Annotated in this window: 46 protein-coding genes; 25 read left to right on the top strand and 21 right to left on the bottom strand. The window is 41.1% G+C overall.

Annotation, left to right across the window (positions count from 1 at the left end):
- Nucleotides 1-470: 470 nt before the first annotated feature.
- From V7K55_RS21190 to V7K55_RS21180, 3 genes are all read left to right on the top strand, one after another.
- Nucleotides 471-2,021: a PAS domain-containing sensor histidine kinase gene (locus V7K55_RS21190; RefSeq protein ID WP_334834607.1), complete on the top strand. Its 1,551-nt coding sequence runs from the start codon at nt 471-473 to the stop codon at nt 2,019-2,021.
- Nucleotides 2,022-2,259: 238 nt separating this feature from the next.
- Nucleotides 2,260-2,805 carry a hypothetical protein gene (locus V7K55_RS21185; RefSeq protein WP_334834606.1) on the top strand — a complete coding sequence of 182 codons (546 nt, stop codon included), beginning with the start codon at nt 2,260-2,262 and terminating at the stop codon, nt 2,803-2,805.
- Nucleotides 2,806-2,855: 50 nt separating this feature from the next.
- The gene (locus V7K55_RS21180; protein ID WP_334834605.1) at nt 2,856-2,984 is read left to right on the top strand and encodes a hypothetical protein; all 129 of its coding nucleotides are present in this window, start codon (nt 2,856-2,858) and stop codon (nt 2,982-2,984) included.
- A 255-nt stretch (nt 2,985-3,239) separates the two neighbouring features.
- On the opposite strand, the gene V7K55_RS21175 is transcribed toward V7K55_RS21180, so the two are convergent.
- Nucleotides 3,240-3,497, bottom strand: coding sequence for a hypothetical protein (locus tag V7K55_RS21175; protein WP_334834604.1), 258 nt, complete (start codon nt 3,495-3,497; stop codon nt 3,240-3,242).
- A 184-nt stretch (nt 3,498-3,681) separates the two neighbouring features.
- Here V7K55_RS21175 and V7K55_RS21170 point away from each other — a divergent pair, with 184 nt between their 5' ends.
- The 3 genes from V7K55_RS21170 (at nt 3,682) to V7K55_RS21160 (ending at nt 6,930) form a co-directional block, all read left to right on the top strand.
- Nucleotides 3,682-4,278, top strand: coding sequence for a cytochrome b/b6 domain-containing protein (locus tag V7K55_RS21170; RefSeq protein WP_334834603.1), 597 nt, complete (start codon nt 3,682-3,684; stop codon nt 4,276-4,278).
- A 22-nt stretch (nt 4,279-4,300) separates the two neighbouring features.
- Nucleotides 4,301-5,734 (top strand): bifunctional orotidine-5'-phosphate decarboxylase/orotate phosphoribosyltransferase, encoded by a 1,434-nt coding sequence (locus V7K55_RS21165; RefSeq protein WP_334834601.1) that lies wholly within the window; start codon nt 4,301-4,303, stop codon nt 5,732-5,734.
- A gap of 101 nt (nt 5,735-5,835) precedes the next feature.
- Nucleotides 5,836-6,930, top strand: coding sequence for an AI-2E family transporter (locus tag V7K55_RS21160; RefSeq protein ID WP_334834600.1), 1,095 nt, complete (start codon nt 5,836-5,838; stop codon nt 6,928-6,930).
- Between the two features lie 64 nt (nt 6,931-6,994).
- On the opposite strand, the gene V7K55_RS21155 is transcribed toward V7K55_RS21160, so the two are convergent.
- From V7K55_RS21155 to V7K55_RS21145, 3 genes are all read right to left on the bottom strand, one after another.
- Complete coding sequence (locus V7K55_RS21155; RefSeq protein ID WP_334834599.1) at nt 6,995-7,285, bottom strand: hypothetical protein; 291 nt, start codon at nt 7,283-7,285, stop codon at nt 6,995-6,997.
- A 102-nt stretch (nt 7,286-7,387) separates the two neighbouring features.
- Nucleotides 7,388-7,678: a hypothetical protein gene (locus V7K55_RS21150; RefSeq protein WP_334834598.1), complete on the bottom strand. Its 291-nt coding sequence runs from the start codon at nt 7,676-7,678 to the stop codon at nt 7,388-7,390.
- 230 nt (nt 7,679-7,908) lie between these two features.
- Nucleotides 7,909-10,362, bottom strand: a complete 2,454-nt coding sequence (locus V7K55_RS21145; RefSeq protein WP_334834611.1) for an ATP-dependent Clp protease ATP-binding subunit — start codon at nt 10,360-10,362, stop codon at nt 7,909-7,911.
- A 341-nt stretch (nt 10,363-10,703) separates the two neighbouring features.
- On the opposite strand from V7K55_RS21145, the gene V7K55_RS21140 reads away from it, so the two are divergent.
- A complete protein-coding gene (locus V7K55_RS21140; RefSeq protein ID WP_012409942.1) occupies nt 10,704-11,000 on the top strand; it encodes a DUF3288 family protein in 297 nt (98 codons plus the stop codon).
- An 84-nt stretch (nt 11,001-11,084) separates the two neighbouring features.
- On the opposite strand, the gene aroC is transcribed toward V7K55_RS21140, so the two are convergent.
- Nucleotides 11,085-12,329, bottom strand: coding sequence for a chorismate synthase (aroC, locus tag V7K55_RS21135; RefSeq protein WP_334834597.1), 1,245 nt, complete (start codon nt 12,327-12,329; stop codon nt 11,085-11,087).
- A complete protein-coding gene (locus V7K55_RS21130) occupies nt 12,313-13,263 on the bottom strand; it encodes a hypothetical protein (protein ID WP_334834596.1) in 951 nt (316 codons plus the stop codon). Before V7K55_RS21130 ends, aroC begins: the two co-directional genes overlap by 17 nt.
- A gap of 639 nt (nt 13,264-13,902) precedes the next feature.
- Between V7K55_RS21130 and V7K55_RS21125 the strand changes: the two genes are divergently transcribed.
- Nucleotides 13,903-14,052 carry a hypothetical protein gene (locus V7K55_RS21125; protein ID WP_334834594.1) on the top strand — a complete coding sequence of 50 codons (150 nt, stop codon included), beginning with the start codon at nt 13,903-13,905 and terminating at the stop codon, nt 14,050-14,052.
- 81 nt (nt 14,053-14,133) lie between these two features.
- A complete protein-coding gene (gene ligA / locus V7K55_RS21120; protein WP_334834593.1) occupies nt 14,134-16,170 on the top strand; it encodes an NAD-dependent DNA ligase LigA in 2,037 nt (678 codons plus the stop codon).
- A gap of 97 nt (nt 16,171-16,267) precedes the next feature.
- On the opposite strand, the gene V7K55_RS21115 is transcribed toward ligA, so the two are convergent.
- Entirely contained in the window at nt 16,268-17,536 is a 1,269-nt protein-coding gene (locus tag V7K55_RS21115; protein ID WP_334834592.1) for a plasmid pRiA4b ORF-3 family protein, read from the bottom strand.
- A gap of 172 nt (nt 17,537-17,708) precedes the next feature.
- On the opposite strand from V7K55_RS21115, the gene V7K55_RS21110 reads away from it, so the two are divergent.
- From V7K55_RS21110 to V7K55_RS21100, 3 genes are all read left to right on the top strand, one after another.
- Entirely contained in the window at nt 17,709-18,245 is a 537-nt protein-coding gene (locus V7K55_RS21110; RefSeq protein WP_334834590.1) for a nucleotidyltransferase family protein, read from the top strand.
- Between the two features lie 182 nt (nt 18,246-18,427).
- On the top strand, nt 18,428-23,848 hold the full coding sequence (locus tag V7K55_RS21105; protein WP_334834588.1) for a trifunctional serine/threonine-protein kinase/ATP-binding protein/sensor histidine kinase: 5,421 nt from the start codon (nt 18,428-18,430) through the stop codon (nt 23,846-23,848).
- Nucleotides 23,849-24,287: 439 nt separating this feature from the next.
- Nucleotides 24,288-24,950 carry a nuclear transport factor 2 family protein gene (locus V7K55_RS21100; protein ID WP_334834587.1) on the top strand — a complete coding sequence of 221 codons (663 nt, stop codon included), beginning with the start codon at nt 24,288-24,290 and terminating at the stop codon, nt 24,948-24,950.
- 45 nt (nt 24,951-24,995) lie between these two features.
- On the opposite strand, the gene V7K55_RS21095 is transcribed toward V7K55_RS21100, so the two are convergent.
- Both V7K55_RS21095 and V7K55_RS21090 read right to left on the bottom strand, forming a co-directional pair.
- Nucleotides 24,996-25,451, bottom strand: a complete 456-nt coding sequence (locus V7K55_RS21095; RefSeq protein ID WP_334834586.1) for a (2Fe-2S) ferredoxin domain-containing protein — start codon at nt 25,449-25,451, stop codon at nt 24,996-24,998.
- Nucleotides 25,452-25,526: 75 nt separating this feature from the next.
- A complete protein-coding gene (locus tag V7K55_RS21090; protein WP_334834585.1) occupies nt 25,527-26,207 on the bottom strand; it encodes a GntR family transcriptional regulator in 681 nt (226 codons plus the stop codon).
- Nucleotides 26,208-26,296: 89 nt separating this feature from the next.
- Between V7K55_RS21090 and V7K55_RS21085 the strand changes: the two genes are divergently transcribed.
- Nucleotides 26,297-27,919, top strand: a complete 1,623-nt coding sequence (locus tag V7K55_RS21085; RefSeq protein ID WP_442949105.1) for a 2-isopropylmalate synthase — start codon at nt 26,297-26,299, stop codon at nt 27,917-27,919.
- A gap of 148 nt (nt 27,920-28,067) precedes the next feature.
- Here the strand turns inward: V7K55_RS21085 and V7K55_RS21080 are convergent, their stop codons facing one another.
- The gene (locus tag V7K55_RS21080) at nt 28,068-28,691 is read right to left on the bottom strand and encodes a Uma2 family endonuclease (RefSeq protein WP_334834584.1); all 624 of its coding nucleotides are present in this window, start codon (nt 28,689-28,691) and stop codon (nt 28,068-28,070) included.
- A gap of 51 nt (nt 28,692-28,742) precedes the next feature.
- Complete coding sequence (locus V7K55_RS21075; protein ID WP_094327509.1) at nt 28,743-28,913, bottom strand: ribbon-helix-helix domain-containing protein; 171 nt, start codon at nt 28,911-28,913, stop codon at nt 28,743-28,745.
- Nucleotides 28,914-29,181: 268 nt separating this feature from the next.
- On the opposite strand from V7K55_RS21075, the gene V7K55_RS21070 reads away from it, so the two are divergent.
- Nucleotides 29,182-29,607: a KTSC domain-containing protein gene (locus tag V7K55_RS21070; protein ID WP_334834582.1), complete on the top strand. Its 426-nt coding sequence runs from the start codon at nt 29,182-29,184 to the stop codon at nt 29,605-29,607.
- A 113-nt stretch (nt 29,608-29,720) separates the two neighbouring features.
- Here the strand turns inward: V7K55_RS21070 and V7K55_RS21065 are convergent, their stop codons facing one another.
- Nucleotides 29,721-30,644, bottom strand: coding sequence for a nucleoside hydrolase (locus V7K55_RS21065; protein ID WP_334834581.1), 924 nt, complete (start codon nt 30,642-30,644; stop codon nt 29,721-29,723).
- A gap of 15 nt (nt 30,645-30,659) precedes the next feature.
- On the opposite strand from V7K55_RS21065, the gene V7K55_RS21060 reads away from it, so the two are divergent.
- Entirely contained in the window at nt 30,660-31,091 is a 432-nt protein-coding gene (locus V7K55_RS21060; RefSeq protein ID WP_334834580.1) for a nucleoside deaminase, read from the top strand.
- Between the two features lie 273 nt (nt 31,092-31,364).
- On the opposite strand, the gene pyrR is transcribed toward V7K55_RS21060, so the two are convergent.
- The 3 genes from pyrR to V7K55_RS21045 form a co-directional block, all read right to left on the bottom strand.
- Nucleotides 31,365-31,901, bottom strand: coding sequence for a bifunctional pyr operon transcriptional regulator/uracil phosphoribosyltransferase PyrR (gene pyrR, locus V7K55_RS21055; RefSeq protein WP_334834579.1), 537 nt, complete (start codon nt 31,899-31,901; stop codon nt 31,365-31,367).
- Nucleotides 31,902-32,008: 107 nt separating this feature from the next.
- The gene (gene cbiB / locus V7K55_RS21050; RefSeq protein ID WP_334834578.1) at nt 32,009-32,980 is read right to left on the bottom strand and encodes an adenosylcobinamide-phosphate synthase CbiB; all 972 of its coding nucleotides are present in this window, start codon (nt 32,978-32,980) and stop codon (nt 32,009-32,011) included.
- 61 nt (nt 32,981-33,041) lie between these two features.
- The gene (locus V7K55_RS21045) at nt 33,042-33,482 is read right to left on the bottom strand and encodes an Rrf2 family transcriptional regulator (protein ID WP_094327503.1); all 441 of its coding nucleotides are present in this window, start codon (nt 33,480-33,482) and stop codon (nt 33,042-33,044) included.
- A gap of 396 nt (nt 33,483-33,878) precedes the next feature.
- Here V7K55_RS21045 and V7K55_RS21040 point away from each other — a divergent pair, with 396 nt between their 5' ends.
- Nucleotides 33,879-34,292, top strand: a complete 414-nt coding sequence (locus V7K55_RS21040; protein WP_334834577.1) for an AbrB family transcriptional regulator — start codon at nt 33,879-33,881, stop codon at nt 34,290-34,292.
- Nucleotides 34,293-34,390: 98 nt separating this feature from the next.
- Here the strand turns inward: V7K55_RS21040 and V7K55_RS21035 are convergent, their stop codons facing one another.
- Nucleotides 34,391-36,295 carry a chloride channel protein gene (locus V7K55_RS21035; protein ID WP_334834576.1) on the bottom strand — a complete coding sequence of 635 codons (1,905 nt, stop codon included), beginning with the start codon at nt 36,293-36,295 and terminating at the stop codon, nt 34,391-34,393.
- 481 nt (nt 36,296-36,776) lie between these two features.
- Between V7K55_RS21035 and V7K55_RS21030 the strand changes: the two genes are divergently transcribed.
- The gene (locus V7K55_RS21030) at nt 36,777-37,163 is read left to right on the top strand and encodes a hypothetical protein (RefSeq protein WP_334834575.1); all 387 of its coding nucleotides are present in this window, start codon (nt 36,777-36,779) and stop codon (nt 37,161-37,163) included.
- A gap of 439 nt (nt 37,164-37,602) precedes the next feature.
- On the opposite strand, the gene V7K55_RS21025 is transcribed toward V7K55_RS21030, so the two are convergent.
- The gene (locus V7K55_RS21025; RefSeq protein ID WP_334834573.1) at nt 37,603-37,734 is read right to left on the bottom strand and encodes a hypothetical protein; all 132 of its coding nucleotides are present in this window, start codon (nt 37,732-37,734) and stop codon (nt 37,603-37,605) included.
- Nucleotides 37,735-37,753: 19 nt separating this feature from the next.
- Here V7K55_RS21025 and V7K55_RS21020 point away from each other — a divergent pair, with 19 nt between their 5' ends.
- Nucleotides 37,754-38,365 carry a hypothetical protein gene (locus tag V7K55_RS21020; protein WP_334834608.1) on the top strand — a complete coding sequence of 204 codons (612 nt, stop codon included), beginning with the start codon at nt 37,754-37,756 and terminating at the stop codon, nt 38,363-38,365.
- 96 nt (nt 38,366-38,461) lie between these two features.
- Here V7K55_RS21020 and V7K55_RS21015 read toward each other — a convergent pair whose 3' ends face one another.
- Nucleotides 38,462-38,830 (bottom strand): Dethiobiotin synthetase, encoded by a 369-nt coding sequence (locus V7K55_RS21015; protein ID WP_334834572.1) that lies wholly within the window; start codon nt 38,828-38,830, stop codon nt 38,462-38,464.
- Between the two features lie 213 nt (nt 38,831-39,043).
- Here V7K55_RS21015 and V7K55_RS21010 point away from each other — a divergent pair, with 213 nt between their 5' ends.
- The 3 genes from V7K55_RS21010 (at nt 39,044) to glmS (ending at nt 42,345) form a co-directional block, all read left to right on the top strand.
- Entirely contained in the window at nt 39,044-39,280 is a 237-nt protein-coding gene (locus V7K55_RS21010) for a hypothetical protein (protein ID WP_334834570.1), read from the top strand.
- A gap of 545 nt (nt 39,281-39,825) precedes the next feature.
- Nucleotides 39,826-40,071 (top strand): photosystem I iron-sulfur center protein PsaC, encoded by a 246-nt coding sequence (gene psaC / locus V7K55_RS21005; RefSeq protein WP_015175986.1) that lies wholly within the window; start codon nt 39,826-39,828, stop codon nt 40,069-40,071.
- A gap of 393 nt (nt 40,072-40,464) precedes the next feature.
- The gene (glmS, locus tag V7K55_RS21000) at nt 40,465-42,345 is read left to right on the top strand and encodes a glutamine--fructose-6-phosphate transaminase (isomerizing) (RefSeq protein ID WP_334834569.1); all 1,881 of its coding nucleotides are present in this window, start codon (nt 40,465-40,467) and stop codon (nt 42,343-42,345) included.
- A 218-nt stretch (nt 42,346-42,563) separates the two neighbouring features.
- Here the strand turns inward: glmS and V7K55_RS20995 are convergent, their stop codons facing one another.
- Nucleotides 42,564-42,797 (bottom strand): hypothetical protein, encoded by a 234-nt coding sequence (locus V7K55_RS20995; RefSeq protein ID WP_334834568.1) that lies wholly within the window; start codon nt 42,795-42,797, stop codon nt 42,564-42,566.
- Nucleotides 42,798-43,189: 392 nt separating this feature from the next.
- Here V7K55_RS20995 and lipA point away from each other — a divergent pair, with 392 nt between their 5' ends.
- The 4 genes from lipA to V7K55_RS20975 all read left to right on the top strand — a co-directional run bounded on the left by lipA (nt 43,190) and on the right by V7K55_RS20975 (nt 47,860).
- Entirely contained in the window at nt 43,190-44,068 is an 879-nt protein-coding gene (gene lipA, locus V7K55_RS20990) for a lipoyl synthase (protein WP_334834567.1), read from the top strand.
- Nucleotides 44,069-44,115: 47 nt separating this feature from the next.
- Complete coding sequence (locus V7K55_RS20985; RefSeq protein WP_334834566.1) at nt 44,116-45,045, top strand: NAD(P)H-dependent glycerol-3-phosphate dehydrogenase; 930 nt, start codon at nt 44,116-44,118, stop codon at nt 45,043-45,045.
- A gap of 670 nt (nt 45,046-45,715) precedes the next feature.
- Nucleotides 45,716-46,966, top strand: a complete 1,251-nt coding sequence (gene sigC, locus V7K55_RS20980) for an RNA polymerase sigma factor SigC (RefSeq protein WP_334834565.1) — start codon at nt 45,716-45,718, stop codon at nt 46,964-46,966.
- A 432-nt stretch (nt 46,967-47,398) separates the two neighbouring features.
- Nucleotides 47,399-47,860, top strand: a complete 462-nt coding sequence (locus tag V7K55_RS20975) for a Fur family transcriptional regulator (RefSeq protein ID WP_094333151.1) — start codon at nt 47,399-47,401, stop codon at nt 47,858-47,860.
- A gap of 130 nt (nt 47,861-47,990) precedes the next feature.
- Here V7K55_RS20975 and V7K55_RS20970 read toward each other — a convergent pair whose 3' ends face one another.
- Nucleotides 47,991-49,121, bottom strand: coding sequence for a peptidoglycan-binding domain-containing protein (locus V7K55_RS20970; protein WP_334834564.1), 1,131 nt, complete (start codon nt 49,119-49,121; stop codon nt 47,991-47,993).
- 9 nt (nt 49,122-49,130) lie between these two features.
- A partial coding sequence (cobN, locus tag V7K55_RS20965) for a cobaltochelatase subunit CobN (RefSeq protein ID WP_334834563.1) occupies nt 49,131-52,539 on the bottom strand: 3,409 nt, incomplete at its 5' end.

Genomic DNA, 52,539 nt, shown 5'->3' with positions numbered 1-52,539 from the left:
ATAATTATTTGTCAAAAAATTATGCTTCGACACAAGTTCTCTATTTAAATAAAGAATTTTCTCTGATTTTTTTTCAAAATGAGAATTGCTGGCGGTTCTCAGTCAAGTGAAGTACAAGAACCCCACCCCCAACCCCCTCCCCGCAAGCGATGAGGGGACTATGATGTAACTCATGTGATTAGGAAAGGCTATATGTGATTCTAACTACTTTTTTAGACATATCTTAGAATGTAGATGCACACAATGTAGCTATTTTTTATAAAAAATGGCCGCAGCGATCGCAACAGAGGTTACATTCATCTGTTTACCTTTTTCTAAATTCCATCCAATTTGATGATATGGGCTGATATATCTCTGACCGAAGTTACAGCCCAATTAACCAAGTAGACGATTTATCCATAAAATTGTCAGGGTGCTAAGACAGCGTAGAGAGAGAGCTACAGGATATCTTCCTCACCGTACCAGCAGCTATGCATATCGAAAAACCCGCTACCCATGAACCGGAAGCTTCATTTTTAGTGCAAGATTCCGAGAGTTTCCCACAATCAAAAGACTTATCTCCAGAAAATTTAGATCCTTGTCAATGCTCACAAGCCGCCTTACAAATGGCATTAATAGCCAGTGGCTTGGGGTTGTGGGATTGGAATCTCATAACCAATAAGACTTATTACGATCCCCAGTGGAAGGGCATTCTGGGGTATGGAGTAGACGAAATCGCTCATGAGCATAAATCCTTTGAGCAACTTGTACATCCACAAGATTTACCGAGAATTCACCAGGTGTTGCACGATTATCTCCAAGGATTCACGCCTGTGTTTGAAGTCGAATTGCGAATGTTGACTAAATCCGGTGAATGGAAATGGATTTTGACTTGTGGCAAAGTATTTCAGTGGGATGAATCCGGTAAACCATTGCGAATGGCGGGGACGCATAAGGATATTAGTCACGATAAAGCGATGTCTACGACGGGCTGCGCCTACGCTACTCAACAATACCAACTATTTGAACAACTCCAAAGAGAAATTGTCCAACGCCAATCTACTGAAGACCAAGTTAGGGAAAAATCACAGCAGCTAGAAACTACCCTCGAAGAACTCAAATATACCCAAAGGCAGTTATTGCAGAACCAGAAAATGGCTAACCTCGGTCAACTGGTGGCGGATATGGCTAACGAAATTAACAACCCCGTTAGCTTTATCTATGGCAATCTCCATCCTGCCAGTCAATACGCTGAAGATTTAATCAGAATCATTGAACTTTACCAACATTACTATCCCACACCGACATCAGTCATAGCCTTACATCTGCAACGCCTCGACCTTGGTTTCGTAAAGACAGACTTTTTGAAATTGCTGTGGTCAATGCGAGCCGGATCTGAGCGCGTTAAAGAAATTGTTTTCGCTTTGCGGAATTTTTCTACCTCTGACGAAGGTCAAATGAAAAAGGTTGACCTGCATGAAGGACTTGATAGTGTTCTCAGGATTTTGCAACATCGTCTGAAAGAAAAGCCCGATCGAGCCGGGATTGAAGTAATTAAAAACTTTGGAGAATTGCCATTAATTGAGTGCTATCCTGGTGATTTAAATCAGGTATTCATGAACATCTTAACTAATGCCATTGATGCTTTAGAAGAAAGGATGAAACATGATTATTCCTTTACTCCCAAAATTTTTATTCATACAGAAATTGTGAAAAGTCATTTGTCATTAGTAAATAGTAATGAACCTTGGGTAAATGACAAACAGAAAGAAAAAAAACACAAAGTGATCATTCACATTTCTGACAATGGTAAAGGCATACTTCCACAGATTCAAAGACAGATATTTGAACCATTTTTTACCACCAAGCCAGTAGGTAAAGGTCAGGGATTGGGACTATCAATTAGTCGAGAAATTATCGTTGAAAAACATCAAGGTAAACTTAAGTGTAATTCTCAGCTAGGTGAAGGCACAGAGTTGGTCATTGAGATGAACACAACAGCAAGACACTATGCCGCTATTAGACAACACGCCAGCTTCTAAGAGGATGTTTTAAAAGTGGTTGGCTGTAATTTTAGGCACTTGTTGATCCCCCCAACCCACGCAGCGCTCTTTAGGGAATAAATCAGCCCTGCGCTTTTCGGGGGTTTGTATAAAAAACCCCAGATTGAGTATGATTATCAAGAAACTTAAGTTTTCTTTCCTGTTATCAGATGGGTCGCGGTTCCAGTGATGCACAAGTAGACTGTTTCGTAACAATCAAAAACGCAGAATAATTAGCATGAAACCAACATTTACTTTCAGCATAATAGGCGGTACATTGCTCGCACTATTAACGCCTAACTTACTCGTTGCTCAAACTAACGATTATGGAACAACACGCAGACCTGCAACTTGTCCATCACGAACAAAACCAAAAACAGGTGCTCCCAGCGTTGAACAGGCAAAGATGTATTTTATATGTGATTATGAAGGGTTAGGGGGAATTCAAGGTGAAAGAGGTAGCTATATGTGGCTTGTCAGGGATATCAATATTGAAGTTGCTCCAGTTTCCCGTCGATTCACCCAAAACGATCTTCCTTTCAACAACAGAAATGGGGGAACTCAGTTAGGAATGGACCCTGACAAACCTGTGTACGATATCCGAGGTAGTTATACTAGCTACAGTTGCTTTAACTGGCCAGATAAAGTTGGCAAAAACTGCGATGTAGATTATTTCTCTGATAGTACAGGCATCTGTTTCCTAGATACTTTTGGAGGATGGCACTGCCGTATGATAGGTGGTCAAATGAAAAGCGAAAGAAATGTCCCACCACCTACAAATTAATTCGCTCACAGAACTAATTGAAGCCTCGTCTGTTAAAGCTAGTTCTTCTGATGAAACGATCAATTTTTCCGCCAATCGCAGAGGTGATTTTAACAGAATTGGTGGTGCGACGAGCAAGCAGGGCTGATTCATCCCATTTCAAACAGGATTTGTCAAGATGGTTAGCGAGAAAATTGTAAGTGAGGGTGGCGAGAAGATAAACTTTTAAGCACTTGAACAACAGTAAGATTGTTCATTTTCTTGGCACGCTGGTAACAAAATAATCAATTTAAAATCGCTAGAACCATTGATATTTAGCGCTCTTTAGGGAATGAAACAGCCCTGCTTTTTAAGGGGAATTTAGGGGGATCTAAAACGTTTTGCTACCGATCAGAGGACTTTTAGAACATCCTCTAAGTAATTAGCCTTGGGTAAGAGGCGTTAATTTTTGGAAGTCAGGCGATCGCCACATTCACAATACAGGTCGGTAAATTTGGTTTTGTCTTCTGAACGCCTAAATTACAGCACAAGCCATCAATACACTTTCTACGACAATCACCACGTAGGCATTGCACCAAGGGACTTCCAAATAAAAAAATACCCAGAAACTGGTGAAAAAACTCTTTTCTCTGTGTTCTCTGTGTCTCTGTGGTTCGTTTATTTGAGTAATTTATTTCTTGGAAGTCCCTAACGATCGCCGTATACTCCTGCAATGGTTGAACCCATGAAAAACGCTTCAGCCTACCTAAACTGACAGTTAAAACAGCAGATGTAGACCATCAATGTCAAAATACTGAATCATGGGATGAAAAAGTAAAGGTGAGTAATACCCACCCGTAAACTTGCCTAGCCACTTACCCAAGACAGATAAACAGCAAATTTTATCAGTCAAAATCTATGAATTTGACCCCCTCCCAAACTCGAAAGCCTCCAACTCAAGCGATCGCAGCCAGAATTTTCCACTGGTGTAACATCATTAGTCTATTTATCATGCTCACCAGTGGGCTACAAATTTACAACGCCAACCCTGTTTTTGGCGGACGTGCAGGTTTGCACATTCCTCCGATATTTACTTTAGGAGGTTGGCTTGCAGGGGGTAGACACTGGCATTTTGCAGCAATGTGGCTATTTTCGCTAAATCTTTTATGGTATGGAATTTACGTTTTATTTACCCGACGCTGGCGACATCGGTTTGTAGGGGAAAATGACTTCAAAGCATTACAAAAAAGTCACAATCCCAAACGCCTAATTTATGCTTGGCATCGGATTGCGTATACAGCAATTATTCCGATCTTGCTGCTGGCGTTATTTACAGGAATAGGAATGTATAAACCTGCTCAATTTCCCTGGATTGTGGATTGCTTTGGCGATTGGCAAGCATTGCGAATTGTTCACTTTGCCTCAGTGCCAATGGTTATCTTATTTGCAGTGATTCACTATCAATTAGGGCAAAAAGCCGGTGGAACCGAATTAACAGAATCAATGTTTTCATAAATAATCTTTTTTAAACAAAAAAATGAACTTTTTTGATAAATTGAATCGTAATATCTTACAAAATCAAAGCTTACTATTTGTAGGACTCGATCCAAATCCAGAGATGATGCCTGTGCGTTATGAATCTGAAGAACTCATCGCTGGTTTGGAGAAGTGGTTACAATTCATTATTGCGGAAACCTCTGATTACGTTTGTGCTTATAAACCGACACTTGGCTTTTACGAAGCGTTAGGTATTCCCGGTTTAGAATTGCTGTACAAAACTTTAGCAGCTATTCCAGCGCACATCCCGGTTATTTTAGATGCTAAACATAGTGACTTAAATACTAGTACCATTTTTGCGAAAACTGTGTTTACACAATGGCATTTAGATGCAATCACTCTTAGTCCCTATACAGGACAAGATCATGTGGCACCTTTTTTGGTCTATCCTGAAAAAGCGGTATTTATCTTATGCTGTACTTCTAATCCAGGTGCAGAAGCTTTACAGAAATATCCTACAAACGATTCACCCCTTTATTTACAGGTGGTAAAAGAATCAAAAACCTGGGGAACTCCAGAACAATTGGGTTTGGAAGTGGGAACTACAAATCCTGAAGTTTTGGCACTTATCCGAGCGATCGCACCTGAACGAATTATTATGGCACGTAGCATCTGGGCAGAGGGGTTAAACCTAAAGCAAATTTTAGAAGCGGGCTTGAATACTAACGGTGATGGTTTGCTAATTCCTGTTCCTCAAGATATGTTGGCAAATACACAATTATCTGAGGAAGTCAAGTCTCTACGCGCTGAAATTAATCAACTAAAAACTGAAATTATTCACGAAAATTCTACATGTTCTGTGTGGTTTCCTGATGTTTGTTTCCTAAATCAGCACCCCTACCAAGATTTGATTTTACAACTTTATGACATTGACTGTATTATGTTTGGCAGCTTTGTCCAAGCATCAGGAGCGATATTCCCTTATTACATCGACTTACGCAAAATTATTTCTAATCCTCAACTTTTTAATCAAGTTCTCACTGCTTATGAGGATATTTTGAAGAATCTCAATTTTGATAGGTTAGCAGGTATTCCCTATGGTTCTTTACCTACCGCGACTGGTTTAGCTTTGCGGCTTCATTGTCCAATGATTTTCCCCCGTAAAGAGGTAAAGGCCCACGGAACGCGAAGAGTTATTGAGGGTCACTTTCATCCTGGTGAAACAGTTGTGGTAGTTGACGATATTCTCATCAGTGGTAAAAGTGTTATGGAAGGCGCAGGAAAGTTAGAATCAGCAGGATTAAATGTTAATGATATTGTGGTACTTATCGATCATGAACAAGGTGTGAAAGATAGATTACAGCAAAATGGTTATTGCAGTCATGCGGTTTTAACTATTTCGGAAATTACTAATACTCTGTATCAAGCAGGGCGAATAAATGAGGAGCAATTTTTAGCTTTTGCTGAAAGTTAATAATTGGAAATAGTTTTCTCATTCGCTTGTGATTGAGTTTAGTATATTTAATTCCCAGGTTAAATCTAGTAAATAAAATAATTTTAGCTGTTAAATTAATTATGAACTTTTCACTCAATCAACTACTTAAATGGTTAATTTTTACACTGCTATTTCCTCTAGTCTTTCTCAATGGTTGGCTAGCATTTTTGCTTGTTAAAAATTTTCAACCTGTCGTCGCAATTCTTGTCTTAGCTACCTTGTTTGCATTCGTTTTAAACTATCCCGTTGCCATTCTTCAAAAGCGAGGAGTGAAACGTGGCTATGCAGTATCATTAGTTTTTATATCAGCATTGATAATTATCGTTGCTCTGGGTATCACTTTAGTACCCATTGTATTAGAGCAATTTAATGAAATGGTTAAAGTCTTTCCCCAATGGATTGATTCTAGTGAAGAAAAACTTCAAGTTTTAAATGATTCGTTTTTTAGGCACAAATTAAATGTGAATTTAAGTCAGTTATTAGCACAAATAACCGATCGATTACCTAATGAATTAGAGTTCGTTACGGATAAACTTTTAAGCATTATTAGAGATACGATTGATAGTGTTTCTGATGCATTAATCATAGTAGTGCTGACTTTTTACCTCTTGTTAGACGGGCCAAGAATTTGGGAGGGAATATTTAAGAAGTTACCAGGGAAATTTACTCAACAGGTAAGCCAGTCTATTCAGCAAAACTTCCAAAATTATTTGATTGGGCAGGTAACATTGGCTTTGCTGATGGGAGTTTCAATAACATTAATGTTTTTAGGTTTTCAAGTCCAGTTTGCTTTACTCTTTGGCTTGGGAGTTGGGCTTTTGAGCTTAATTCCCTTTGGTGATGTTGTCAGTCTTGTTGTAATCACTTTTATAATAGCCACACATAACTTTTGGCTAGCAGTAAAGGTTTTGGCGGTAGCTGTTGTCATTGACCAGTTAATCGATCAGGCGATCGCACCACGGCTTTTAGGCAGATTTACTGGACTTAGACCAATATGGGTTTTAATCGCTTTACTTATAGGAACCAATGTCGCTGGAGTCTTAGGTTTGCTAATCGCGGTACCTGTAGCTGGTTTTATCAAAGATGCAGCAGATGGTTTTTCTAAATCTGGTGATTCTGAGAATGTAGTTGAAAGTGAAGTGCCATCAGAATTGTTACCAGAGGAATCAGTATAGAAATAAGTTATTTGTAAAAATAAGATGCCATATCTACCGCTAACACTAAGTTGCAATGGTGTAATTAAGGATGAGATGTAATAGTTAGGATGGTTATAACTCCTTGCTCAAATCCGTAGTACCAAAAAACTCGAAAAGCAGCAGGTGTTTTGTTTTCTACATAGGCTTCAAAAATTTCTTCTCCATTAGGCCCTGATAAAGATTCATATTTATGAGTATTCAAACTAGGGTGTCTTAGGTTTGTTTCCATTAAACCCAGCGTTTTTAAAACTTTTTGGTACTTTTTATAGTCTGTTTGTTGTAGTTTAGCTAGTGCTGTACTAGCCTCCGTTGAAAATACGATCTTAAAATTCACTATTGCTGAGTGTGGTAGATTAGCCCTTATGATAAAGATTATATTTTGAAATCGGTGTCCAGGGTTAGTGTCCTGATGACATATTTGTGTCGTAGAGACACTCTATTCATCAATTTCTAGATCCGCATACTGTGCAAATGAACCTAAGTCGTGAAGTTCACCAGAACTTGCCTGTTTTATACCAACTTTTAATGAGCTACGAGCTATAGAATTTTGCCATATCCAAAGTTCTCTTTCTGGAATATTTACAACTGGATCTAGCAAAATTTGTCCTGCCTCATTGATGAGGACTCGGTAGCTTTTTGCTTTGGCAACAGTGCCCAAGGTTAATCGTCCTTTGTCATCAGTCTTGACACTATCTTTAACTATTTGGAAGTCCTGATTTTCAATCATATTGCTGCTTGCTGCTATATCCTAAATTCATTATAAACACCTGTGGGTAGGTGGGTATTGCCCACTAAAAATAAAATTGCATAAAAAAAGCCCCCAGCATTTTTACTGGGGGTGAGAAATAATACCATTTCACTTTATGTTTGTCGGAGATGCCCCTGCCAGTGCCTCTACTTAGATGAGAGGCTAGAGTATTACTCAAATATTACAACAAAAAGCGATCGGGTATAAAATTAGCTAACATTTGCCAAGAGCAATTCTCGTTTTTCTGATTTTTGTACTCTCACTTTAGAGTCATCATCAACATCGATAAACGCTGTGTCTCCATCTGCAATTTGCCCAGACAGCATTGCTTCAGCAAGAGAATCTTCTAAGAGGCGCATAATTGCCCGACGTAATGGCCTAGCGCCGTAGCTGGGATTATAGCCTTCTTGGACTACAAGTTCTTTGAAGCGATCGCTAACTTCAAGAATAATTCCCTTTTCTGTCAAGCGTTTAGAAACTTCACGAAGCATAATCTCAGCAATTTGCTTCACTTCATCCCTAGAAAGCTGGGTGAAGACGATAATTTCATCGAGACGGTTCAAGAACTCAGGACGGAAGTAAGCTTTCAATTCCTCATTTACCAAGGTGCGGATGCGGTTATAACTAGCGTCGGCTTGAGTGTCGAAGTCAAAGCCTAAACCACTACCACCTTTTTCAATCACCTTGGAACCGATGTTAGATGTCAAAATGATCAGCGTGTTCTTGAAGTCCACTTTCCGACCTTTGGCATCGGTAAGATGACCGTCATCCAAGATTTGCAGCAGCATATTGAATACATCGGGGTGCGCTTTTTCGATTTCGTCGAATAGCAACACTGTGTAAGGTTTCCGCCGCACTGCTTCTGTAAGTTGTCCGCCTTCGTCGTATCCGACATAACCAGGAGGCGAACCAATTAGCTTGGAGACGGTGTGGCTTTCCATGTATTCGGACATATCTAGCCGAATCATCGAGTCTTCCGCACCGAAGAAGTAAGAAGCTAATGCCTTCGCCAATTCTGTTTTACCGACTCCGGTAGGGCCAGAGAAGATAAAGCTAGCAATGGGACGATTGGGATTTTTCAAGCCGACACGGGCGCGACGGATACCGCGAGATACAGCCGAGACTGCTTGCTCTTGACCGATGAGCCGTTGATGCAGAGTGTCTTCTAGATGTAGAAGCAATTCTGACTCAGATTCAGTCAGCTTGTTAACTGGTACGCCAGTCCAAGAGGCGACGATTTGGGCAATGTCTTCTTCGTCAACTACAGTGGAGTTGACAGGTTGCTCGTTTAGTGTAAACGTTGCTTGCAGTTGTTCTGCGAGTTTTAACTCTTGGTCGCGGAGGGTTACAGCTTTGTCAAAATCTTGGACTCTGACTGCTGCTTCCTTTTCTTTGGTAACGCCAGCGAGTTCACGCTTCAGTTCTTTATTGGGAGAACTTTGGGAGTTCCGCAGACGGACGCGAGAACCAGCTTCATCAATTAAGTCTATTGCCTTGTCGGGCAAGAAGCGATCGCTAATATAGCGGTCTGATAATTCTGCGGCTGCGACAAGTGCTGAATCCAAAATTGTGACTTTGTGGTGCTGTTCATAAGCACCACGCAAGCCGTAAAGAATTTGTACGGTTTCTTCTACCGAGGGTTCACCAACCATAATTGGTTGGAAACGACGCTCTAGGGCAGCATCGCGCTCGATGTGCTTCCGATACTCATCCAGGGTAGTTGCACCGATACACTGGAGTTCACCCCGTGCTAGGGCAGGCTTGAGGATGTTTGCTGCATCCAAACCACCTTCTGTACCACCAGCGCCAACCAAGGTGTGAATTTCGTCAATTACCAGAATGATATTACCGACAGTGCGAACTTCTTCCACAACTTTTTTGATGCGCTCTTCAAAATCGCCACGGAAGCGAGTTCCAGCTACCAATGACCCCATATCGAGGCTGATAACTTGCTTGCCCTGTAAGGTTTCGGGAACATCTTGATTGATAATACGTTGAGCTAGACCTTCTGCGATCGCAGTTTTACCAACTCCTGGTTCACCAATCAACACGGGATTATTCTTTGTGCGGCGACCGAGAATTTGAATCGCTCGCTCAATTTCCTTCTCACGACCAACTACGGGGTCTAGTCTGCCTTCTTGCGCTAATTTGGTCAAATTTCTGCCATATTCTTCCATCGTTAGCGGTTGGGTGCGCTTTTGACTACCACTACCAGCAAAAGCTGGTGCATTTTCACCCAAACGGCGAACTATGGCACTGCGAACACTCTTGAAGTCAACTCCTAGATTTTGCAGGACTTTGGCGGCTACACCTTCACCAGCCTCAGTTAAGCCCAAGAGTAAGTGTTCAGTGTTGATGTAATTCTGTCCCAGACTATGAGCTTCTTTAAAAGATTGCTCAAATAGGCTTTTCACCTTGGGGGTAAAAGGAATTTCTGGCGGTACAAAGCCAGAACCTCTACCAATAATTTTTTCTACCTCACGACGTGCGTCTTTGAGGGTAACGCCTAATTCGGCCAGCACTTTAGCAGCAACCCCAGTTCCTTCTCCCATCAAACCCAGGAGAATTTGCTCAGTTCCTACGAAATTATGTCCCAGGCGACGTGCTTCCTCCTGAGCTAACATAATTACTCTAATGGCTTCGGAAGTGAAGTGTTCAAACATAATGGGTTCTTGCTCCCTCGCTGCTTGGACTTTGGGTGATATAAAATTCACCCTCATCTAAAGTTTTTTGTATTTTCTTAACGACTAATGTAACTTTATTTAAAGTTAAGTGGCAGTGGTGAGAGCCGTAAGACATCAGGTGTACTAGCCGTCTAAGAGAATTTAAGAGTTGGGAGTTAGAGGTTAGGAGTAAGTAAGGAGTTCTCAATTTTACAATTAGTTTTCCCGTGGAGAAGATGATTTTTTGCCTTTTCTGCTCCTCTGCTCTCGGCTAAACTTAGAACTCAGGACTCAGAACAGTCTAAACCCTAATTATCCGCTAACAACACTCAGGACTGACGATGACTGAACCAACGGTTGGTAAAGACCAACAGCACCCTCTTTATAATCGCGATCGCCCCCTTATTGATATCTTACTCGCTCAAGAGGCGACAGACTATAACTTAGCAGAATTAGCCAGGCTGCGAATGCGTTATCAAGGCTTTCCAGGGGCGAGGGATATCCAAAAAGACCTAGATAAAGTCTTACAGCAGTGGGGTTTAACCGAAATTGAGCTTTTTGAGAAAACTCGCAAAATTCACGATTTGGGCGGTATTTACAAAAGTCGCGGTAAAAAAGACGAACAGGATTGGAATTAGGGGATTGGGGATTAATTATTCCCTCGTATTTCCAACTCTTGTACAGACGCGATGAATCGCGTCTCTCCTAATTTAATATATAGCCTACAAGACTTTGCACTGACCATGATGCCGTAACAAATGGTCACACAGCACCAACGCTACCATTGCTTCAACCATTGGAACTGCACGTGGTAATACACAAGGGTCGTGTCGTCCTTTCGCTGCTAATAGAGTTTCTTCACCCTCACGAGTTACAGTCTTCTGCTCTTTTCTAATTGTTGCTGTCGGCTTAAATGCAACTCGCAAAATGATATTTTCCCCGTTGGAAATCCCGCCTTGAATACCGCCAGAACGGTTTGTTACTGTACGGATTTCTCCATTTTGATCGATATAAAATTCGTCGTTATGCTCAATTCCCGTTAGTAGCGTTCCCGCAAAACCGGAACCAATTTCAAAGCCTTTGCTAGCAGGGAGAGACATCACACCCTTAGCGATATCAGCTTCTAATTTATCAAATACTGGTTCGCCCAAACCTTTCGGCACATTTCTCGCCACACATTCTACCACACCGCCGATCGAATCGCCTTGTCTACCGATTTGCTCAATTAATTCAATCATGCGATCGCCGCATTCAGCATCAGGACAGCGAACAATATTACTTTCTACTTGCTCTAAGGTGACAGTATTAGGATCGACTACACCTTCCAAGTCTTTGATGCGCTTAACGTAAGCAATAATTTCGACATTGGCGATTTGACGGAGAATTTTTTTAGCGATCGCACCAGATGCGACTCTCCCGATTGTCTCACGTGCTGACGACCTACCCCCACCTTGCCAATTGCGAATGCCATACTTTGCATCATAAGTTGCATCGGCGTGAGAAGGTCGATACTTCTGTGCCATCTCGTCGTAATCTTGAGGACGAGTATCTTGATTACGTACCAAAATTGTTATAGGCGTTCCCAGCGTTTTGCCTTCAAATACCCCTGATAAAATCTCACAGGTATCAGCTTCTTTGCGAGGAGTTGTAATTTTACTTTGTCCTGGCCGCCTTCTATCTAGTTCTACTTGAATTTCTTCTGCCGAAATTTCCAGTTGTGGAGGACAACCATCAATTACAACCCCCACACCGCCGCCGTGAGACTCGCCAAAAGTACTAATGCGAAATAAATGACCAAAAATATTGCCCATGATTTTGAAGAAAAAGGTGAGGCTTATGTATTCAATATAATCAGCACCCAGTGCGACGGCTAATTCATAAGCAGCTAAAGTATGTTCTGGACGGTAGCCACTCGCGCCTCGGTGGGCAATGATAATTGGAGATGTTGTACTAATAGCCACTGACATCAACTAATCGATATCCTTCACCAACCAGTTTGTCAAAAGTCGCTTGATACTGGGCTGAGGTCAATCCATGTCGCGCCTCCCAAGCTGAACCACCAGACTTTTCCCAAATAGCGGCGTATCGGTTTTGTCCGTTGACATTATAACCACTTACGTCAACTAATCGATATCCTTCACCAACCAGTTTGTCAAACGTCGCTTGATACTGGGCTGAGGTCAATCCATGTCGTGCTTGCCAAGCTGGGCCGCCAGACTTCACCCAAATAGCAGCATATCGGTCTTGTCCATTGACATCATAACCACTAACATCAACCAACCGATATCCTTCGCCAACTAGTTTGTCAAAAGTCGCTTGATACTGGGCTGAGGTCAATCCGTGTCGTGCTTGCCAAGCTGGGCCGTCAGACTTCTCCCAAATAGCGGCATAGCGGTCTTGTCCATTCACGCTGTAACCACTAACGTGAACTAATCGATATCCTTCGCCAACTAGTTTGTCAAAAGTCGCTTGATATTGGGCTGAAGTCAATCCATGTCGCGCCTCCCAAGCTGGGCCGCCAGACTTCACCCAAATAGCAGCATATCGCCCTTGTCCGTTAACATCATAACCACTGACATCAACCAACCGATATCCTTCACCAACCAGTTTGTCAAAAGTTGCTTGATATTGGGCTGAGGTCAATCCATGTCGCGCTTCCCAAGCTGAACCACCAGACTTAACCCAAATAGCAGCATATCGGTTTTGTCCGTTAGCTACTGCTTGTCTTCTGACATCAGGGATTCTCTGTAACTGGGCGATATTTTGAGCAATTACCTTTGTGTTTGTCTCGGTATTGCTGATACTATTGGCAAGGTTAATGGGAGCCGCAAAAGCGGAACTGACTAAAGTTGAAAGTAACACTGCACTAGAGGCAGTAAATGTTAAAGAGTGGATGAACATATTAGTAAAATAAAACTGTAAATTTGGGCTTCACTGACTAACTAGGTTTACATTTATTTTTTTATGCAACACCCAGCTAGCAATGCTGACAATTCTGGATACCTCAGATTTACAGGTAATTCCTGAATTCAGAATACCGAACTTTTATTTGTATAGCTTTGCCGTAATTTTACTATGTAGTTTTAGCTGATTTTATACTGACAATAGTGAATGAAAGGCACAATAAGCTAATCGTCATTCATTTTTCCAGAATGATTCGCTCGTAGTAAGGGCTTCAGCCCTGCTTTTATGCAACTTAAATGCTCATTAGCTTAAAAGACCATAAACTCAAATAAGCCTAGTATAAAACACATTTATCTTGACGGTCAAAAGATATTATTTCCCAGCCAAGAAGAATGGGAAACTTTGCGATTCAACCCCTTTATTGATGATATGCCACTAGCTGTTTTAGATTTGCTTTGGCCAGCGCTTGAGTTAACTGAAAAATATCATGAAATTCACTTATGGCTGGGAAAAATATCAACTTTAAAGAGATGGATGCCATATATTTTTATATAAATAGAATCAAGCTTTCAAAGAGTCCAGTTAGAAACTTTAAGCTGTAATTTTTGCAATTGGCGAGGAAAAACAGCTAATCCTATGGATACGACTCTATATTGTGGAGATGGGATAAATCAGGATCGGTTTACTCTAATGAAAGCTGCTGAAAGATATCCTGTACTTCCTTGCCCTTGTTGTGGCGATCGCCTACCAAGACATCCAATTTGGGTAGAATATAATAAAGATTAATCACGGGTTAGTCGCGGCTATCCAAACAAAAGGCTTCATTATCTTTAAATTCTATTAGCTAGATATTTTGTAATCATTCTAATGACACAGATTAAGCCGGAAGTAAAGCGCACAAAAGAATTGCGCCAGTTATTGCAACAAGCTAGCTATGCTTATTACGTTCTAGATGCTCCAATGATGGAGGATGCAGTCTATGACCAGTTATATCGAGAATTGCAACAACTGGAAATTCAATATCCAGAGTTGACAGCACCCGATAGTCCGACTCAGCGCGTGGGTGAAAGACCAGCAACGCAGTTTACCTCGGTGCGGCATAATATCCCCCTGTACAGTCTGGAGAATGCATTCAATATTGATGAGTTGCAAGGCTGGGATCAGCGTTGGCGGCGACAAGTACCGAAAATAGATTCGGTGGAATATGTCACTGAACTGAAAATTGATGGTTCTGCTTTGGCTCTTACCTACCAAGATGGCATTCTAGTGAGGGGAACAACTAGGGGTGATGGGGTGATGGGTGAAGATATTACCCAAAATGTGCGGACAATTCGCTCAATTCCCTTGCGTTTGAATTTTGAAGGGTTAGAAATTCTCGAAAGGGTGGAAGTGCGAGGCGAGGCGTTTTTGCCTTTGGAAGTATTTAAACAAATTAATGAAGAAAGGCAAAAAGCCGGTGAGCAATTATTTGCTAATCCCCGAAATGCCGCAGCAGGTACACTCAGACAACTAGACTCGCGCATTGTCGCCAAACGGCGGTTGGCTTTCTTTGGCTATACCCTGCATATTCCTGGTAGAGATGACACCAGTATTGCCAATACCCAATGGGAAGCATTAGAGTTGTTAGAAAAGATGGGTTTTCAAGTGAACCCCAACCACAAACTGTGTGCCGCGATCGCAGAAGTGGCAAAATATTATGAATATTGGGATACGGAACGCCTGAATTTACCCTACATGACTGATGGGGTGGTAGTAAAGCTGAATTCTTTTAAACTCCAAGAACAGCTAGGGTTTACCCAGAAATTTCCTCGCTGGGCAGTTGCGTTAAAGTACCCCGCCGAAGAAGCTCCCACCCGTGTGGAAAATATTGCTGTAAATGTCGGACGAACGGGGGCGTTAACGCCGTTAGCCGAGATGCGCCCTGTACAACTGGCGGGAACAACAGTTTCTCGCGCGACTTTACATAATAGCGATCGCATTGCTCAATTAGATATCCGCATTGGTGATACTGTTATTGTCCGCAAAGCTGGAGAAATCATTCCAGAAGTGGTGAGGGTATTAAAAGAACTCCGTCCTGCTGACACTGAACCCTTCGTTATGCCCACCCATTGCCCAGTGTGCAATCAAGCAGTGGTGAGAGAATCAGGTGAGGCGGTGACTCGGTGCGTCAATGCTTCCTGTGCGGCGATTCTCAAAGGTTCCATTGAACATTGGGTAAGTCGTGATGCCTTGGATGTTAAAGGTTTAGGTGAAAAGCTGGTGCATCAACTTGTTGATAAAGCTTTGGTGCATTCCGTTGCTGATTTATATGAGTTGACAGCAGAGAGATTGTGTGCATTAGAAAGGATGGGTGAAAAGTCAGCAGAGAAATTAGTGGATGCGATCGCTCAATCAAAAAATCAACCTTGGTCAAGGGTATTGTATGGTTTAGGTATCCGTCACGTTGGTAGTGTGAATGCCCAATTGTTGACTCAGAAATATTTTACCGTAGACCAGTTAGCGACAGCAAAGCAATCAGATATTGAAGGAATTTATGGTATCGGTGCTGAAATTGCTCAATCTGTGTACCAGTGGTTTCGGATTGATGCCAACCAAACTTTGATAGAACGTCTGCAAGCAGAAGGATTGCAATTAGCTGCCACAGAGGAAACAAAAACAGTTGGTGATGGTAATCAAAAGTTTGCAGGTAAGACGTTTGTCGTCACAGGGACATTGCCAACCTTAAAGCGAGATGAAGCAAAGGCTTTGATTCAAAAATTTGGTGGAAAAGTGACTGATTCAGTGAGTAAAAAAACAGATTATTTAGTAGTAGGAGAAGATGCCGGTTCTAAATTAGAAAAAGCGCTCTCTTTGGGAATTACGCAGTTAAGCGAGGCGCAATTTTTAGAGATGCTTGAGGATTGATATCGTAATCCGATTTGATTCCTAAAATTATTTTTCTTGTCGGTATTTGTTTTCTCATTAGCAATTCCCATCATCACCTTCATCCACCTAGACTCCCTCATTCTTCATCTTCATTCGATTCATCATCCTCACTCCAATACTGTTGAGGTGCATTTCCATGAACTTCTAAAATCTTTGGTTTTTTGATTTTATTATCAGGTGGATTAATTACTTCTAACTGCACATCAAACTTCCAGTTGTCACCAAAATCATAAAGATAGGTCATTTTAGTACCCGGTTCTATAGACAAATCACCAATTTGCACTTGGTCAGCAAATGGGGGGATTTCCATGTAGGGATGACCTATTTTAATTATGCGACCAAAACGGTCTTTATAACTAAACTCATATAGATGGTCATAGTCAAAGTCAAAAGCATCAAGAATCGTCTCTGCTAACCAGCTTAATGGTTTTTTGGCTGGTATAGCAATGCGTCTCCAAACCTGATGAAGAGACACTTTAAAAATATAAATACCATCCGTGAAGCCTTGTTTTGGAACAAATAAATTATGCTCCCATTCTGGAAAAAATGGTTGAAAATGTGACTGCAACTTTCCAAAAGTTACATTGACTTCATCCTGTAATTCTCCTCGGATACCTAGTGGAAATAGTAATTGCAACAGAGCATCCCCAAAGGGTAAGCGCTGTAAACTAGTAATGCGCCATCCTTTGCCTTCTGTTGCTTTACCATGTTGAATAGATAATAATCCAAATAACTCTAACAGGGCAACGTTATGCAGACCAGGGTAATAACTAATATCATGTTGATGCTCATATTTAGAGAATTTTAAACCTTTCTCTGGTACGCGGGGCCAAAGTTGAATACATCTAAATAAATTCCCAAATGAATCTTGATGTTCGCCCAAAATTTCGTTATTTCCCCAAATCAACCAGGCTTCTAATAAATTGAAATAGCGTTCTGTTGGATTGAGGTTTGACCATGATTGCAAAGTTGCTGCATTTAAAACTAAAACCTGCTTCTTCCCTTGGGATCTAATTTGGGCTATCCCAGAACTGCGTAATAACAAATATAGTCCATTAATGTAGGGGTATGATTTCTGTACGGGGCGTTTGAGTTTAGTTTCAATGGGGTGGCTTAACTGAGAATTGAATTCTGATAATACTTTCAGTGGTAGAAGGTTATTAACACTACTAACCTCCACTCCATTTGGTTGTAACAAATCTATCATAGTTTGAAAGTCACACAAAATTGTCCCGGGTTGATTTTCATCAATACTGAGTTCTTGCAGGAGTTGTTGTTGCGATTCTGTTAGAGAAGGTAGTTCAGGATTGAGTGTGCGTTCTAGTCGCGCAAATAAATCATCCATAAATAAAAATTCTCAATTCTCAATTCACAATTTAACCTTCTGTGTAACCCTGTGCTATTTATACTATGGCTTAACCTAATAAGTGTCACAGGAGGTCTATCAAGACCGTAAACTTAATGAGATGTGAATGATAATATTTTCACCTTCTAGTTGACAATCCCAGGGATTTGATATGAATAGTAACACTCGTCTACAGATGATTTTAGCTGATACACCTATTAATACAGTATTACCTGCGATCGCTCAACTAAATCTACCTAACTGGTGGTTAGCCGGTGGTGCAGTCCGAAACACAGTTTGGTCTTCGATTTTTGGCAATGACTGTGGGTTAGTTATTAAAGATTTTGATATTGCATTCTTTGATATAGAGGGAAATCGTTCTCAGGAAATAGCAGCAAAGGCGATTCTCACAAAACAATTTCCTTATGACGAGTTTGATGTCAAAAATCAAGCCAGTTTTGCTCGTTGGCGACTTGGTAGCAGACACTACACTAATACAGAAGATGCTGTTGCAGAGTGGTTGCACACTGCTACTGCTGTCGGAGTTCGACTAGATACACAAGGCCAATGGCAATTTTTCACTCCCTACGGGTTGAATGACCTGTTTAATGGCATTATTCGACCTACGCCAGCACATACTCATAACATCGATGCCCACAATAAAGCATCGGGGTTCTTACAAAAATGTCCTTATCTGCGGTTGGCGTAAAAGTTACAATAGGTTTTCCGTTGCAAGGGAATAATCGCTTTTCAATTTACAACCCTTGGATACGGAATCACAATGTTAATAATTTTCTCCCACTGGGAATAATTAAATTAGAACCCCTTTCACGATAGGACGGGGGTGATGCTAATTTTGTAACTTTTTTGTAACTTTGTAGGCAAAAATCAATGCCAAATCCGACTGGATATCAAATCAACTCGACTCTCCACGAAGGAATCCAAACAATTATTTATCAAACACAAATGCCAAAGACGCAACAGCGAGTTATCCTCAAGTTGCTTAAAAATGAATATCCTACCCTCGAAGCCTTTACCCGCCTTAAAAATGAGTATCAAATTCAGCAAGGTTTAGACCATCCCAACATAGTTAAAGCCATTAGTCTAGAAACCTTTGATAACCGTGTGGGGCTGTTGTTAGAAGACTTTGATGGTCAATCCTTAGCCCAAATTATTCAGACAGAAAAACTTGACTTAATTAACGATTTAAATATTGCTATTCAACTGACTAAAGCTCTCGATTATTTGCATAAACACCAGATTATTCATAAAGATATCAAACCTAGTAACATTATTGTTAACTCCCAGACAGGTATTGTTAAACTCACTGACTTTGGTATAGCCTCCCGCCTCAATAAGGAAAATCCCCAATTTAATAATCCAAACTGCGTTGAAGGCACACTTGCTTACATGTCTCCCGAACAAACGGGGAGAATGAATCGTATTCTCGATTATCGAACTGACTTTTATTCTCTTGGTGTAACTTTATATGAAATGCTCACCGAGAAAACACCATTTTTTAGTCAAGACCCCTTAGAACTAGTTTATAGTCACATTGCTATTCAACCGATCAACCCACAGTTATTAAATCCAACAATTCCTAATGCCATCTCAGAAATTGTGCTGAAGCTGATGGCAAAAAATGCAGAAGACAGATATCAAAGCGCTACAGGATTATTAGCAGACTTAGAATTATGTCTTAACCAGTTAAAAACTAAGGGTACAATTACTGATTTTCTTCCAGGTCGTTTAGATATATTAAGCCAGTTATTAATACCTCAAAAATTATATGGTCGTGAAAACCAAGTTAATGAACTACTAGCGGCTTTTGAACGAGTAACATCTGAGGCTAGTGAGATGATGCTAGTCTCTGGTTATTCAGGTATTGGCAAATCAGTTTTAGTCAATGAAGTTAATAAACCCATTACTCACAGACAAGGTTACTTTATTTCTGGTAAATTTGACCAACTAAAGCGAAATATTCCTTATGCTTCCCTAATTCAAGCTTTTGCTTATTTAATGCGGTATTTACTGACAGAGAACAATGAAAAAATAGAAATATGGCGTGAAAAAGTTCTATCAGCTTTAGGAACAAATGGAAAAGTTATTACTGACGTAATTCCAGAAGTAGAATTAATTATTGGTATACAGCCAGAAGTTGCCCAAATTGGTGCAACAGAATCACAAAATCGCTTCAATCGAGTTTTTAAAGAATTTATCCAAGTTTTTACCCAAAGAGAACACCCTTTAGTTATCTTTTTAGATGATTTACAATGGGCAGATTCAGCAACATTAAATTTAATTCAACTACTTATAACTGACACTGACAGCAAACATCTATTATTTATTGGCGCATATAGAGATAATGAAGTTAATGCAGCACATCCTTTAATCCAAAAGATAGAAGAAATTAAGAATGCTGGCACAGTTATTAACAATATTGTGTTGCAACCTTTAAGTTTAGACAATGTGATTCAGTTAGTTGCAGAGACTTTGCAAGAGACAAAGGTTAACCATGATGTAGAATTCAGCAGGTTTAAAAATAAAACTATCCAATTAGCTGAATTAATTTCTAACAAGACAGGTGGAAATCCATTTTTTATCACACAATTAATTCAAGCACTTTATCAAGAAAAGCTTTTAAGATTTGACTTCATTAATGCTCAATGGCAGTGGAGTATTGAGGATATTCAAGCAATTGGAATTACCGATAAAAATGTAGTTGAGTTAGTTGCCAGTAGAGTTGAGAAACTACCAAAATTTACCCAAAATGTTTTAAAATTAGCAGCTTGTGTGGGTGACAGATTTAGTCTTGATGTTTTATCTATAGTCAATGAAAAATCGGCTTATTTGACAGCCAATGATTTACACTCGGCTTTGCAAGCGGGATTGATTCTACCTTTAAGTGAAGCTTACCGTATTCCTTTAGTTTTTAATCAAGAAGAAGCGGCTAATTTAAATTTCGACACTTCACGGGTTGGTTACAAGTTTTTACATGACAGAGTACAACAAGCAGCATATTCGCTGATTCCAGAAGAGCTAAAGAAATCTACTCACCTGAAAATTGGGCAATTGCTTCTACAAAATATCCCAAAGGAGGAAATAGAAGCTAATATTTTTGATATTGTCAATCAGTTAAATGTGGGTATTGTTAATCTAATAGAGCAATCTGAAAAAACTGAATTGGCGCGACTAAATTTAATTGCAGGGCGAAAAGCTAAAGCTTCTACAGCTTATGAAGCTGCGCTTAAATATTTCACAAATGGGATAGAAATTTTAAATGTAGATACTTGGACAACTGAATATACTTTAACCATAAGTTTATATGAAGGAGCCGCAGAAGCTGCCTATTTGGGTGGTAATTTTGAGCAGATGCAGCAATGGGCTGAGGTGGTGCAGCAAGAAGCCAAAATCCTTCTAGATAAAGTGAAAGTCTATGAAGTACAGATTATCGCTTCTGTCATTCAAAGCAAACAACTGGAAGCCATTCAGATAGCAGTATCAATTCTCAAATTGCTAGGAATAAGTTTTCCAGATGAACCGACATCAACTGATATTCAGCAAGGAATGGATGAAATTGCTGTTTCTTTGAAAGGGAAAGCTATTGCAGATTTAATTAACTTACCATTAATGTCCGCTCCTAACAAGATTGCAGCCATGAAAATCTTAATGGCAGTTCTTCCTGCGGCTTTTCAAACTGCTCCTGCAATGATGCCAATTATTGTTTGTAAAATGGTCAATTTGTCCTTAAAATATGGCAATACGGCTGTATCTGGCTATGGTTATAGTCTTTATGGTTTACTTCTTTGTGGAGTTCAAGGAGAAATTAATTCAGGCTATGAATTTGGTAAATTAGCTTCTAGTTTGGTGTCGGAATTTAATGCTGAAGAACTCAAGGCTAAGATTCTAACGGTTGTTAGCGCTCATGTTATGCACTGGAAAGAGCATGTTAGGGAGACATTAACATCATCAATGTCTGGATATGCTAGTGGTCTGGAAACCGGAGATTTAGAATATGCTGGCTATTGTGGTTATATTTATCCCTATCACTCATTTTGGTTGGGTAAAGAACTTTGGGTTTTAGAAAAAGAACTTATAGCTTACTGTGAATCGCTGAAGAAAATTAATCAGCAAGTAGCTTTAACTTGGAATTTAGTATATTTACAAACAGTTTTGAATTTGAAAGGAGATTTTGAAAATGTAGATTGTTTAATTGGAGAAGCCTACGACGAGCAAAGTATGCTGCCAATTCATCAGCAAGTAAATGACCTTTACACAATTAATCATCTATTTGTAAATAAACTAATGCTCTCTTACATATTTGGGGAGTATTTTAAAGCTGTAGAACATGCTGCGATCGCAGAAAAATCTTTAGGTGGTGTAACAGGGTTATTTGTTGTTCCAATGTTCTATTTTTACGATTCTTTAGCACACTTGGCTATATATCATACTGCTAAAGAGTCTGAGAAGCAAGCTATTCTTGAAAAAATCCAAGCTAATCAGCAAAAAATGGAACTCTGGGCTACTCATGCTCCCACGAATCACTTACATAGATTTTATCTCGTAGAGGCAGAACGGTATCGGGTTTTAGGTCAAAAGCTGGAAGCAATGGACTACTATGAGAACTCTATTGCCAAATCTCAAGAGAATGGTTTTCTCCAAGAAGAAGCTTTAGCTTATGAGTTAGCAGGAAAATTTTATCAATCTTTAGGTAAAGAGTTAATTCATCAAACTTATATAACTAAAGCCTATTATGCCTATATTCGTTGGGGTGCGATCGCTAAAGTTAAATACTTAGAATCAAAGTATGCTTTTCTAGTAGGACAAACTACTGCTATAGAAACTACTACTTCTAAAATAGATACAATTCACTTTACCACTACTACAACTACTAATAGTAGTTTAAGCGATTTTTTAGACTTTAATGCATTCATCAAGTTTTCGCAAGCGATTACCAACGAAATTGTTTTAGAAATTTTGTTGAGCAAGCTCATCAAAATTTTACTAGAAAATGCTGCCGCCCAAAAAGCAGTGCTACTCCTACTCAAAGATAATCAACTATATATCGAAGCTTCTGGAAATGCTGCTGATGATGTAGTGACAGTTTTACGCTCTATTCCTGTTGAAGCTTCTCAGGATTTACCCCTCTCTGTGATTAATTACGTTTTTCGTACTCAACAATATCTTGTATTAAATGATGCAATAATTGCAGAACCGTTCAACCTTGATATTTATATTCAGGAATCTCAAACAAAATCAATTTTTTGCTTACCCATAATTTACCAATCACAAATTACAGGGATTATTTATTTAGAAAACAAATTGTCATCAGGAACTTTTCTGCCAGAAAAAGTAGAGGTATTAAAAGTCTTAGTTTCTCAAATGGCTATTGCTATCCAAAATGCCCGATTGTACACAAGAGAACAAGATAAATCTAGAGAATTAGAACAGTCAATAAAAGATTTACAAGAGGCACAAATACAACTTATCCAAAGCGAAAAAATGTCTTCCCTGGGTAATTTAGTTGCAGGTGTAGCACACGAAATTAATAATCCAGTCGGCTTTATTTCAGGTAGTATCGCTCAAGCAAAAGATACTGTTAAGGATTTAATAGACTATCTACAACTGTACCGAGATAAGTTTCCAAATCCTGGTACTGAAATTGAAGAAAAAGCTGAAGAAATAGATATAGATTTCCTGCTAAAAGATTTACCAAAAATGATTGATGGTATGACAGCAGGAACGCAGCGTATTCGTAACATTAGTACTTCTCTCCGTACTTTTTCACGCGCCGATACGACTTCTAAAGTATTAGCTAATATTCATGAAGGCATTGATAGTACTTTGTTAATTTTACAGCATCGTCTGAAAGCTGACCATAATCGTCCGGCAATTACAATTATTAAAGATTATGGAAGTATTCCATTGGCGAAATGCTATTTAGGACAATTGAATCAAGTTTTTATGAATATTATTGCAAATGCAATTGATGCCTTAGAAGAAGCAAATACTGGTCGGAGTTTTATGGAAGTTCAAGATAATTATCCTAATATTATTACCATCTTAACTAAGGTAGAGAAAGATAATAATCTGGCAATTAAGATTCAAGATAATGCTAAAGGAATGCCAGAAGAAGTTAAAGCCTGTATCTTTGAAAATCTATTTACTACCAAATGCGTAGGGAAAGGTACAGGATTAGGATTATCTATTAGTCGCCAAATTATAGTAGAAAATCATGGTGGAAGTTTGATTTGTGAATCAGTCTTGGGACAAGGAACAGAATTTATAATTTCTATTCCCATTTTGGGATAATAATCTTTCATAGTACAGACACATTAGCAAAGCTATAACCGTAGATACCCGAATTACCAAACAATTCGGGTATTTTGTTTATCACGAATGATCCATAATTGCTATAGTAATTACATTTATTCTTTAAAATTTGCTTAAACACAAGTTATTTTTTTATTAATAAAACTATGTAAGTAGTAACTTGATTATTTAATCAAATCAACACATATTCGCTCACGATTCACGCTTAGAACTTTATGTATTTTCTGTTATTATGATGACTGATTATATGCATCAAATCTTGTAGCTTGTTTATAATTTACCAGATGATATAAAAGTCAAATCTAACTAAATATGCAAGAATTTTAGTCAGGTCTTTATCAGCTAAAATATCAGATGTAAATTGAGTTTGCAGCAAGTTAAAAGATGCAGAATTAGTAAAAATTAAGGTGGTTCTACTGTGGAAAAAAGAAGAGAAGGTGGGCGAATAGTTCCAAAGGCTATCTCGTTTTTGTTGAATCAAATTACATTGATTGTGCTTGCAGTTATTCTTGTGCTGTTTATTGGAGGTAGGTTTGAACTAGCAAGTGCAACTCAACCTAACGCAGAATTAGAAATTCAAAAATTAACATCTTGTTACTCGCTGGGAACTGATGCCATTGGTAGAGGAAATCTCCTAGAAGGAAAAAATATTTATCGGGATTGTTTTACTCAAGATGCAGTTCTCACTGCCATTTTTCCTGATGGGACAACTCAAACAAGTTATGGTACAGATGCTTGGGCAGATTTTGTCTATTCAGTATTCCAAGGAAATGGTTATACAGCTACCCAACACTTGATGGGTACGATAAACATTTCAATTGAGAATAATAAAGCAGTGATGACTTCTTATCTCCATGCGACTCACAAACGTTCGGAAACTAGCATTGATGTTGCTAATGGTACTTATGAAGATGAAGTTGTAAACAAAAATGGACGCTGGAAAATTCGTAAACGGACTCTCAAACTCATCGATTTCTTGAATCTCAGTTCACCGACGGTTGATTCTTCAAATGCTAATGCCCGAAGCAGTAATCCATCTGCTACCTTTGTAAGACCAAAAATGTCTGGCTTCAATCATTAATCTTTCACAGTATATAAGTAAAAAGTAAAAAGTACTCTCTACTTTTTACTTTTTATTCTGTTTTATATATGAATAAAGAAGTTCGCTATTGCTCTGAGGATTTACAATTAAGCATGGACTATTACCGCCACTTCCATTACTTACAATAACGACAGTAATCCCGGATTTTGGACAAACCCCTAAACAACTGGTGCTAACCACCCGAAATTCACCCCATAATCCCTCAACTTTTAAACGAGATTTCAACCAATTCTCTAAGTCTTCGGAAGCCGTTGAGCTTTTGTTAGCTGGATGAAAACTATTTGACTGCTCATTTGCACATTGCGAACACACAAGCACTAAACCAGACTCCCATCGGGGAGAAACGCTAGGAATAGGAATAGAAATAGAAGTGTCTAGCGGACGAGAATTTATTAAGGGCGATGTCTGCTGAGAAGTAGATGCAAAACTTTTAAAGATACGTTGAAGCAATCTTTTAATATGCTTAATCAATTTTTTCATGGACAATCCTACCTATTTATCTGATAGGATAGTAGAGATTTCCTGTTTAGTCTGTTCTGGTAGATCGTTTAATAATCAGCGTTTCTGAGCAATTTGCTGCAAGTATGCAATTAGCTGTTCTCCTGCGGTGTCAATGTGTCGTTTTAGTAACCTGATAGCAGCTTTTCTATCCTGCTTTTGACAAGCATCTAAGAGTTGATAGTGTTCTTTTTGCGATCGCTCTTGGTAATCCATCTCTACCAATTGTACGCGAACATAGCGATCGCAATTAACGTGTAAAGTTTTAATCATCCCCAACAACCGGGGACGTTCAGCAGTGGCGTACAGCGTCGCATGGAATTCCCAGTTGAGTTTTGCCAACACACCTGCATCGGTTGCTTTATCTGTCGCTTCCAGAATCATAGCAGCTTTATCTATATCTGTTTCCCTGAACTTGGGTATCGCCAATTGCATCGCTTTCACTTCCAAAGCGCTGCGAATTTCACAAATCTCTTGCGCCTCTTGTGCTGTCAACACCGATACAATCGCCCCACGATTTAGATGCAGTGTCACCAATCCTTCTGCTTCTAACTGCTTCAGGGCTTCGCGCACGGGAATGCGACTAACGCCAAACTGAGTGGCAATTTCATCCTGTCTCAGAGATTGTCCTTCCTGAAAAATGCCCCGCAGAATCGCTTCCCGCAAAGCATCGGCAATTAAATCTGGCGTACTGCGTTGTTGTTGCAGCACATTAGCTGCTAAGTCATTTAAGTTCATATTGAATATTGTATACAAAATCCAAAAGATTGTATACAATATCCAAAGTAAGTTTTTTAAACATCCCTTCAATACTACGGGAGACAGTTATGAGCATCGCATCTCAACCAGACCAAGTTATCATCTTCGACACCACGCTACGCGATGGCGAACAGTCACCAGGCGCAACCCTCAATGTAGAAGAGAAATTAGCGATCGCTCATCAACTAGCTCTTCTTGGTGTCGATGTGATTGAAGCCGGTTTTGCCGTTGCTAGTCCGGGAGATTTTCAAGCTGTTAAAAGCATTGCGGAACAAGTTGGGATACCCGGTGGGCCAATCATTTGTAGTTTAGCTAGAGCCATTCGCCAAGATATTCATGCCGCCGCCGAAGCTTTGAAAGGCGCGGCTCGTCCGAGAATCCACACGATGATTTCTACCTCTGATATTCACCTAAAATATCAGTTGAAAAAGTCTCGCAGCGAAGTATTAGCGATCGCATCAGAAATGATTGCTTATGCCAAATCCTTTGTAGACGATGTAGAATTTTCACCAATGGATGCTAGCCGCACTGAACCAGAGTTTCTTTATGAAGTTTTGTCAAGTGCGATCGCAGCAGGTGCAACGACAATTAATATTCCTGATACTGTTGGTTACTGCACACCCAAGGAAATCGGCACTCTGATTCAGGGAATTCGGGAAAATGTTCCTAATATCGATGGCGTGATTCTTTCCATCCACACTCAAAATGATTTGGGTTTGGCGACAGCTAACGCTTTAGCAGCAATTGAATATGGTGTACGTCAGGTGGAGTGTACTATTAATGGCATTGGGGAACGAGCCGGGAATGCTGCATTGGAAGAGATTGTGATGGCGTTGCAAGTTCGCAAACCATTTTTCAACCCTTATTTTGGTCGTTCAGTTGATGCTGATACACCCTTGACTAATATTAAGACTCAGGAAATTTACAAAACCTCATCCTTGGTTTCCCAATTAACCGGAATGCTGATTCAGCCCAATAAAGCGATCGTGGGAGCAAACGCTTTCGCCCATGAGTCTGGAATTCACCAAGATGGGATTATCAAACACCGTGAGACTTATGAAATTATGGAAGCTGCTGCGATCGGTTTGCCAGAAAATCGCATTGTTTTGGGCAAGCACTCAGGAAGAAATGCTTTCCGTACAAGGCTCAAGGAATTAGGTTTTGAATTGAACGAGGCGGATTTGAATAAAGCTTTCAATCGGTTCAAAGAAGTCGCTGATAAGAAAAAAGAAATCTCAGATTGGGACTTAGAAGCGATCGCTCGAGATGAAACGCAGATTCAAGTGGAAAGTGGCTTCCAAATCGAACACGTCCAGGTAATCTGCGGTGATTGCACTTGTCCAACTGCAACTATTACAATTGTTACCCCCGATGGCAAAATCCTCACGGATGCGAGTGTCGGCACTGGCCCAGTGGATGCGGTGTATCAGGCAATCAATCAATTGGTGCAGATTCCCAATCAACTAATTGAGTTTTCCGTCCAATCTGTGACTGGCGGAATTGATGCACTGGGAACTGTCACAGTTCGCTTGAAACATCAAGAGCGGATATTCTCTGGACAAGCATCTGATACTGATATTGTGGTAGCCGCAGCTTATGCTCATATCAACGCTCTGAATCGTCTTTATCGTTATTTGCAAACAGAAAGATCCCATTTTGATCAAATAAACTCTGCTGTTGTATCTAAGTAGATTCTGATGCGTTTTTGATACAGCCATGAATCGTTGATGTAGAGACGTAAAATTTTATGTCTCTACAAGAGTTTTGGTTGCACTATTAAGTTATGAAGGCTTTCTGAATAAGGATTTGAGGCATTTTTGGAAATAAAAAAAACATCGTTTAAATATTCCCGGCATTAAAAATCTGTTGTGCGGTGAAATTAAATTCTGGGAAAGTGGGTGAGAGAATGCGATCGCTCCCACGGAACTGGCTAATTTGGTATTCGCTTTCTACCAGTGAGTAGATCGATATTGTTGGTTGCTTAGTATTACCAATGAATGATTTACCGGCCAGAGCTAAGTAATCTACAATCCAATACTCCTGAATACCAATTTCTTCATACATACCGCGTTTAGTGTAATAGTCGGTGCGCCAATTAGTACTAACTACTTCAATAACTAAAGGAATTGATGCGCCTAGAGTGACCGTGGATTCCTTTTTCCAGAAAGGTTCATTTACCAGATTGGAGCGATTGATAATTAATATATCTGGTGAATAACCCGATTCATTTTCAGGTGGTTTGACTAGTGCAGTTTTTGGAATGAAGTAGGGAAGTTTAAGCCGGTCATATTCGACTGGAAGTTTTGTAGCTAAAAATCCTGTAATCTCTTCATGATCTCCAGTAGGTTGCGACATCTCGACCACTACTCCATCATGTAGTTCATAACGTTTACCTCTGTTGTCTGGGTATCTGGCAACAAATTCACTGAATGTAATTAGTTTTCTTTGTAGGGCTTGAGTCATATATTTCTCCCGTGAATTTTGAAATTAAGGTAAGGGAAACGCTTTTACACACTATTTTTTCTCATTAGGGTAGTTAAGCTTACCTTCTTTTTCAGCTTGTTCTACGTCACGGCGTAGCAAATAAGCTGCTAAATCGGCAAGGCTTGTGCCCTCAATATCTGCCCATCTTTGTAATTTTTCATGAGTTAAGTCTGGCAACGAAACGCTTACTCTTTTCGACACTGTAGATTTTTTGATAGTTTTGAATAGATCGTACCCTTCAACGAAACTTCGTGATGTTGCTAATATAGCGCTAAACAAGGCTTGAATAGCATCTAAACTGTTCCCTATCTCCACCAATGAATTTAATTGTGTCCGACTACTTAAAATTCTCTCTTGGCAAAAAAACTTGACATCAAAGTGCCTTAATAGTATATTTGTACTATTAAGGCACTTAAGTGTTGCATAAAACTTTAACACTCCCGATTACGCCAACAGGAGAGCAAAATTAATGAAGCTATCTAAGGTAGACTTGAGCAGTTTAGTAGCGATCGCTCACTCTGATGGATATTTGCAGTTGTTGCTCGATCGAGGTGACGAACTAGAGTTTTTGGAAATTCCGGCACCGATACAAGCTTATGAAGGATTGCAAGAACTGAACGAGGCCATTGCTGAAACGACTGCACTACCTTATGAAGAACCAATTGCTATGTTACCAGTTAGCTCATCAATGGCGATCGCTGTGGGCTACGATCGCAACGAACAAATTTTGCAAGTTGAGTTTCAAAGTGGATGTGTTTATCAATACTTAGGCGTAGACGAGGATACTTGGGAAGATTTACACGCCTCTGACTCAGTTGGCAGCTTTTTCAATCAAGAGATTAAAGGCAGATATGACTGCGATCGCCTAGATAATGCAGATTATAATATTGACTAATTAATAAATCTAACAAATTCTGGGGGTTTAAGTCCCCCACAACTAACAACGTCTTGTTTTGTGGCGGGGTTTAAATCCCAGTTGCATTACTTAATTACGAATTACGAATTATTTTAACGTGCCCATTGCTGCAAGATATAAGCATAAAAAGCGTCTTTATCAACCCGATCCATTGCATAAATTTTCCGACCACCAGGAACTACTTTAGTACGCCCCTGACTCACTCCAGTGGTGACAATTTCTGTTTCCCATTCGCGTAATTGATAGAATTCTGGGTGTCCTAGATAAGCCGTTGCCAACACATCCCAAAAATAATAATCTTGGGGGATAACTAGTGCATAACATTGTCCGGCTAAATCAGAGATGGGATAGTCGCGTTGTCGCCCCATTTTTTGCACTAACTCTGATGTGACTGGAACATTGTTAGTTAAATCCAAAGGACACATAATAATTTCAATTTTCGTTTTCCACACCCGCGCCGCCGAAACCGCGTCCCAATAAACATTCCATTCGGCGGAACCATCTTGTCCAGGTTCTAAACTTTTTTCCACATTGCCGGGGACATTCAAAGCACCTCCCATCCAAACAATTTTGTGAATCTTGGCTTCAATATCCGGTGCTTTGTCTAAAGCTGCTGCTACAGTGGTCAACGGCCCAGTTACCATCAATGTTACCGGGCTTGATGCGTTACGTAACACCTCGATCGTGAAATCTTGACCTGTTTTTTCAACCAGAGGCGTAGTTATGGTTTCGCTTTGATTGAGAATGGGAAGATGGTCAACAATAAACGAATCACGGCGATAGAGAGTAGGAAATGGATTGATACCCCGTACAGTACTTTCTGCAACCGAGATATGAGAAAATCCCATCAAATCTATAATTTTACGTGTGGCGCTAACAGCTGGTTGGACATAACAATCTGCTGGTGTGACAACAACACCGAGGAGTTCAATATTATCCATCGTCAACAGCAGCATAGTTGCTAGATAATCATCTACACCACCATCGTGATCCATTAATACAAGTTGTTTTGACATAAAAGGATAATTAATATGGATAAGTTTATGGAAACTGCAATTCAAGAAGCAAAACAAGGCAGACAAGAAGGTGGAATTCCCATTGGTTCGGTTCTCGTCAAGGATGGGAAAGTTCTCGGCAGAGGACACAATAAACGTGTGCAAGACGGCGATCCTGTGACTCACGCCGAAATCGATTGTCTTCGGAATGCTGGAAGAGTTGGCAGCTACAGAGGTACTATACTCTATTCAACCTTAATGCCGTGTTACCTGTGCGCTGGGGCAGTGGTACAATTTGGCATTAAAAAAGTCATCGTTGGAGAATCTAAAACTTTTCCTGGTGCTAAAGAATTTATGGTATCTCACGGTGTGGAAGTAATCGATCTTAATCTTGATGAATGCGAACAAATGATGAGTGAGTTTATTGAAACTAACCCGGAACTTTGGAATGAAGATATCGGTAATTAGTTAGGAATACATAATCCGATATTTGAGTCTCACATTCATAATTTTCTGTGAGTCTGCTTATTAAGTATTAGAGGAAAGGCATTTATAGCTTTTCCTAATCACATGAAGGTACGTCATAGCCCCCTCCTCGCTGGCGGGGAGGGGGGAGGGGGTGGGGTTCTTGTACCTCACTCAACTGAGAACCGCTATACCCTGTTCTTCTGCGATCTTTTTTAGATGGCGATCGCTACTGCAATAATTCTCTCATCAAAAAGACGCGATTAATCGCGTCTCTTAATCTCCAATCAACTCTACTGCATCTCGTCCATCGGAATTTTGTAAGTAAACTTTGACAATCTCTTCTTTAGCAGTAGGCAACTTTTTGCCAGTAAAATCTGGGTGGATTGGTAATTCTCGATGACCCCTGTCTACTAATACAGCTAAACGAATCACTTCTGGTCTACCGTAGTCGTTGACAGCGTTCAAAGCAGCGCGAATTGTCCGTCCTTTGAAAATCACATCATCCACGAGTACAACGGTTTTCCCTGTCAGATCAAAAGGAATTTCGCTTTTTGTTGGAGTCCGCAATCCAATTTTGTCAAGGTCATCTCGATAAAATGTAATGTCTAAAGCGCCAACTGACACAGCTACACCTTCCAACGTCTCAATCTGACGCGCCAACAATTCGGCGAGTAATGCACCCCTAGTATAAATACCGAGAAGCACCAATTGAGACAAATCACGCGTTCTTTCGACAATTTGAGAAGCAAGACGAGTCAAGGTGCGACGGATTTCTTCAGATGAGAGAATTTCAACTACTTTGGCAGACATAGCGAATGATAAGTGAGGAGTAAGGAGTTAGGAGAGACGCAATTAAGAATCGCGTCTGTACAAAAGGTGGGAGACGCGATTCTTAATTGCTAACTTTACATTTATCATTAATTGTTTGCGAGTATTAAGAATATTGCGATCGCTATGCCTAACCATAGCAAAAAACAATATCGAGTCAACTGTAAAGCATTTTGAATAGAAGTTGCAGTAATGGGATAAATAGCATCTCCTAGCAGTGGTTTGTACTTAGCTACCCCACGATACCAATTTGTACCACCCATCTGCACACCCAAAAAAGCCGCATAGACGCACTCACTCCAGCCAGAATTGGGACTAGGATCGTTAATTGCATCCCGACGACAAATTCGCCAAACATCTTTCGGTTTACCCGATAACAGCGCCAGAGTCACGACGGTTAACCGACAAGGTAGCCAAGTTAAACAATCTTCCAACCGCGCACAGAACCATCCCAAATAAGTATAGGGAGCTTCTCGGTAGCCCACCATCGAATCTAGGGTACTGCTAGCTTTGTATGCTAAAGCTAAGGGAGTTGACCCCACAATTGGCACAAAGACACCAAAAATTGCAAAAAAAAGTGGAGCCATCACTCCATCGGTGGCATTTTCTGCAACCGTTTCTAAAACGGCTCGTAAAACTTCTGCTTGTGAGAGGTTTTGGGTATCTCGACCAACGTAATTACTTAAAATCTTCCGAGCCTTCTCTAAATCTCCTGCTGTTAAAGGTTGTAAAACAGCCTCTGCTGCTGCTCGTAAACTTCTACCAGCAAAACAACTAGCCAAAAGAATGCCATCTATTGCAATTCCCAACAACGGATGAATCCGTCTGGCACTTTGAATAATCAAAAAACCAATAAGACCGCTACCAATTATTAGGATAATACTTAGTAAAATTCCAGCTAGACGTTGTGCAAGAGAACTTTTACACAATTGGAAAGAAAATTTGGTCAGGTGAGAAATTACCCACCCCATAACTTGCACTGGATGAGGCCAATCCCAAGGATCGCCAATTAAGTAATCTAAAAATGCAGCAATTATTAAGATATAGATACTATTGGTCATAAGTCACGAGTCAAGGGCTAATAGTGAAGGGTCAATATTTAGTTAGACTGTTGACTCTTGACTAAACCACAAAACTAGCTTCTTCTCCAAGAGAAGCTTGCCAACTGCGAGCATCATAATAAAGGTCTGCCAGAGTAATACTGTACAAAGCTTCTTTGAGCTTTTGGTTGAGTCTCTGCCAAAGGCTAAATGTTACCCAATCTTCAGCTTGTGTAGGTGCTGGGGTGTGATGAGGTAAATGGCTAGTCTCGCCAACTGCTTCTAAAATTTGTCCTATAGATATTTGTGCAGGTTCTCTTGCCAATTGGTATCCGCCAATGCTACCACGAGTTGATTTAACTATTGATGCACGACGCATTTCTATTAGTAATTTTTCGAGGTAAGGAGCTGGGATATCTTGACGTTTAGCGATCGCTCTCACAGATACAGGCCCATATTTTGGCTGTAAACTCAAATCTAGCAACGCCTTTACACTATAGTGTCCTCTGGTAGTTAGTTTCATTTTGGCAAGCTTTGTTGTTTATCCTTTGTCATTTGTCCTTTGTAAATAACCAATAACCAACGACCAATAACTAAGGATCAGTTTTACTTATCATTCTGTAACTCAGTTATCATCCTCAGCAAATAAATAACCTTTTGAGGGTTAGTTTAGAAAACTTAAAACTTCTATAGTCTAGCAGTGATTTACAAACTATATATATAGTTAATCAGCATTGCCAGCATTCTCTGAAATAGATTGTCAAGACAATATTGTTAATGGCATAACAATTGTGCATCTGAGTGTAATATACTTGGCAAGGTTGAGATAAAAACTAAAGGAGTATGTTCCTATTAGCTCAACCTCAGCTAAAATAAAATCGATTCCAACACTTCAAACATTCATTTTCGACCTAAGTTGATGCCTAAACTGAAAAAAATTGAACCCCTACTCGGTGAAGAACTGCTCAAAAAAGTCAAAGAGCTAGAGAGCGAGAGCAAAGAAGACAAAGCCAAGAAGTGCGGCTACTATACCATTACCAAAAACGGTATAGAGCGCGTCAATATGATGAAGTTCTTAAATGCCTTAATTGATGCTGAAGGCATTCAGTTGGACAGTACACCCAGCGCTAATGGGCGCGGTGGACGTAGTGCTAGCTATAGAATTAGTGTGCAATCGAATAATAACTTACTTATAGGTTCAGCTTATACAAAACAGATGAACCTGAAACCAGGAGATGAGTTTATCATCACTTTAGGCAAAAAGCACATTCGTCTGAGACAGGTAGACCCAGAAGATCGGGAAGGTGATGAAACCATAGAAGCCACAGCTTAAATACATGGTCATTAGTCAATTGTCCTTTGTCCTTTGTGAAAACTAATGACTAATGACTAATGACTAATGACTAATGACCAATGACTAATGACTAATGACTAATGACTAATGATTATATCTGTGGTAGGTAAGCCTGGTAAATAGTGACGAAGTGCCTTGCGTGTAACTGCTAAATTGCAGGTCAAGGCAATTTGCTCTTTTTCTAGTAAACCCAAAATGCGATCGGGTTTGTCTCGTGCTACTACTGGTAATTGATGCAAACCTCGAAGACTCATGCGGTCTAAAGCTTCAGATAATAGTTCATCCTGCCATGCATAGAGGATTTCAGTCGTACAAATGTCTATCAGGGTCTGACTGGATAAATTATCTGGAATTTCAGTTAGCGAATTTGGGTACGTTTGCCAAAAAGCAAGGGCACAGTTAATATCTTCCAGAGAAAGTATACCAACTAATTGCTCGGCTGCATCAATTACTAAAGCACTCCGGGTGCGATCGCGGATCATTTCCACAGCTGCATCTAAAACTCCAAGGGTTGCAGGTAACTTTTTTGGAGAAGGATGCATGGCATCTTCTACCAAAATTTGCTGCACAATTTCCGCTTTTTCATCTTTCAATTCCGAAAGACCAATCTGTTGTAGATTAGAGTTAGAGTTAAAAGTTGGTTTAATCCTTTCCACTAGCCAAACACTCAAACCCACAGCTGCCATTAACGGTAAAACAATGCGATAGTCGCGGGTTAATTCAAACAGCATTAAAATAGCCGTTAACGGCGCTCTGACACTAGCAGCTAACACTGCTGCCATTCCTACCATTGCATAAGCTGGAGGAGCTGCCATTTGATCGCAAATAGCGGGGAATATCACAGCCAAAATTTTGGCGTAAGCTGAACCAAAAGAAGCACCTAAAAACATGGCTGGTGCAAACAAACCGCCGATGAAACCACTACCCGCACTAATTGCAGTCATCAGTAGCTTCACCACCAACAGCACCACCAACAGGTAGAGTGGAAACTCCACATCCTGAAGCATTGCTTCTACAGTTTCATAACCCACGCCCAGAATTTGCGGGAAGTGCAAAGCAACTGTGCCAATTATCACACCGCCAATAATTGGATGAATCGGCTGAGGAATTCGTCCCAAAAAGGCAAAACCTGGAACCTTCCCAGCAAAGCAGGCTTTTGCTACCCGAATGGATTGAGTATAAGCCAGAGAAACTAGGCTGGCCCCTAAACCTAAGCCAAGGTAAAGGGGTAATTCCAAAGGACTACGGACTTGGTAAGCAGGTAAATCAAAAGCAGGTTGTGCCCCCAAACCAATTTGGGCAATTAATGCTGCTACCACCGCCGCTAGCAGCACCACACTCACAGCAGAAGTAGCGAAAGATGTTGCTCCCATCACCACCTCTAGAGCAAAAAATACTCCGGCGATCGGAGCATTAAATCCCGCCGCCAGTCCAGCCGCCGCGCCAGCACCCAACAATAAACGTTGTCGTTCTTGAGATACATTGAGGATCACAGAGAACAACATCCCAAAATTTGCGCCAATTTCTACACTCGGCCCCTCTGGGCCCAAAGAAGCACCGCTCCCCAAAGAAACAGATGCGGCCAGCATTTTTGTAACTGGTCGTAGTGGTCGCTTAATCTCTGTTCCCTGAGAGGCGGCGATGAGAGATGAAAGTCCAGGGCCAAAGTCTTGAGTGCGCCAGCGCATCAAGCCAACGATTAACCCGCCAAGGGTGGGAACGCAGGCTAAAGTCCAAGCACCCCAGGCACCGATTTGGCCCATTAAATTTTCCAGCATCAGCTGGTGAATCAACTGGATTAAATAGTGAAAGGTGACTACACCCATACCAGCACCACCGCCAATGAGCATGGCTAAAAACAGGACAACGGTTTCTGGCGATGGTTGAAAACGATTAATAAGTTGAGCTAAACGAGCGGAAGGTGTAGGAAAGGCAGGTTGTTCCGTTACCTTCCTCAGTTGAGTGGGAGGCAAGAGAGTCATTGAGAGGCGGGGTAAATGTAAGAAAAAATTTAAATTTTTATCTGTTACTTATCATTGTGAGCCATTATTTAGCAACCAGACAAGTAGACTTTATTTGCTTGATTTACAAAGTTTTAGCCAAAAATGTCATTGTGCAAAATTTTTGTGGGGAGAATGGTTAAATGCGAGACAATTATTATTTGAGGGTCAGCGATGCCTTAGTTTAGATATCGTTGCGGCTAGTGGGGAACACTATTCCTTCTAGAGACAACAAAGTTTTTGTGGGCTGGGTGAACGCACTCGCAAAAATTAACTAGGAGTCATCCTTGCCTAAATCTAGCTATACTCGTGTTGCGACCATTGAGCCACCCTTGGTAGTAATACAATGTATGTATGATTTATGGTTGGTGTCATACCATACTTGAAAATCTGCTAAGTATCGATCGGAATTCAATATAGCTATTGTTATAGAGCGAGTAAATGGACTAGGCGGACGAGGTAAATGAATATACACACCTTTGATAATCATTATGTTACTTGCCCAATTTGCCAAAGAAATGCTACACCCAAACCAGTTAAAACGCGCATGGGCTTATTTTGTTGCCCCTATTGTCAGGAACGGCTAGTAGTTTGTCAAAGCGGTCATTATGTCCGCGATCCATTTACTTGGAGACAATTGATGATTGCTTCGTCGCTACGTCGTCAAAGCCGACCTTTAGCTAGGATTCTCAGAGATTTTGTTTTGCTCAAACGCCCGATGGTAGCCTTAGCTGTGGGAAGTGCCATTTTCTTCAGTGCGATCGCTCTGACTCAAGAAAAGACAAGCTACGATCGCCACATCTCTCCTACAACAGAGAAAGTTAATCAACCAGAAAACAAATCTCAGTAAATGGATTAATTTGGTATAAATCAAATCTTACTTTGATTTTTGTAATATTATAACTAAATACTTTTATGAAACCGTGTCTTATTACCCCAAATAGGACACGGTTTTACATCATGTCCGCTTAAAAATCTGTCCTGGTACAACAGGTAATTAAAGTAGCGATAATTCCTTAATTTTTTCCGGGTTACAACAGATGATCTGGGTCTAGCCAAACAATGTAGAAAATCTGGTCAAGAAAGAATCCATGAACCCTGCCATGTTCATTAATTGCTTTATGTATAGTTCCCAAAAAATCAATATCTCAAACATTAAAAGACAAAATTTTATACATACCCTTCGAGGTTTTATCTTCTTGTGGATAAAACCACACTTTCTTTAGTAAGCGGTGTTCCTCCCACCAACTTCATAACACGATGATGATAGTGACTCCGACGCTCAATGCTCATGATGCTCTATGACTTGTTAACGCCAAGGGAGAAAATTCGGCTTCGCTGGGCGATCGCTGCGACCTATTGAAATAATCTTGCTGAAAAACGGGAAGACTATGGTTATTCCCTAATAGGGAAGTCTTCATGAAAGTTGTGAATAGAAAAATGCTCAAGAAATCTCTGCTTAATTTTTTAATTTTGCCTGTTTCTCTTGTTCCCTGGCTGTGCATCGGAATACTGGGTAATTCCCACGCGAATGCTTTACCAGGGCAAAGTACAGAGGAAGTAGGCACTTGGATTAAAGCACATCCGACACTGCGCCCCAGGAGTGGGGAGAAATTATTTGTGCAAAAGACTGATACTGCTGCTCAACGATTCACTTTTCAAGCGTCGGTATTGCCCCCTGGTAGGGTGGAATTTTCCAAAGACCGTGGCACAATTCGCAGTGAGCGCATTTCCATGTATGATGCCATTAACGGCATGTCATTTGCGCGTCTCCAGGAATCCTTGCGGGTGATTTATGGCTTGGAGATTTATCAAGACTACGATCGCGCCCAGGTAGTTTACCAGTATCCCAACCAAAAGGTAATTAACTCGGCACGTCTTGCCAAAACTCCCATCCGGGAAGCTTTAAAGGGAGAATTACGAGTAGGCGATCGCTATGTATATTGGGTGGAAATTGCCCAACCCAAGACTGGCAAAGCTTTTACCGGTCAAATGACAGTTTTGCTCAAAACTGACCTAGACAAGTTAGAAAATGAATTACAAGTTCGTTAATGGATATTGGGCATTGGGTATTAATTATTCTCCCTCACTCCCTCATTTTCCTTTGCCCCTTATCCCTTCTCGTTCAAAAATTACTGAAATCGTTTTCTATAGTTTCCCCAAGCTTATAGGAGCTAGGGTTTGCCATATACCTGAAAAGATACTTTCAGATGCTAAAGAAATTCGGAGCAAATCTTCCTTTAGTAGTGGCGGCCAATCTATGCCAGCTTTACGCCCTGCGGCAAATAGCTGTTGTGCCTTAATGCTTAACTGATAAAGGGCCAAAGCCAGTTCTCGGTCTAGGGTCTTGGCATCTTTAAGGGCTTCAAACACCACTTTCAATGCCAACAAAATTGAGGTGATCTGACCGGGTACCGGCGGTTTTCCCTGTGTCATACGCGTTAACAGCGCATCTGGGTTTTCCTCGGTTGTAATTGTCTGATCTATGAGGAGTTTCCGAGCTGTTTCGTAATTCATGTAGTCAGTTTAACGTACATTTTGCTTCAGCAGTAATACTTAATTAAAAAGTCATAAAATTGGCTTCTAGTTATTTATAGCAATCTCATTTGATTTGTGAAAAGATATGCTTGGGGAAAATAATGGGGAATTTGCGATGCTCTAGGTTAACCAGATACACTGACTTAGAATAATATCTTTGAAAAATCCGTCCCGCTTGGAATCAGAAGCAAAATGATATCACTGAATTTACTAGAAATTGAACGCTCCGTCCGTGCCTTGTCTGTGGAAGAACAACTTTGGCTGCTAGAAAGTATTGCTAGACAAATCCGAGAAAATGAGTATACAAAAGAACAATTGGCTGATACCAAAAATTCTGAAGAACAACTGCAAGTGATGGTTCGTGAGCCAAATATTTCAACAGAAACTGCTGTGGTAAATGATGAATTTGCGATTTCTGAAATCCTCTGATATGTAAAAGTAACAATGATGATTTTGACAGATTTAAAAAGTTAAATATACAGCTTTTATAGATTCTCTCGTTTCTCTCGTTCCCAGTCTCTGACTGGGAATGCCTGATGAGGGGGCTGCCGCTTATTGACTTGCAGCAGAGGTATCAACGTCAAAGCATTAATTGATTTATCGTCAAATTTTTGATTTCAACAAACTCCATAAATATAGTATTTTCTCATAACTAAAATTTAGGATTACTATAGTTGCTAATCAATAAATACCATAGATATTTTCTGCACTTAGTCTTGTAGGTTTACTTTTATTTCATTTGTCTTTACGATTAAACCCGATTATGGTAGAGGGTAGGTAAAATCCACTCGTCTGATGTTGCCAATAAATAGGGCAATAGGGGCAATCTCGGAAAAACAACTTACCAAGGGTGCTCATTACATTGTTTGAAGTTATGTAGCCTTTTGATTACGGCCTATCAACGACTGCGGTAAACTATGCGTTGATTATGATTCTTTCGCAGAGAAGAACACTCGAAAGGAGCGGTTTTTTCAATGTCTCATTCTGTCAAAATCTACGATACCTGCATTGGCTGCACCCAATGCGTCCGCGCTTGCCCTACTGATGTACTTGAGATGGTTCCTTGGGATGGCTGTAAAGCTGCTCAAATTGCCTCTTCACCCCGTACAGAAGACTGCGTTGGCTGTAAGCGCTGCGAAACCGCTTGTCCCACTGACTTTTTGAGCATCCGGGTTTACCTGGGCGCTGAAACAACTCGCAGTATGGGTCTGGCTTACTAAAAAGCTAGTGCCGAGTTCTGGGTGCTGAGTGCTGAGACAAAAAGAAGTAAATCAAAAAAACTAATTTCTTGATTCTTCACTCAGAACTCGGAACTCGGAACTTAAGACTTGGAAGTGTGTCAATAGCAAGCACCTTTAGCGTCGTAGAGTGGATACTACCCACTTTGCGAAATCTTAATTTTAGATTGGGGATAAGAATCTCTGGGTATCCAAATCCTAAAAGCCGTATTTGTACCGTCAGGTAAAAAGCTGACGGGTAATCCACTGTAAAAATCCATAACAATACCTAGTGGTTAGGGAGTAATATTACTCCCTTTTTTTATTTGCAAAACGTCAAGTTTGTGCTAAATACTATACTGGATTTAATCATCCTGAAAAAAAGCGGTGTGAAGAATGTGCGGAATCGTTGGATATATAGGCACTCAAGCGGCCACAGACATTTTATTGGCTGGGCTGGAAAAACTAGAGTACAGAGGCTACGATTCTGCTGGAATCGCCACTGTTTGGGAAGGTGAGGTTAATTGTGTGCGGGCAAAGGGTAAACTCCATAACTTGCGCTCTAAACTAGAACAAATAGAAACTCCCGCCCAGATTGGTATTGGTCACACTCGCTGGGCAACTCATGGTAAACCAGAAGAGTACAACGCCCATCCCCATTTGGATACGGCGAAGCGAGTGGCTGTGGTGCAAAATGGCATTATCGAAAATTACCGCGACTTACGCGAAGAACTTAAAGGAAAAGGACACCAGTTTGTTTCTGAAACTGATACTGAAGTAATTCCCCATCTTATAGCCGAATTTTTAAAGAATATTCCCCCCTCATCTTCCTCATCTCCCTTTTTAGAAGCAATTCGCCAAGCCGTTAACCACTTGCGCGGGGCATTTGCGATCGCAGTTATTTCTGCTGACTACCCCGATGAATTGATTGTTGTTCGCCAACAAGCGCCCTTGGTAATTGGTTTTGGACAAGGGGAATTCTTTTGTGCATCTGACACACCAGCGATCGTTGCCTACACCCGTGCAGTGCTACCTTTAGAAAATGGCGAAATTGCTCGCCTCACACCTTTGGGTGTTGAGATTTACAATTTTGCTGGCGACAGGTTGAAAAAACAACCCCGGCTGCTCAACTTCAATCCTGCAATGGTAGAAAAGCAGGGATTCAAACACTTCATGCTCAAAGAAATCCACGAGCAACCAGGAGTAGTCAGAGCTAGTTTAGACGCTTACTTTAATCCAGCCGAATCTACCAAATCGCCAATCAACCTTGGTTTACCTGCGGATTTCTACACTGATTTAGAACAAATTCATATTGTCGCCTGTGGTACGAGTTGGCACGCAGCATTAATCGGAAAATATTTACTTGAACAATTAGCCGGAATTTCAACTCAGGTACATTATGCTTCTGAGTATCGCTATGCACCATCACCCGTGACGGCTAACACGTTGATTATCGGTGTTACCCAATCAGGCGAAACTGCCGATACCCTAGCAGCTTTGACAATGGAAAAAGAACGTCGCCAAGGGAGAGAACCTAAATATCAAGCGCGACTACTGGGTATTACTAATCGCCCCGAAAGCAGCCTTGGTGATATGATACCGCATATAATCAGTACCTTAGCGGGAATTGAAATTGGGGTGGCGGCGACAAAAACTTTTACTGCTCAATTAATGGCATTTTATGCATTGGCATTAGATTTAGCGGCTCGTCGTCAGACAGTTTCAAAAGACACATTAGATAAAATTATTAACGGGTTACGGCAGATTCCCAAAGAAATTGAGACAACATTGGAAACTCAAGAACGTTTAACTGAACAGCTAGCCCATGAATTTGCTGAAACCAAAGATTTCATTTTTATAGGAAGAGGAATTAACTTTCCCATTGCTTTAGAAGGGGCGTTGAAATTAAAAGAAATCAGCTACATTCACGCCGAAGGGTATCCGGCTGGAGAGATGAAGCATGGCCCGATCGCACTTTTAGATGCGAAAGTACCAGTAGTTGCGATCGCAATTCCTGGTAGTGTTTACGAAAAAGTTATTTCTAATGCTCAAGAAGCCAAAGCCAGAGATTCTCGGTTAATTGGCGTGACTCCCGTCAACGATGGCGAAGCTGCGGAAATCTTTAACGATCTTCTTCCCGTTTCTCATGTAGAAGAGTTACTTTCTCCAATTCTCACAGTAGTTCCCCTGCAATTATTGGCTTATCACATTGCCGCCCGTCGCGGTTTGGATGTCGATCAACCAAGGAATTTGGCCAAGTCTGTAACGGTGGAATAGTCTATTAATAGAGGTAAGCTAATGTTGTAGAGGAATAATAAAGTCGTATAACAAATAAAAAAGTTATACAATACATAAAAAAGTTGTACAATTTATCCTGTAGGTGTGTATGTGAGCATCTGCATGAGTTTTTATGGCTAGAAGCAATCAAGATTGGACGCAAGCCAAGTTTGACAAAATTACAAACTAGATAAAGCTCAAAAGCAATTCCCGAAAAATCAAACCTTCAGAGGATTTGATGTCGCTGATGGGGTAGTCCGCCTCTGTGGAATGAACCTGTATTTACACGGTATAGCTGGTGATGAAAGTCCAGTATAAGCCAAAGATAGCTTGATGGCAGATCCAGGCGAGCGCCCAGCGACGGTTTTAGGTAACAGGAGGATGCGATCGCTAATTGTTAATTCAGGCGATCGTTCTAAAACTCCCAACATCCTGAAATCACGCCACTTCAACGCTAGAAACTACCTTGTCATCGTCATCATTGGGTACATATTCCAAAAGTTCCCCAGGCTAAGAATCCAATGCCTTTCTGGGGTTAATCGTGGCATTTCGTCAACCTTTAGCACAGCTATTCATCATTGCTGTTAACGGGTTGCTGGTGACAGATGTAGCTTAACCACTGGCATAAATTCTTTTTCCATCACCTGGAGACGTAAATTTAAGCACGTCTCTTTCTTGCTTAAATTTTTTTCAATAGATTGAGTTGTCTGAGGATTACTGTCTATTGCCCAATTTGTTCTTACCAAACTTTAAGCTCACGAATCGTGAATATAATACGATCGCTTCATCAAAGGCTTTGCTTGCTACGATTGAATTTGTATAACTCTAGTGGTAAAAGCTGATTGTGACTGTAAAACCAGACTGGTTGCGGGTAAAAGCACCTGGGCGTGAACGCATCGGTAACGTTAAAGACATTTTGCGGGATTTATCCCTCAATACAGTTTGTGAGGAAGCATCCTGTCCGAATATTGGCGAATGCTTCAATGCCGGTACTGCCACGTTTTTGATTATGGGCCCGGCTTGTACACGCGCTTGTCCCTACTGTGATATTGATTTTGAGAAAAAACCCAAACCACTAGACCCGACAGAACCTCCACGACTGGCCCAAGCTGTTCGCCGCATGAACCTTAATCATGTAGTCATCACTTCTGTAAACCGAGATGACTTGTTTGATGGTGGTGCATCTCAGTTTATGGCGTGTATTGATGCGGTTCGCTCTGTTTCACCTAACACCACAATTGAGGTACTAATTCCTGACTTGTGCGGTAATTGGAATGCTCTAGAGTCTATTATACAAGCTGCGCCAGAGGTATTAAACCACAATACCGAAACTGTCCCACGCTTGTACCGCCGGGTACGTCCCCAAGGAAACTACGATCGCACATTAGAATTATTACAGCGAACTCGCCAACTTTCTCCTAGCACATACACCAAATCTGGGATCATGGTTGGACTTGGTGAAACTGATGCCGAAATCCGCCAAGTTATGCAAGATTTGCGAACTGTTGATTGCGATATTTTGACAATTGGGCAATATCTCCAACCCAGTCAAAAACATTTACAAGTAAATGAATTTATCAATCCAGAACAATTTGCTGCTTGGAAAGCATTCGGCGAAGAAATCGGATTTTTACAAGTTGTTTCTTCACCATTGACAAGAAGCTCATATCATGCAGAGCAAGTCAGGGAATTAATGGAACGTTATCCACGCAGCCAATTTTAGATTTTAGATTGCTAAAAGGATGGGGTGATTGGGGAGAGACTTGATTAATGACTAATTCAAAATCTGTAGCAATTCTGGGTGCAGGTGCTTGGGGTGCATCTCTAGCAAATCTCGCCACAGCAAATGGTCATCAGGTGCGCGTGTGGTCGCGTCAAGGTTCGCAAACTCTCCAAGCAGTGTTAGAAGATGCTCAAATAATCCTGTCTGCGATCTCAATGATTGGTGTCAGAGATGTTGCTTCCCAAGTCCAGTCTTTCCCCCTTTCTCCAGAGGCAATTTTTGTGACAGCGACGAAAGGCTTAGATCCTCAAACCATCTGTATGCCGTCACAAATTTGGCAAACAGTATTTCCTGACCATGCAGTAGTTGTTTTGTCTGGGCCTAATTTATCTAAAGAAATTCAACTAGATTTACCAGCAGCAACAGTGGTAGCCAGTAATATCCCCACGGCTGCGGAAGCAGTGCAGTTAGTATTTTCTTCTCATCGCTTCCGGGTATATACCAATCCCGATCCCTTGGGGGTGGAACTGGGAGGAACACTGAAAAATGTGATTGCGATCGCAGCTGGTGTATGCGATGGTTTACATCTAGGAACCAATGCCAAAGCTGCTTTAGTCACTCGTGGACTCACAGAAATGGTTCGCATCGGTAACGACTGGGGTGCAAAGACGGAAACATTTTATGGATTATCGGGTCTAGGAGACTTGTTAGCAACCTGCAATAGTCCCTTAAGTCGCAACTATCAAGTCGGCTACCAGCTAGCTGGTGGTAAGACACTTCAAGAAACTCTTGCAAATTTACAAGGAACTGCTGAAGGAGTGAACACTTGCCGAGTTTTGATGCAACGAGCCAAGCAACAAAACATCCCTGTTCCAATTACTGAGCAAGTTTATCGGTTACTTCAGGGTGAAGTCACACCTCAACAAGCACTTGATGAACTGATGCTGCGAGATATAAAACCAGAGTACAACGACTAATAGTCCACCAAATTAATTTTCCAAGGTTTGTAGTGAGCGATAAATCGCTCAATTTCAAGCACTTTTCGCGCAGCGTTCCCGTAGGGTAGTGCTTACTACAAACTTTTACAAACCATTATTGAAATTGAGAGGTTAACACGAAAAGGGGACAAGCAGAGAGTATTTAATAACTTCCCCACCTTTTCTATCTCCGTGTAGATGGGATTTTTGCAGTCAACACTAATCACTTCTCCGATATCTATTAGTTCTACTTATACCTGAATAATCCTGAGAAAAAATTGCTAAATCGTCAGGATATTAGTTTTGTAGCCATGTAAATGTGACTATGCCAAATATAAAGATGACATTCACTAAAGGATGTTTATACTGTGTTACAAAAGTCACTATCAAAAACCGTCAAGGTTGAAATGTTAACTAAGTAGTTGAAATATTGAAAGCCTAGCTGCCAATTTGCATAGCTATTGGTTAAATCAAAAATTTAGCAGCCGATTAAGTTCAGTAATCCTGTATCGAATAAAACCATTGCAGTTAATTTCTAAAAAAATTGCAATGGAATCTTCAACTATGTTAGTTCATCGTTAATCACGGGAACAATAGCAACAGTTGAATAGCTGACCGTAATCTAAGCTGACCGAAATCTATTGTTACCTGGAGCCATTGAGACGATCTTATGCCAGCAACATCTTTTTATGCAGATGCCCCCTACAACACCAAAAAGTCCCGCCAGGCTTTGGACTCCGATCTCACGGTTGATGAAAGCGAGTTATCGGTAGATGATTTACATGAGCTAGAGATAGCTTCTGTTGACAATGCTAACTTTGCTGCTAGCAATAACCGCCGGAGTACAGACCTAGTACGTCTATATCTTCAAGAGATTGGTCGGGTTCGCTTGTTGGGGCGAGATGAAGAGGTTTCAGAAGCTCAAAAAGTCCAACGTTACTTGCGGATGCGGATAGTACTTGCTAACGCCGCAAAGCTTGGAGATGAGGTGATTACACCTTATCTGAGATTAGTTGAAGTTCAAGAACGTCTAACCTCAGAATTAGGACATCGCCCTTCTTTAGAAAGGTGGGCTGCTACTGCTGACATAATATTATCCGATCTCAGACCGACTTTGGCAGATGGCAAACGTCGCTGGGCAGAAATTGCCAAGTTGACTGTAGAAGAGTTGGAGCAAGTTCAGACCCAAGGACTGCAAGCAAAAGAACACATGATTAAGGCTAATCTTCGCCTAGTTGTGTCTGTTGCTAAGAAGTATCAAAATCGTGGTTTGGAATTGTTGGATTTAGTCCAAGAAGGCACACTAGGTTTGGAGCGGGCTGTCGAAAAATTTGACCCCACTAAGGGTTATCGCTTCAGTACTTATGCTTACTGGTGGATTCGTCAGGGAATTACAAGAGCGATCGCAACTTCTAGTCGCACCATTCGCCTCCCTGTCCATATTACCGAAAAGTTAAACAAAATCAAAAAGGCCCAACGCAAAATTGCTCAAGAAAAAGGTCGCACTCCGACTCTAGAGGATTTAGCAACTGAGTTAGAGATGACACCGACCCAAGTCAGAGAAGTTTTGTTACGGGTTCCTCGCTCCGTTTCTTTGGAAACCAAAGTCGGCAAGGATAAAGACACTGAGTTAGGCGAATTACTCGAAACTGACTGTGTAACCCCAGAAGAAATGTTAATGCGAGAATCTTTACAAAGAGACTTGCATCATCTTCTATCAGATTTGACTAGCCGAGAACGCGATGTAATTCTGATGCGGTTTGGTTTGGCTGATGGTCATCCTTACTCTTTAGCAGAAATTGGTCGCGCTCTCGACTTATCGCGCGAACGAGTCCGACAAATTGAATCCAAGGCTTTGCAAAAGCTACGTCAACCCAAGCGTCGCAATCTCATCCGCGACTATTTGGAGTCTCTAAGTTAGTCAATGTTTAAGAGTCATTTGTCATTAGTCATTTGTCATTAGAAAACTACACTTGACAAATGACTAGGGACAAAAGACTGAGTTTATCCCAGGTTAAAAGCCTTTTAGAGGCTTGTAGCAAATTATTTGCATTTAATTGCATGAGAGTTTCCCCAAAGCTTTGCTCAGATATCTTGAAGGTGGGAAGCAACTAAACAATTCAAAATTAACTCGCGCAAAATTTAAAGTCAAGGGATGCAATCGTTACAAGTATCCTAACTATTCGCTGTATGCAAATTAAATACACTACAGCTTATTACTTGAATTTTGATCGAGATTTGATGAATTGTTTTTAAATATTTAGTAAGAATTCTCAATAGGCAATGATTGTTGCAAATTGCTCCCAAGATTTGTTATATTCTCAATTAACGAGCTTTGTTGAGAAATATTAGTATGACTGTCTACACAACTACTTCACTCAAGGCAGAACTGAACGAACGAGGCTGGCGATTAACTCCCCAGCGCGAAACGATTTTACACATTTTTCAAGAACTTCCGCAAGGTGAGCATCTGAGTGCGGAGGATCTTTATCATCGGTTAGAAACTGATGGTGAAGGGAAAGGGATCAGTTTGTCAACTATTTATCGGACTTTGAAGTTGATGGCCAGGATGGGACTTTTACGGGAATTAGAATTGGGCGAGGGACATAAGCATTATGAGATCAACCAGCCCTATCCCCATCATCACCATCACTTAATTTGTGTTAGATGCAACTCAACTATTGAGTTTAAAAATGACTCAATTTTAAAAATTGGGTCGAAAACTGCTCAAAAAGAAGGTTTCCACCTGCTTGATTGTCAAATGACCATCCATGCAGTATGTCCCAAGTGCCAACGGGCGCTGATGCCGCTTTAGCACTTGGGTAGATAAAAGACGAAACTACTCAAATTAACCAAATAAGTGGAATTTTGAGCAGTGCGTAATTTGCTGTTACTAGAGGCTAGCAACGAGTTGGGGACTGATACTAACAACACCAAAGCGGATGCTAAAAGCGTCCGCTCTTAAGATCCTTGAGGCTGATTCCGTAGAATTCTTGAGCTTGTTTAATCGCCTTTTTGGTGTCATCTGCCATCACACCGTTCAGCTTGCCTTTATAAAAACCCCGCTCCCGTAGTCGGGTTTGAATTTCTAAGGTATTAAATTCGCTTTTGCTAGCAGTATTAACTGAGCTGTATAACTTAGCTCGCGTAGTTGGGCCAGCAACACCACTTGCGGTTAAGAAATTAGCTGACTGAAATCTCTTTACAGCATCGGCAGTATAGGGGCCGTAGTAGCCATTTGGCTCTCCCTCTAAATATCCTGCCTGGATCAATTGTTCTTGAACAATTCTAACTGGCTCACCGCGATCGCCTACACGAAGTTTGTCTCGATTGACTACCTTTTTGGGAGCCTCTTCTCCATCACCGATGCCAACTCCCGGCAATTTACCTAATGTTGCTGGGCCTGCAATTCCATCAACGCTTAATTTGTAAGAATCTTGGAAGCGCTTGACAGATTCTTCAGTAATCGGGCCAAATATGCCTGTGGCGTTTCCGTAATAAAAGCCTGCGACTCTTAACCGTTCTTGCAAAGCTCTGACATTTTCACCTTCATCCCCCTTAGCCAGGTAGTTGGGATTGCGGCGTTTGCTGGTGACTGAACTAGTAGTGCTGGGCTTTTTGGCTTGTGCGCTTACAGCAGTGGTTTCTTTAGCTTGTGTAGCCACAGTTGTGGACTTTTTGGCTTGCCAACTTTCTAATTTTTGCAGGGTGCTTGCTCCCACAATGCCGTCTACTGGTAAACCAGCGGACTTTTGGAAGCGCCGCACAGCTTCTTGTGTGGATACGTCATATACTTGGGTAACAGAAGCTTGGTAAAAACCTGCTGTTCTCAACTTTTGTTGTAGATTTCTGACAGAAGGGCCTTGATCGCCTTTTTCTAGTGCCATGACGCTGCTGACAGCGCCAAGAATAGATAAAGAGAGAGCAAGGGGCATCATATACTTCCAAGCCCTACCAGAAAGCCGTTTCCAGTCTGGTGCAGCTGCTTTGTTAAACAAAGAACTGAGGGATACCAATTCACTGGGTGTGCTGTCTTCGTAGGCGAAAGCTAGGTGCAAATACGCAAGATTTTCCATATTTGTTTCCTACACCATTGATTTTTCTTCGATAACTGCTTCAGCTTGATGTACTAGGTTCCTCAAAGCTTCTAATGTTTCTATATTTACATCCTCCCACAAATTGCGCTTATGTGCTTCTAATAATTTTTCGGCAATATCACGCAGTGCATAAGGGTTTTTTTGCTGAATAAATTCAGCAACAGCTGGATCGAGCAAGTAAGCTTCTACTATGCCTTGATACATATAATCTTCGACACATTTAGCTGTTGCATCGTAGGCGAATAAAAAATCTACCGTCGCTGCCATTTCAAAAGCACCTTTGTATCCGTGGCGCATGACTCCTGCAATCCACTTGGGATTAACTACGCGAGAACGATACACTCGTGCAATTTCTTCTTTAAGTTGGCGAACGCGTGGTTTAGCGGGTATAGAATTATCTCCAAAATAAGTTTGGGGATTTTTTCCCTGTAGAGAACGCACCGCCGCTGTTAAGCCACCCTGAAATTGGTAATAATCATCAGAATCGAGTAGATCGTGTTCGCGGTTATCTTGATTGTGCAGGACAACTTGCATTTGAGATAAACGTTGTTTAAAGGCTTCGGTATTGGGGATTGGGGATTGGGGACTGGGGATTGGGGATTGGGGATTGGGGATTTTATCCTCCCCTGCTCCCCCTGCTCCACTTCCTGATGAGTAGGCGTAAGAACTCCAGTTAATGTAGGCGCGGGCTAAATCTTCGTCATCTGTCCAGTTTTGCGATTCGATTAAACCTTGGAGTCCGGCGCCGTAAGCACCTGGACGAGAACCAAAAATGCGATAGCGCGATCGCACCACGGCTTCTTCTACAGTTAATCCTTGGCTTGTCCACAATTCAGTCTCTTGGCGAACTGCATCCGCTAGAGGATTTTGTTCTGGCGGTTCATCTAAATCTGCTACTGCTGATACCGCTTGATCGAATAAGTCAATTAAGTTGGGAAAAGCATCTCGGAAGAATCCCGAAATTCGCAAGGTAACATCTACACGAGGCCGTCCCAAAATCGCTAAGGGCAAAATTTCAAAATCTACTACTCGCCGCGCTGCACCATCCCATACAGGTTGAACTCCGAGTAAAGCCAAGGCTTCGGCTATATCATCACCGCCGGTTCTCATGGTGGCTGTTCCCCACAATGATAAACCTAGTGTTTTGGGATATTCACCATGTTCTTGAGTGTAATATTCTACGAGAGTTTCAGCGGCTTTTCTGCCGATATCCCAAGCTGTCTCTGTGGGAATGGCGCGAATATCGACAGAATAAAAGTTTCTCCCTGTTGGTAGAACTTCTGGGCGGCCGCGTGTGGGTGCGCCAGATGGAGCGCTGGGGACATATCCGCCATCGAGTCCGTGTAATAAATGGGTGATTTCTTCGTGGGTTTTTTGTAAGGCAGGAAGGAGGCGATCGCGTATCCATGTAGAGACGCGATGAATCGCGTCTCTACAAGATTCCTGATTCCTGAATTCAGAATTCTGATTTATGAGTTGTTCTACTAAAAGGGCGGCGTGTTCTTCTAAGACTTCGACGATATCGCCGAGGGTACGGCATTGTGTGCCATTGACTATTGAGTATTCACCGCTAGTCATTGACAAATCTGCTGTGAGGGGATCGAAATCTAAACCCCAATCTTGAGCGATCGCACGGGTAATACCTGGAGAATGGCGATTGGGGATGCGAGCGATCGCTACTATTAAATCTCGCAGCTGTCTTCCTTGGGGACATTGCCCAAAAATGTGCAAGCCATCGCGGATTTGGGCTTCTTTCAATTCACAAAGATAACCACCGATGGAATTCAAAACTAGAGATTCAGACTTAAAAATTTCTGTTTCATTTTGGATTCCTAAATCTAGATGAAGATTTTCTTTGATTACCAGTTCGTGGATGCGATCGCGAATCACTGGCAAACGTGAAGGATCTAAACTGTCGGCTTCATAATACTCATCAATTAAATTTTCTAACTGTTGCAAAGAACCATAGAGTTCCGCGCGAGTCATTGGCGGCGTGAGGTGATCTATAATCACCGCTTGAGCGCGACGTTTGGCTTGGGAACCTTCACCAGGATCGTTGACAATGAACGGGTACAGGTGGGGAAGTGCGCCGAAAGCTACTTCTGGATAACAATTACTCGATAAAGCCACACTTTTACCCGGTAGCCATTCTAAATTTCCGTGTTTCCCTACATGAACTACAGCATCAGCACCAAAACATTCTCTCACCCAGTAGTAGAAAGCTAAATAATCATGGGTTGGTTCTAAATCCGGCGCATGATAATTCAAACTGGGGTCATTATCATAACCTCTTGCTGGCTGAATTCCCACGAAGATGTTGCCGAGTTGAATTCCGGGAACGGGGATTGGGTATTGAGTATTCCTGTTGTCTCCCCCGTTTTTCTTTTCCCCAGTCCCTAGTCCCCAGTCCCCAGTCCCCAGTCCCCACCTTTCACTAATACCTTGCTGAACTGCTGGCGGTAATGAAGCGAAATATTCTTGATATTCTTCCCAAGAAACACTTTGCAGTACCGGAAGCCATTCTCTACCTTCCGAATCGTTGGTTACACCATCTGTCAGCCTTTGAATCAACTCGTCTCCTTGAGCAGGTGGATTTTCTACTTCATACCCAGCCTGATGTAAAGCTTGCAGGATTTCGACACAACTAGCTGGGGTGTCGAGTCCCACACCATTGGCGAGGCGGCCATTGCGGTTGGGATAGTTTGCCAGAATCAGGGCTATTCGCCGTTCTTGGGGTGGTTTAGAACGTAGACGCGCCCAATTTGCTGCTAGTTTAGCAACGAACTCGATGCGATCGCTGACTGGTTCATAAATTACCACATCTGTTTCTAAATGGGGATTACGAGTTTGCAATGCTTTAAAAGACACAGCACGAGTAATAATTCGCCCATCTACTTCTGGTAGCGCCACATTCATCCCAATATCGCGGGGAGAAAGCCCTTGAAATTGTGACTCCCACTGCTCAATCGATCCGCCACTGAGGATTACCTGCAACACAGGTACATCTAATTTTTCCCATAGTTCAACTTGGGGTGTTTCGCTTTCCAATCGTGCTAGAGAAAAACTGGTGGTATTTAGCAGCACAGCGATTGAATCCGCTTCTTTGGGTTGAAAAAATTCACTCAACTCAACTTGCACATCTGGTTCACGCAATGAAGAAACAAATACTGGCACTGGTTGTAAATTTTTCTGCACCAAAGCTTCGCATAAAGCATCAATTACTTTGGTGTTTCCCGCTAAATAATGAGCGCGGTAAAAAAGGATGCCGATTTTGGGGATTGGGGATTGGGGACTGGGGACTGGGGATTGGGGATTGGGGACTGGGAATTGGGGATTGGGGACTGGGGATTGAGAGATTTGAGATTCCGAGGTGGATGAACGGAGTTCGAACTCTCCA

Origin of the sequence: Nostoc sp. (genome assembly GCF_036919895.1) — a bacterium.
Classification (GTDB): domain Bacteria; phylum Cyanobacteriota; class Cyanobacteriia; order Cyanobacteriales; family Nostocaceae; genus Nostoc.
This window is presented reverse-complemented; position numbering and strand designations above follow the sequence as displayed.

Bases quoted from the DNA above. Each gene is read 5' to 3' on its own strand.
- V7K55_RS21070 (WP_334834582.1), top strand. From the start codon at position 29,182: ATGAAGCTATCTAAGGTAGACTTGAGCAGTTTAGTAGCGATCGCTCAC.
- V7K55_RS21125 (WP_334834594.1), top strand. From the start codon at position 13,903: ATGGATACGACTCTATATTGTGGAGATGGGATAAATCAGGATCGGTTT.
- V7K55_RS21020 (WP_334834608.1), top strand. From the start codon at position 37,754: ATGCTCAAGAAATCTCTGCTTAATTTTTTAATTTTGCCTGTTTCTCTT.
- V7K55_RS20970 (WP_334834564.1), bottom strand. From the start codon at position 49,121: ATGGAAAATCTTGCGTATTTGCACCTAGCTTTCGCCTACGAAGACAGC.
- cbiB (WP_334834578.1), bottom strand. From the start codon at position 32,980: ATGACCAATAGTATCTATATCTTAATAATTGCTGCATTTTTAGATTAC.
- V7K55_RS21025 (WP_334834573.1), bottom strand. From the start codon at position 37,734: ATGAAGACTTCCCTATTAGGGAATAACCATAGTCTTCCCGTTTTTCAG.
- pyrR (WP_334834579.1), bottom strand. From the start codon at position 31,901: ATGTCTGCCAAAGTAGTTGAAATTCTCTCATCTGAAGAAATCCGTCGC.
- V7K55_RS21180 (WP_334834605.1), top strand. From the start codon at position 2,856: ATGAAACGATCAATTTTTCCGCCAATCGCAGAGGTGATTTTAACAGAA.
- V7K55_RS21185 (WP_334834606.1), top strand. From the start codon at position 2,260: ATGAAACCAACATTTACTTTCAGCATAATAGGCGGTACATTGCTCGCA.
- V7K55_RS21035 (WP_334834576.1), bottom strand. From the start codon at position 36,295: ATGACTCTCTTGCCTCCCACTCAACTGAGGAAGGTAACGGAACAACCT.
- V7K55_RS21045 (WP_094327503.1), bottom strand. From the start codon at position 33,482: ATGAAACTAACTACCAGAGGACACTATAGTGTAAAGGCGTTGCTAGAT.
- V7K55_RS21145 (WP_334834611.1), bottom strand. From the start codon at position 10,362: ATGTTTGAACACTTCACTTCCGAAGCCATTAGAGTAATTATGTTAGCT.
- V7K55_RS21130 (WP_334834596.1), bottom strand. From the start codon at position 13,263: ATGTTCATCCACTCTTTAACATTTACTGCCTCTAGTGCAGTGTTACTT.
- V7K55_RS21160 (WP_334834600.1), top strand. From the start codon at position 5,836: ATGAACTTTTCACTCAATCAACTACTTAAATGGTTAATTTTTACACTG.
- V7K55_RS21095 (WP_334834586.1), bottom strand. From the start codon at position 25,451: ATGAAAAAATTGATTAAGCATATTAAAAGATTGCTTCAACGTATCTTT.
- V7K55_RS21085 (WP_442949105.1), top strand. From the start codon at position 26,297: ATGAGCATCGCATCTCAACCAGACCAAGTTATCATCTTCGACACCACG.
- V7K55_RS21010 (WP_334834570.1), top strand. From the start codon at position 39,044: ATGATATCACTGAATTTACTAGAAATTGAACGCTCCGTCCGTGCCTTG.
- V7K55_RS21080 (WP_334834584.1), bottom strand. From the start codon at position 28,691: ATGACTCAAGCCCTACAAAGAAAACTAATTACATTCAGTGAATTTGTT.
- V7K55_RS21190 (WP_334834607.1), top strand. From the start codon at position 471: ATGCATATCGAAAAACCCGCTACCCATGAACCGGAAGCTTCATTTTTA.
- V7K55_RS21105 (WP_334834588.1), top strand. From the start codon at position 18,428: ATGCCAAATCCGACTGGATATCAAATCAACTCGACTCTCCACGAAGGA.
- V7K55_RS21065 (WP_334834581.1), bottom strand. From the start codon at position 30,644: ATGTCAAAACAACTTGTATTAATGGATCACGATGGTGGTGTAGATGAT.
- V7K55_RS21170 (WP_334834603.1), top strand. From the start codon at position 3,682: ATGAATTTGACCCCCTCCCAAACTCGAAAGCCTCCAACTCAAGCGATC.
- ligA (WP_334834593.1), top strand. From the start codon at position 14,134: ATGACACAGATTAAGCCGGAAGTAAAGCGCACAAAAGAATTGCGCCAG.
- glmS (WP_334834569.1), top strand. From the start codon at position 40,465: ATGTGCGGAATCGTTGGATATATAGGCACTCAAGCGGCCACAGACATT.
- V7K55_RS20975 (WP_094333151.1), top strand. From the start codon at position 47,399: ATGACTGTCTACACAACTACTTCACTCAAGGCAGAACTGAACGAACGA.
- sigC (WP_334834565.1), top strand. From the start codon at position 45,716: ATGCCAGCAACATCTTTTTATGCAGATGCCCCCTACAACACCAAAAAG.
- V7K55_RS21140 (WP_012409942.1), top strand. From the start codon at position 10,704: ATGACTGAACCAACGGTTGGTAAAGACCAACAGCACCCTCTTTATAAT.
- V7K55_RS21030 (WP_334834575.1), top strand. From the start codon at position 36,777: ATGAATATACACACCTTTGATAATCATTATGTTACTTGCCCAATTTGC.
- V7K55_RS21165 (WP_334834601.1), top strand. From the start codon at position 4,301: ATGAACTTTTTTGATAAATTGAATCGTAATATCTTACAAAATCAAAGC.
- V7K55_RS21150 (WP_334834598.1), bottom strand. From the start codon at position 7,678: ATGATTGAAAATCAGGACTTCCAAATAGTTAAAGATAGTGTCAAGACT.
- V7K55_RS21090 (WP_334834585.1), bottom strand. From the start codon at position 26,207: ATGAACTTAAATGACTTAGCAGCTAATGTGCTGCAACAACAACGCAGT.
- V7K55_RS20985 (WP_334834566.1), top strand. From the start codon at position 44,116: ATGACTAATTCAAAATCTGTAGCAATTCTGGGTGCAGGTGCTTGGGGT.
- V7K55_RS21115 (WP_334834592.1), bottom strand. From the start codon at position 17,536: ATGGATGATTTATTTGCGCGACTAGAACGCACACTCAATCCTGAACTA.
- psaC (WP_015175986.1), top strand. From the start codon at position 39,826: ATGTCTCATTCTGTCAAAATCTACGATACCTGCATTGGCTGCACCCAA.
- aroC (WP_334834597.1), bottom strand. From the start codon at position 12,329: ATGTCAGTGGCTATTAGTACAACATCTCCAATTATCATTGCCCACCGA.
- V7K55_RS21015 (WP_334834572.1), bottom strand. From the start codon at position 38,830: ATGAATTACGAAACAGCTCGGAAACTCCTCATAGATCAGACAATTACA.
- V7K55_RS21060 (WP_334834580.1), top strand. From the start codon at position 30,660: ATGGATAAGTTTATGGAAACTGCAATTCAAGAAGCAAAACAAGGCAGA.
- V7K55_RS21040 (WP_334834577.1), top strand. From the start codon at position 33,879: ATGCCTAAACTGAAAAAAATTGAACCCCTACTCGGTGAAGAACTGCTC.
- V7K55_RS21110 (WP_334834590.1), top strand. From the start codon at position 17,709: ATGAATAGTAACACTCGTCTACAGATGATTTTAGCTGATACACCTATT.